Below are 47541 nucleotides of genomic sequence, written 5' to 3' on the forward strand. Positions count from 1 at the left end.
CACCACATGTCGCCCGTCATAGCCAAAGGCCCAGGCATCACGGTGGCCGTAGCTGGTGCCGGTCTTGTAGGCGAGCCCATTGCGCGGCGCATTGGCGGGCGGGATCATGTCAGACAGGATGTCACCCACATACCAGCTGGCCACGGGGGACAGGACTTGAACCGGCTCGCTAGCACGGTCGCCCTGCCGGTAGTGCAGCGGCACGTATTCTCCGCCAGAGGCCAGCGCGCCATACATGCGCATCAGGTCCTCCATCGTCACGCCGACGCCGCCAAGCGCAACGGCCAAGCCCGGCTGACCGGCGGGCAGTTCCGGCTGCATCCCGGCCCGCCGCATGCGGTTCATCAGTTCTGCGGGGCCAAGCTCCTCCAGCAGCGACACCACGGGGATGTTGAGCGAGGCTTGCAGCGCGCGGCGGACTGACAGCTCCCCCCGGAAGACGCGGTCGAAATTCTGGGGTGCGTAACTGCCGAACCGGGTTGGGCGGTCCTCGATCAGGCTCTCGGGGTGGATCAGCCCGGCCTCGAAGGCCAAACCATAGATCAGCGGTTTCAGGGTAGAGCCGGGCGAACGCAACGCCTGCGTCATGTCCACGAAACCTTGCAGCGGGTTGTCGGAATACTCCGCGGACCCGACCGAGGCCAGAACCTCGCCCGTCTGGTGGTCCATCACCATGATCGCGGCATTCAGCCGGGTGCCCTGCCCGCGCACCGCCTCTCGCGCCAGCGCTTCCATCTGCGCCTGCAAGGTCGCGTCGATGGTCAGCCGGTGTTGCCCGGTGGGGTCTTCAGCCAGCATACGGTCCGACAGGTGTGGGGCCAGAAGAGGGAAGTCGCGGCGCTCGGTCGGCAAGGGTTCGGCCATGGCCGAGGTCGCCTCTTCCTCGGACAGCACGCCGAAGGTCACGGCGCGGGCCAGTACGCGGTCGCGGGCGATATGGGCGTTTTCCGGGTTGCGGTCGGGGCGGCGGCTGTTGGGGGCCTGGGGAATGGCGACCAGCAGGGCTGCCTCGGCGGTGGTCAACTGCCTTGGTTCCTGTCCGAACCAGGTGAAGGTCGCGGCGCGGATACCCTCGATATTCCCGCCATAGGGCACGAGATGCAGGTAGAGCGTCAGAATCTCCTGCTTGGTCAACTGCCGTTCCAGCGCCAGCGCCAGCCGCATCTGCCTGAGCTTGCCGCGCCAGGAACCTGTGCCGCTGTCTTCAAGAAGCCGCGCAACCTGCATGGTGATGGTGGATGCGCCCGAGACGATGCGCCCATTGGTAAGCGCCTGCCACCCGGCCCGCGCCATGGCCCGCCAATCGACACCGGAATGATCGTAAAACCGCCGGTCCTCGAAATTCAGCAGCAGCTCGATGAACTCGGGGTCCACCTCGGCCAGTGACACGGGCAATCGCCAACGCCCGTCCTCGACCGTATAGGCGCGCAGCAACACGCCGTCGCGGTCCAGCACCTCGACCGATGTGACTGGCACCAGCGGCGGAATGACCGTCGCATCGATCCACGCATCGAACCGGTCCCGCGCCAGCCCAACCGCCAGCAGCAGCGCCGCCAGCCAGAGGAAGGCCCTTGCCCTGATCACTCGGTGATCACCACATGGCCCGATGCCGTCTGAGCGCGGAAGGCGGGTCGGTACATGTCCTCGACCGAGGCCGCCGGGTGGTGGAAGCTGCCGGGCGTCACCGCGCGCACGATATAGGCCAGCCGCATCAGGTCACCGCGCCGGTGTGTGACGGCGGCAAGGAACCTCTCCTGCCGGAACTCCGTATGATCGGTGAAGTCGGTCACATCCAGATCGCTGAGCGTGCCGATATCGCCCGCGCGCAGCAGGTTGGGATTGTCGATCTCGAAGCCCGCAGGCAACGGGTCGTTCACCATCAGCCGCGCGGTGCGGTCGGTGAACCCGAGAACATGCAGCACCACGACCAGCCGTGTGCCGACATTGACCTCGGAGGGATCGGCAGGTACGCCATCGAGCGTCATGTAGCTGCGCGTGATGCGGTAGCCGTTGCCGCCCTCTTCCGTCGCGCCCTCTGCCTGACCGTAGCGGGTCAGCGTCAGGGTCTCCTCCCGGTCGCCGGTATTGGTGAGGGTTCGCGTGGTCGGATCGCCCGCTTCCAGCACTTCGATGAGGGGGCCATCCACGGCGGCACCATTCAACGTCAGCGACGACAACCCGTCCATGTCGATCAGCGCATCTGCGGCCAGCAGGCTCCACACCGCTTCCTGGGTAGAGACATTGGCACTGGGCGCGGGCAGGGCGGCAGCGAGCGCATCAAGCGGAATGGCCTGCGACCCGGCCCCGGCGGCCAGCGTCAGCAGCGCGGTGGCGTCGCGGCGGCGTGTGCCGAAATCGGCCCGCCAGCCGGTGGTTTCAGACGCAAGGCTTTGCGTCAGCAGCAGTTGATAGCCCTGCCGGAACATGGCATCGGCGCGTGGCTGATCCCCATACATCGCCAGCGCCGCGCCCAACTGGCCAAGCGCCAGCGGGGTGGCAAAGGCATCGGCCTTCACATCGGCATAGTAGCGCAGGTCACCAATCGCTGCCGCGCCCTCGCGGGCCAGAACCATCAGCGAATAGGCGATGGATTCGCCCCCTTCCTCGAAATCGGCGGCGGTGGCGACATGATTGCGCAACGCGTCCAGCGCCGATTGGAAGGCGAGGTCGGGCACCGCATAGCCCTCCGCCCGTGCGCGCGACAGGAAGTCGGTGACATAGGCATCAAGCCACGGATCGCCGGAATAGGCCCCCCAGAGGCCAAAGCCGCCATTGGCGGCCTGATTGACCAGCACCGCGTCAATGGCCTGCTGGATGCGGATCGACAGATCATCCGCATGGGCAAGGTCCAGCGCCTCGGCCACATCGGCCATGTAGAGCAGCGGCATCGCCTGGCTGGTGACCTGTTCGGTGCAGCCATAGGGGTAGCGGTCGAGCATCTGCAAAAGCCCCGGCGCGTCAAACCGGGCAAGGGGACCGGCGGAGAGCGTTGCCCGGCCAGTGCCGGGACGCAGGCCCGCCAGCACGGTTGCGTCAAAGTCGAGGCTGTCACCGGGGGCAAGCGTAAACCGAGAGGTCACGGCGGTGACCGGATCGTTCGATTGCACCACCAGCCGCAAGGTCCGCGACAGCCGCTGGCCGTCCGGCGTGATCAGGGTGACGTCCACCTGCTGTTCACCAAGCTCTTCCAACGCAAATAGCGGCACGCGCAGGCGTTCGGTCTCGCCTTCCTCCAACGTCACGGCGGAAAGGATGGAGCCGATGTTCAGCCCCGCAGAGGTCTCGATTTCAATGGGCATCAGCCCGGTAGGCCCTTCCGCATGGGTCACTTCCAGCAGCAGCCGCGCATTGTCGCCCGGTGCCATGAAGCGCGGCATGGAGGCGGTGACAACCACCGGGTCACGCACCAGAACATCGGCCTCGGCCTGTCCGATACCCGCCTCATTCCACGCAACCGCCATCACCCGAACGGTGCCGTTGAAGCTGGGAATGTCGAAACGGACACGCGCCAGCCCGTCCTCATCCACCGTGACGGGACCGGAATGGAAGGCAACCAGCGCCTCGGTCGGGGGTGGGGCCTGCATGCGGGCACCGGCACTGGCATCGCCCCCTTGCCGGATCGCGCCGGGGTCACCCCCTCCGGAAATCAGCCGCCCATAGAGGTCTCGGATACCAACGCCAAGACGCCGCTGACCGAAGAAATGCCCCATCGGGTCGGGCGACTGGAAGCCGGTCAGGTTCAGGATACCCAGATCGACCGCGGCGATGCTGGCGTAGATTGTGTCGCCCGGTTCGGCATTACCAACGCGCAGGACAACCTCCATCGGGCCACGGGGGGCGGAGGTGATCGGGGCTTCCATCACCACATCCAGCGCGCGGGGGCCGGGATTGACGGTGGCATGCACCAGCCCGAGCGAGCGGGCGGGCATCTGCGCGGGCAACCCCTCCAACGGGCGCAGGAGCGTCGCGGTCACGTAAGCGCCATTGCCCCATTCCTCTGTCACCGCCAGCGGGAACGTGTCGGGGTCATCGCCGATGGTCACAAGTTCCTGATGGATCAGCCGGTTCGACATGACCCGGATCAGGACCAGTCCGCCGGACCGGGGCACCACGCGCAACCGCGCCTCGTCGCCCACGTCATAGCTTTCAGCATCGAGCGAGACCTCCAGCAGATCGGGCGTACCCACGTCATCGCCCCCGCCATACCACCCGGCGCGGAAGCTGACGGAGCTGGCCGTATAGCGGCCCTCGGTACTTTCCACGCGAAGTTCATAGCGCCCCCAATCGGCGGGGGTGGAGATTGCCACCGGGTCAGTGCCAAGCACGGCCTCGCCATTGGCAATACGGGTACGGGTTGTCACCGGTTCCCAGTTCCAGCGCCCGTTCTGCGTGTACCATTGATAGCGCCGTTCGACCCGGTTCAGCGTCCAGCGCACCGGCTGCGCCTCGGCCCCGACGGCGATCAGGTGAAACTGGGCATCCGTGCCTTCGGGCAGGGTGCCGTCAAAGAGCGGGCGAATACCAATGAGCGTGCCCGAGGGGTCGAGGGGCCGTGTGATCTGTCGTTCCACCGGGCGACCGGAGCCTTCGGTGACGCGGGCGGTCACGCTCATCGTCCAGGGATGCGGCAGGCCGTCGAGCTCTGGCAAGGACAACTCGATCCGGGCCGCGCCGGTGGCATCTGTTCTTTGGCCATCCGGCAGGCTGTAGCGAATTCGGTCGGGGCGGTCGTCAAATCGGCCAAAGCGGTATCCGGGGAAGGCCTCCAGCGTTGCGACCGGGCGCAGGATCCACTCTCCCTCAATCGGCAATTCACCTGCGGGGGCCCCAAAGAGGTAGTCGGCCTGAAGGTCCAGCACAGCGGGCCGGTCGAGGGGTTGCGAGCCTTCGGGCAGGGACAGCTCCACGTCGATCCGTTCCGGCAGGAAATCCTCGACCAGCAGGGTTTGGCTGGCCAGGGGCTGCGCGTCGGGGTCTGCATGGACGGCCAGCCGCCAGGTGCCGCGCGGCACATTCGCGCCCAGGGGCATCTGCCAGACGAAGCCGCCCGCGCCGGTTTCCTCAAGCACTATGCGGCTGTATTCGACACCATCGGCGCGGGTCAGAATGGCCGTCAGCGGCAAGCCGGGCAGCGCGCGGGATTGCCCGTCGCGTGCCAAGGCGGTGGCGTGGATGGTTTCCCCCGCCCGATAAGCGCCGCGTTCGGTGGTCAGGAACAGGTCAATCGGCGGCGCGGCGGGGCGGCCCTCGACCCCACGGTCAGAGAGGTCGAACTCCGCTTCACGCAGCGACAGGAAGGCGAAATCGCCCTCCTGTTCCACGGTGATCATGGCGGGCGATGCCCCGGCGCGGCCTGCGGTCAGATCGGCGGGGAAATGCACCCGGCCCTGACGGTCGCTTTCCAGTTCGGCCAGCACCCGGTTCGACTCGGATACAAGACGCACGGTGGCCCCCTCGATGCCGGACGTATCGGCCAGAGACCGCACGATCACATTGACCCCATTGGTGCCGGAGACAGCGGAAAGCCCAAGGTCAGAGACGAAAAACCACTGCGTCGCCGGGGGCAGGTCGCGCCCTTCAGGGCCGTCGATCCGGGCCTCCAGCGCATAGAGACCGGGGGCAAGCGTGGCCAGAACCTCGCCCATGGGCAGGCTGGTCGTCACGTCCTCGTTCAGCCGGTTCGAGACCTCTCCGACACCTTCCCAGACGGTTTCGGCCAGTTCGGTGGAAAAGCGATTCACCTCCCACTGGTTCAGGGGCCGCCCGAAATAGTCGTCCTGCAGGCTGCGCACGATATTGCGGTCGGTCACGGAATAGAGCCGCAATGCCACCTCGTCGGTATTCACGGTCACAATGGGCAGCGCGCCGCCCGCAAGGCGTGGCAGCACATAGGCGCGCCCCGGGAACCGCAAGGTGGGGGAGCGGTCGCGCACGTAAAGGCGCAGGGTGGCCGGGCTGTGCAGGGTTTCACCCGAGGCGGCGGGCAGGCCAGCGCGCAGGGTGAACTCATAGCGCTGCCCATGCTGGACGCCCGAGATGCAGAACTGCCGGTTCTCGGCCTCGACCGACAGGCCGCTGACCGTGGTTTGCAGGAAATCCGCATGGGTGACACCGCCTGCGATATCTTCCGAGAAGATGGCGCAGATGCGCGGTTCGGCGGCGTCGTTTTCCACTCGGGTCGTGGTCACGCGGAAGCCGTAGAGCCCGATGGCGCGTTCAAGCTCTGCTTCCAGCGCCTCTGACGGGGCCTCAGCAATCGCAAGTCGCAGCGCGAAGATCATGCTGCGGCCCCGGCTGTTTTCTTCCAATGCGCGGGCCAGCAGGGCGGCGGCGTCAGACAGTTGTTGTCCGGGTGCGGCCCGCAAGATGGCATTGGTGGCCGCTGTCAGGGCGGTGCGATTGAGGTTGCGCTGTTCGGTCCGGCTGGGCACTTCGATCTCCAGCGCCAGACGCGCATATTCCATCCAATGGGCAGGGTCGTCTGTCACGGTGATGGCAGAGCCATAGAGCCGCATGGCCTGCTGGAACTCCCCCTCTTCCAGCCGCGCTTCGGCGGCGGCGAGAATACGCTCTGCCGTCCAGGTGCCGGCATAGTGGCGGCGGGGCAGCCCTTCGGCCTCGATACGCGCCCTGGACAGATCAGTCGCATTCAGGAAATCCAGTTGCTCCAGCCGGTCCTCCAGCCGCGCCAGAACTGCCGGATCGGTGTCGCGCACCGTGGCGGACATGGCCCCGTCATAGGATTCCATCGCAAGGACATCGGTCTTGGGAAAACAGCTGCCATTGCGTTCGTTGAAGGTGAAGGCGGCACAATCCGAATCTGCCAGACACGCCCGGATGCACCCGATCAGCGATGTGTCATAGATCGGTGTCAGGTCTGCACCGGGAAAATCCGTGTCCTGGGTGATTGCATAGAACCGCTCGGCCACGGGCCCGTCCTGGGCGGTGGCCACAAGGGGCAGCAAGGACATCAAACCAGCCACGATCAACGTGCGCATGGGCACCTCCGGTATCAAAAATCGTATCAATAAATAGCTTTGCCTCATGCTGCCACGACCAGCCCCCCGGAGTCCATGCCGCGACACCGGTCTTAAGCCGATGGAAAGGAAACCGGCGTCATTCTGCCGGTCGGAGAATGGATTCGGGTGAGACAGGGCATGGATGGCACCGGCTTCGATGATCGTTTGGCGCGCGAACGCCGGGCGCGGCTGGCGGCTGAACGGCTGCTGGTTCAGAAGCAGGAGGAACTGTTCGCCGCAAACCGCAAGCTGGCCCAACAGGCGGACCGTCTGTCGGATCAGGTGATCGAGCAGCGGGAGGAAAACGCCGAACTGGTCGGCGAAACAACCCGCGCGCGGGCCGATCTGGAAGTGGCGACAGAAAAGGCCGAACGCGCCGAACGGCGGCTGTGGGATTCTCTCGATATCATCGAGGACGGCTTTGCGATCTATGACCGATCCGGCCGGCTGGTTGCGGCCAACAGTGCTTTTCTCAATATCTTTGAGGGTATGGTCGAGGTTGGGCCGGGGGCCAGCTACGATTCCATCCTGCGGATTGCCGTGGACGAAGGGCTGGTCGATCTGGAAGGCGTGCATCCCGACGATTGGGTCGATGACATGACCGCCCGGTGGGAACAGGACCCGATCCCGCAGCGCACGGTCAAGCTGTGGAACGGTGGCTTCGTCAAGCTGGTGGACAAGCGCGCGCCCGATGGCGACATGGTCAGCCTGATGCTGAACATCACCGAAACGATCCGGCGGGAACGGGACCTGCGCGATGCCCGCGATCAGGCGGAGGCCGCGAACCGGGCCAAGTCGGCCTTCCTTGCCAATATGAGCCACGAGATCAGGACGCCGATGAATGGGGTCGTGGCCATGGCAGACCTGCTGCGGGAAACCGATCTGGACGAGGATCAGCGCCAATGCGCCGACACGATCCGCAATTCCGGCGAGGCATTGCTGGAGATCATCAACGATGTGCTCGATTTTTCAAAGATCGAGGCGGACAAGCTGGTGCTGCATGCCGAGGCCTTCGATCTGGAGGATCTGATCCGCGAGATCTTCCGCCTGCTGCGCCCGTCCATTCAGGGCCGAGATCTGCAATTGCTGCTGGATTACGATATCTTCCTGCCTCAATCGCTTGTGGGCGACCGGGGCCGGGTGCGGCAAGTGCTGACCAACCTGATCGGGAATGCCGTCAAGTTCACAGACCGGGGCCATGTGCTTGTGCGCGTCATGGGCGAACCGGTGGAAAACGGTCAGGTCACGCTGGTGATCGCGGTGGAAGATACCGGCATCGGCATCGCGGCCGACAAACAGGCGCATGTGTTCGGGGAATTCAACCAGGTCGAGGATCAGGCGAACCGCAAGTATGAAGGCACCGGGCTGGGGCTGGCGATCACCCACAAGCTGGTGCGCATGATGGGCGGCGATATCTGGATCGACTCGGAGCTTGGGCAGGGAGCAACCTTCGCGTTCCGACTGACCCTGCCTGTGGCGGACGGCGAAGTTCCCTGCCCGGTGCAGCCATTGCCCGCAGAGCTGACCAAGGTTGTGCTGGTCGGCCCGGAAAGTGGCGCGCGGCGGCTGGTGGAACGCCAGTTCCTGAAGCTCAAGGCGGATGTGCGGGCGGTGGACGAGGTGGCAGGCATCGGGGGCAGGCCGGACCTCGTGGTCCTGACGGAAGAGGTCGGGGAAGAGCCGCTGGAAACCCCTGCCTTCCCCGTCCTGCGATGCCTCTCGGATCGTCGGGCCAACCCCGCGGCCCCGATTCCCGAAATCACGCTGGAAGCCCCCTTGCGCGATTTCCGGCAAGCGTTGATGGAAAAGGTGGCGCTTGTCACGCGACCAGTGCCTCCGCAGGATGCCCCGCCTGCGGACGCTCCAGGAAAGCTGCGCCTGCTGGCGGCGGAGGATAACAAGACCAACCAGATGATCTTTCGCAAGATGATCAAGGCGCTCGATCTTGAGCTGGAGCTTGCGAATAATGGTCAGGAGGCATGGGAGGCCTACCGGGCGGAACGGCCCGACCTGCTGTTCACCGATATCTCCATGCCCGAGATGGACGGGCTGGAACTGACCCGCCGGATCCGTGCGGATGAGGAGGCGAAGGGCCTGCCGAGATTGCCGATTGTCGCGATGACTGCCCATGCGATGGAGGATCACGAAGCGGAGATCGTGGCGGCGGGGGTGGATCACTACCTGACAAAACCACTGAAGAAGGCCGAGATCATCAGTAGGCTGGAGGCATTGAAACCGGGGGGTGTATTGCCGCTGATGCAGGAATAGGCACCAACCGGTTTCGCCGCCTTCCGGCGTCGACCCGTGAGCGGCCCTCCTCAACCCCCGGCTTGCGCCGGAGGCCTCGTCATGCCGCGTTGCCACGGAAGCGTGGAAAGCGCGGTTCGCTGGCTGTGATGAAGGGCCAGGCAGAGAGGGCAGGACGCCTCCGGCGGAGGTATTTTTACCAAGATGAAAGAGCCGAGGGGGGATTGGCAGAACATGACCCGGGGTCTTTGACTATGGTTTCCAGTCGGAAAGCGACCCTGACAAGCGATATTCGCCGGTTACGATATCGCGGCGGTTACGGATCGGGCCGTTTGTATAGGTGAGGGCGGCTGGATGGCGTGCGTCCAGCACACCCAGGCCGCACAGAATGCGGGTGATGACCGCCTCCGATCCTCGGGTTGCCCCGTCCTCGATCTTCAGGGCGACGCCCATGCGCCGTTCCGGCACGATCGCGATGAACACTGCCTCGGCCCCGGTCTTGACCGATGCGCGGCCTGACATTGCGCGCATCAGCGCCGTGCAGGATCTTCCTTCGCCCGCCACCAGAACCGGATGGGCCGCCATGGCGCGGGTCAGCCGGTGCATGGCGCGGTCGCGCGCATCGCCTGCACCGGTTGCGGCGGCGAAATGGCCCATGGCGCGGGCCAGCCCGGTGACGGTGCAGGCAAAGTTGGGCGCGGAACAGCCGTCGATGCCATGGCCGGGGCTGGTTTCCCCGGTCACCTCCTCGAACGCGGATTTTACCGCCACCTGTACCGGGTGGTCGGGGTCCACATAGTCCGGCCCGGCCCCCAGATGTTTGGCCAAAGTCAGAAAGCCGGAATGCTTGCCGGAACAATTGTTGTGGATCTGGCAGGGCGAGCTGTCGGTCTTGATCAGGGCGCTCCGCGCGTCAGGGTCACCCGGCATCTGCGGCCCGCAGCGCAGGGCCTCTTCTGGGTCGATCCCCAGCCCGTCCAGCCACGCACGCACCATTTCCGTGTGGACCGCCGCCCCGTTATGGGACGCGCAGGACAGGGCCAGTTGCGCCTCTGACAAACCGAAAGCCTCGGCGGCGCCGCTTTCGATCAGGGGCAGCGCCTGGATCATCTTGCAGGACGACCGGGGCAGGATCACCGCATCGGGGTCGCCCCAGCTGGCCACGATGCCGCCTTCGGCGTCCCACACAACCGCATGACCGCGATGAACGCTTTCGCAGAACGGCCCGCGCCAGACCTCGACCAGTGTTTCCGCCTCAGCCATGCTGTTTTCCTCCTTCTGATCAGGGGTTCCGGCAATTTTCCGCTACCGGGGCTTTTCCCCTAAAGGATTTTCGGGTTAATCTCCGCTCGCAGTTAGAAGTGGGCGGGGTTTGAGCGCAAGACCTGAAAACAGGCCGAACCCCAAACCAGAGGCAGAGACGGCTGGAGGCTGGATCAAGATGAAGAACTGGGTTGCTGGATTGGTGATCGCACTGGCGTTTTCGGCGCCGTCGTTTGCCCAGGACACCGAGGAATCCGAGAACCGCGTCAACGCGGAAACGGATTGGAGCGTGTTCGTCGAGGATGACCCGACGCAATGCTGGGTCGTGTCCGCGCCGCGCGAAACGGTGAACACCCGCGATGGCCGTGTGGTGGCCGTGCGCCGGTCGGAGATCCTGCTGTTCGTCAGCTATTGGCCGTCTGAAAGCCGGATGGGTGAGGTTTCCTTTACCGGTGGCTATCCCTTTGCGGATGATTCCACGGTGACGATGGAGATCGGAAACTCGACCTTCGAACTGTTCACCGATGGTGAAATGGCCTGGGCCGCGTCCGAACAGGAAGATCAGCGGATCATCACCGCGATGAAGCGCGGGGCCGACGCGGTGCTGACCGCCCGCTCGGCGCGGGGCACGCAAACGGTCGATACCTTCTCTCTGTTGGGCTTCACCGCCGCGGTCGAGGATGCGGAAACCCGCTGCGGCGGCTGATTTCCAGTCAATTCCTGCCAAGACAAGGTTTGCCTTGAGGGACGGATGCTTATATGTGTCCGCATTCCCTTCTCGGAGCTTTGACATGTCCGCCAGCGCCCCCATCACGCAGGATGTCCTGACCATTCCGCGCAAACTGCCCGAAGGCCCGACCAATATCGTCGGCCTGACGCGGGACCAGCTGCGCGCAGCGCTGATCGCGGCGGGGACGCCGGAAAAGCAGGCCAAGATGCGGGTCAACCAGATCTGGCAATGGGTTTACCATTGGGGGGTGCGCAGCTTTGACGAGATGACGAACCTTGCCAAAGCCTACCGTGCACTTTTGGCCGAGCGGTTCGTGATCGAGGTACCAGAGGTCGTGACGCGCAATGTCTCTGCCGATGGCACCCGCAAATATCTGGTTCGGATCGCCGGCGGCCATGAGGTCGAGATCGTCTATATCCCCGAAACCGATCGCGGGACTCTGTGCATCTCGTCCCAGGTCGGCTGCACGCTGACCTGTTCCTTTTGCCACACGGGCACGCAGAAACTGGTGCGCAACCTGACAGCCGGTGAGATTGTCGGGCAGATCATGGTGGCGCGCGACGATCTGGGCGAATGGCCGGAACCGGGCGAAGGCACCGGTGAGAACGGCCCGCGCCTGCTGTCGAATATCGTGCTGATGGGCATGGGCGAGCCGCTGTATAATTTCGACAATGTCCGCGACGCGATGAAGATCGCGATGGATGGCGAGGGGATTTCCCTGTCACGCCGTCGGATCACCCTTTCGACCTCTGGCGTGGTGCCCGAGATTGCCAAGACCGCCGAGGAAATCGGGTGCATGCTGGCGGTGTCTTTCCACGCCACCACCGATGAGACCCGTGACAAGCTGGTGCCGATCAACAAGCGCTGGCCGATTGCCGACCTGCTGGATGCGCTGCGCGCCTATCCGAAATTGTCGAACTCTGAACGAATCACCTTTGAATATGTGATGCTTAAGGATGTGAACGACACGGATGAAGACGCCCGCAGGCTGGTGAAGCTGATCAAGGGCATCCCGGCCAAGATCAACCTGATCCCGTTCAACGAATGGCCCGGCGCACCCTATGAACGGTCGGACTGGGAGCGGATCGAGCGCTTTGCCGACATCATCTACAAGGCAGGTTACGCCAGCCCCATCCGCACCCCTCGGGGCGAGGATATCATGGCCGCCTGCGGTCAGCTGAAATCGGCCACCGAGCGTGCCCGCAAGAGCCGCGCCCAGATCGCCGCCGAGGCTGGATTGTCTGAATAATGCTTGGCTTTTTCAGAGTCTGAACATGAAAAAGGCGGCCCGCGAAGGCCGCCTTTCTCTATTCTAGAAGTCGATGACTTATTAGTCAGCGATTGCAGCTGCGATCAGGATGATGGCCAGCAGGGGAACCAGGACGCCGCCAGCGGAGGACGAGGTGTCTTCCACGATCACGACGGGTTCCAGAACGGGCTCAACGTAGCCGCCAGCAAAAGCGGAGGTGGCGGCAACGGACAGAGCGGCTGCGAGTGCGAGTTTTTTCATAGTATCCTCCAAGATACGCCCCAAAATTTTTCGCGCGGTATTACGCATAGCGGGGCACCCAAGACTGTACCTCGTAACTAGGTTTAAGCAGCAATGCCTTGGGATTGCAATGCCGGGAAATCGTCCCGAAGCCCAAGATCGCCGATTTGTGGTCAAATAAGCAACACTTGCGTGCCAACACGGGCCAGTTCGAACAGATCTGCGATATGTTCATTGTACAGGCCGATACATCCGTTCGAACTGCGCCGCCCGATCTTGCGCGTATCATGGGTGCCGTGAATCCGGTAATAGGTCCAGCTGAGATACAGCGCATGGGTGCCAAGCGGGTTGTCCGGGCCGGGGGCCACGTATTCCGGCCATTCCGGGTTGCGTTCGCGCATGGCGGGCGTCGGGCGCCAGTCCGGGCCTTCCACCTTGCGCACCACGCGGGTACGGCCGCGCCGCGTCAGATCCTCGGTTGCGGGAACAGACGTGGGATACAGGCGATAGACCGTCTCGGCCTCGTTCCAGTAATGCAGCGCGCGCGAGGTGATATCGACCAGAATCGCGCCGTTGTTCAGGTTGTCGAAATAGTCCTGCCATTCCAGCGTGCGAAAGCTGGAGATATTGTGCCGGACCGTCTGGCTGACATCGCGCTCCAGCTCGGTGCTGCCTTCATAGGTGCTGTCCTGCGCCAGCGCCGGGGTTGCCAGCGTCGCGGCCGCCGCGCCCAAGAAAAGGCGACGGTTCAGGTTGGGGTTTTTCGGGTCGCTCATTGTCCGACCTCCGTAGGGAACTGCCTCTGGCGCGTAAAATAGCGGCTCTGGCCCGCTGCGTCCATTGATGGGCGGATCACAATGCGCAGTTTTGCGCCTGTTGTGTTTGATCGGAGGGGGCCGGGGCGCTATTGATCTGGACAACCAAAGATGAACAGGCGCGAACCCACCCATGCTGAGACGCACTTTTCTGATGACGACGGCCCTTGGCTCGCTTTCGGCCTGCATGGGCACCACCAGCCCCCGGCTTGGGGCGGACGGGCGCCCGTTGCCGACGGTCTATCGAATCAACCCGCGAGACGAGGCCGAAATCCAGTTTCGGGTACTGGACAGCGTCAACGCCCTGCGCCGCGCGGCAGGTGCCCCTGATCTGGCGCTGAACGCGGAACTGAACGCCGCCGCTGCCACCCATTCGCGGGATATGAGCCTGCAAAACCGGCCCTGGCATTTCGGATCGGACGGGTCGTCACCCATCGACCGGGCACAGCGCGCGGGCTATCAGGGCCGGCTTCTGGGCGAAAACATCTCGGAAACCTACGAATCAGAGCTGGAAACCGTCGCTGCCTGGATGCAGCAGCCCGACACCCGCGACGTGATCACCGACCCCGATGCGCGTGATCTGGGCTTTGCCTTCTATCAGGAAGAGGCGGGCAAGATCTGGTGGACCATGGTCACCGGCGATGGCGGCACGACCGGTCAGGGCCTGCCCGCGAATCGCAGCAGCTAAACGGCATTTACGGATAGATGTCGATGGGCGTGCCCAACCGCACCATCGAATAGACCTCACGCATCTCTCGATTGGAAATGGCGATACAACCGGCGGTCCAGTCATCGCCCCGGCGGAACGGGTTCGGCGTGCCGTGGATGAAGATATCGCCGCCGGGGCTTTCCCCAAGCGCCTCTGCCTCGGCGATATCCTCTTCGTTGGGGTAGGAAATACCGATGGACAGGTAGAACTCGCTGTTCGGATTGCGCCGGTCGATGATGTAGCTGCCTTCGGGTGTGCGCCCGTCGCCTTCGACCTGCTTGTCGCCTTCGGGGGCAAAGCCAAGCTCCATCTCATATTCGCGCAGCACCTCGTCATGATGCATCAGGATCAGCTGCCGGGCACTTTTGTTGACGATGATCCGCGTCACTTCCGGCCCGGTATAGGTCGGGAACCGGCTGCACCCGCTCAGGGCGAGGATCGCCAATACAAAAACTGTCAGAACTGCGCGCATTGCCTGCCTCGAACCTGATTTGCGGCACCCTAGCAGATACCGAACGCGCCCGGAATCAGCCTTTCGCCTGCTCGGCGGCAAAGAGCGCATCGAGCCCCGCCCTATAGGTCGGATAGCGCAGCTTCACCTTGAGCTCTCGCTTCATCAGGCTGTTATCGACGCGCTTCGATTCCGCATAGAAACTGCGGGCCATGGGCGTCAGCTCGGCTTCCTCAAAAGGCACGGCGGGGGGCAGATCGACCCCAAGCAATTCCGCCGCATAGGTCAGCACGTCCTGCGGTGGTGCGGGGTCGTCGTCGCAGATGTTGTAGATCGCTCCGGGACGCGGGCGTTTCATCGAGGCCATCAGCGCCTGCGCGATATCCTCCACATGGATGCGGCTGAACACCTGCCCCTCCTTGATGATCCGCCGCGCCGTGCCGTTCCTGACCTTGGCGAACGGCCCACGCCCCGGCCCGTAGATGCCCGGCAGGCGGAAGATATGCAGCGGCAGGCCCTTCAGCCGGTAAAGCTCGTTCCATTCCATCTCGGTCTGCACCCGTGCGCGCCCTCGCTTTGTGGCCGGGGTCAGCGGTGCGGTTTCATCGACCCATCCGCCCTGATGGTCACCGTAGACGCCCGTGGTGGACAGGTATCCGACCCATTGAAAGCTGCTCGCCAAGTCCTCGAATACCGGGCGCAGGTGCTTCAGAACCGGGTCCGCCCCGTCCTCCGGCCCTGCGGTGATCAGCACATGGGTCGCCTTTTCCAGATCGGGGCGCATGTCGGTGCCGGGGAAAACACGCGGATAGATCGAGGTTTTTCCCAGAATCTCCGCCTTCTGCGGGGATCGCGTGGTGCCAATGACGCTGCCCGCCTGAAACGGGCGCATTTCCCGCACCAGCGTAGCCGCCGAATAGCCCATGCCGAAAATCACCAGTTTCATCGCAACCTCTCCACCGCCCACCGGGCCGCATCGGCAACCGTTGGGTCTTCATCTTCCGTAAGGGCCTGTGCTGCCGCCCTCAGCCCCGCGTCGCCACTATTCCCAATCGCATAGAGCACATTGCGCACGAACCGCCCGCGCCCGATCCGCTTGATCGGCGACCCGCTGAACATGGCGCGAAAGGCGGAGTCATCAAGCCCCGCAAGATCGGCCAGCTTCGGGCTTTGCAGCTCGGCCCGCCCGGCATAGCGCATCTCGGTCGCGGCCACGGCGAACTTGTTCCACGGACACACGGCAAGACAATCGTCACAGCCATAAATGCGGTTGCCCATCAGCGGGCGCAACTCCGGGTCCACCGGCCCGTGATGCTCGATCGTCAGGTAGGAAATGCAGCGCCTTGCATCGAGCTGAAAGGGTGCAGGGAAGGCTCCGGTCGGACAGATATCCAGACAGGCGGTGCAATTGCCGCAATGGTCGCGCTCGGGCGCATCCGGTTCCAGTTCCACAGTCGTAAATATCGAGCCAAGGAAAAACCAGTTCCCCAGATCGCGCGCCAGCAGGTTCGTATGCTTGCCCTGCCAGCCAAGCCCCGATGCCTGACCAAGCGGCTTTTCCATGACTGGCGCGGTATCGACAAAGACCTTGATCGCCTCGCCCGGTGCCTGATCCAGCAGCCAGCGGCCCACCCGTTTCAGCCGTTTCTTGACCAGATCATGATAATCGCGGTTTTGCGCATAGACGCTGATCGTGGCGCAATCGCGCCGCTCCAACGCCTCCAGCGGATCGGCCTCGGGCGTATAGGATTCGGCCAGCATGATGACCGACCGCGCCTCGGGCCACAGTTGGGCAGGGTTCCCGCGCCAGTGCATCCGCTCGGCCATCCAGCCCATCTGGCCATGTCGCCCGGAATCCACGAACGCAGCCAAGCGCCCGGCGGCCTGCGGGATCGCGTCGGGCCGACACACACGCATTTTCGCAAAGCCCTCTTCCAGGGCCTTCGCCTCCAGCGCCGGTTTCAGCCCGGTCAAAAGTCCAGATTCGCGTAGTGGGGCGGCTGGATGAAGCCGGGGATCTGATCGGCCAGGATCGAGCGGAAGGCGGGCCGAGACTTGATCTTGGCGTACCAGTCCTTCACCACCGCTGACCGGTTCCAATCCACGTCCGAGATATAGTCAAGGCAGGACAGATGCGCCGCGGCGGTGAAATCGGCCAGCGTCAGGCTATCGCCCGCCAGCCAGCGGCGATGGTCCAGCAGCCATGTCATGTAATCGAGATGAAACTTGATCTTCTGCGCCCCGGTCTTGACCGCCTTGCCGTCGGGATAGCCCCCGCGCATTACCTTCTTGTTCACCCGTTCATAGACAAGGTTCGCCGTCACCTCGTGGTGGAACTTGTCATCGAACCAGAAGCACAGCCGCCGCACCTCGGCCCGCGCCGCCGGATCGCGGGGCATCAGGGCGGGCTCGGGGTGGGTTTCCTCGATATACTCACAGATCGCCTGGCTTTCGGTCAGCAGCATCCCGTCCATCTTCAGGATCGGCACCTTGGCCGCCGGGTTGCGGCGCAGAAACTCGCCCGAGGGTTCCCAGTAGCGCTCGTCAATCAACTCCACGTCGATCTTCTTCTCGGCCAGAACCAGCCGGACCTTGCGGCAGAAGGGGGAGAGGGCGAAGTGGTAGAGGCGGGTCATGATCTGCTCTTTTTTGGCTTATCCCCTCTCTTTGCCTTGGGGCGAGGCCAATTTCAACGCGCAAAACAGGCGTCACGGCCATCCGCGCGTATCGTTGCCGCCCCATCCGCGATCCGGGCTGCCCGTTCGCGCAGAGCCGCCGTGGGGGAGGAGGCCGACCGTTCGCGCGGGTTCGGCAGAACGGCGGCCAGCCGCGCGGCCTGCGTCGGGTTCAGATCGGCGGCGGAGATGCCGAAATAATGCTGCGCGGCGGCCTCGGCCCCAAAGATGCCCTCGTCGAACTCGACGATGTTCAGGTAAACCTCCAGCACCCGGCGCTTTGTCCAGATCAGCTCCATCACCGGGGTCATAACCCCTTCCAGCGCCTTGCGCGCCCAGGACCGGCCCTGCCACAGGAAGGCGTTCTTCACCACCTGCTGGCTGATCGTGGACCCGCCGCGCGACATGCCCTCGGCAATCGCGGCGCGGATGGCATCCATGTCAAACCCCGCATGCAGGCAGAAATTCGCGTCCTCGGCGGCCACCACGGCCCGCGCCAGATGCGGCGAGATTTCCTCCATCGGTCGCCAAACCTGCACCACCTCGCCCAGCCGCGCCCGTTCGCTCAGCATATAGGGCGTGGTGGGCGGCGCCACGACGGCATAAAGCGCGATCCACGCCGTCGCCAGAACGGCAACCAGCAGTGCCCCCCGAAACAGCCAGCGCAGCAAGAACCGCAGCAGCGGTCGCCGTTTCGCCTTGCGTGGTGTTCGGGTCAATCGCGTCTCCTGCCTTCTTCTTGGTCCAAATACTCCCGCCGGAGGCGTCCGCACCATCCGCCAGCGCTCCGACAAAAGCCCGGCGCGGTCAGACCTTGTCCAGCACCTCGTGCACCCGTTCCGGAGGACGGCAGATTGCCGCCTGATCCCCCACCACGACAATGGGCCGTTCCACAAGGACCGGATGGGTGATCATAGCGGCCATAATCGTGGCGTCATCTGCCTTTGCCAGCCCAAGCTCCGGCGCCGGGTCCTGTTTCAGGCGCAGCGCGTCGCGTGGCGCGATACCGGCCTTGGTAAACAGGTCGCTCAGAACCGCCTCGGTCCAGCCGGTTTTCAGGTATTCCACAATCTCGGGCTCCACCCCGGCGGCGCGGATCAGCTCCAGCGTCTGGCGCGACTTGCTACACCTGGGGTTGTGGTAGATCGTGACATGCATCTTCGGCCTCCGGTTCGGTCCTGCGCACCGTAGGCCGGAAGCAACCGGTTGAAAACCTGTCATGAAAATGTGGCTTGAAGCCGGAAAAAACCGGTGCCAGATTGGAGCATGGAAAAACAATCTTCATTCAAATCATGGGCCGACTCTGCGGCCCGACTCGTGGCCATCGCGGCCGGGCGTGAACCAGCCGATCTGGTTCTGCGCAATCTCAAGCTCGTCAATGTCCAAAGCCGAGAGGTTCTGGACGGCTGGCAGGTGGCGGTGGCTGACGGCCGTTTCGCCTATGTCGGACCGGATGCCAGCCATTGCATCGGCGCGGGCACCGAGGTGGTCGATGGTGGCGGGCGTTACCTGATTCCCGGCCTTTGCGACGGGCATATGCATATCGAATCGGGCATGCTGACGCCCGCGGAATTCGCCCGCGCGGTCATCCCCCACGGCACCACCACAATGTTCACCGATCCCCATGAGATCGCCAATGTGATGGGGCTGGAAGGTGTGCGGCTGATGCATGACGAGGCGCTGATGCAGCCCGTCAACATCTACACCCAGATGCCCTCCTGCGCGCCGTCCGCGCCGGGGCTGGAAACGACGGGCTATGAAATCGGGCCAGAGGATGTTGCCGAGGCGATGACATGGCCCGGCATCATCGGGCTGGGCGAGATGATGAATTTCCCCGGCGTGATCAATGGCGACCCGCAGATGCTGGCGGAAATGGCTGCCACGATGAACGCAGGAAAAACCGTGGGCGGCCACTATGCCAGCCCCGACCGTGGCCCCGCTTTCCACGCCTACGCGGCGGGCGGGCCTGCGGACGACCACGAAGGCACCCGCGAAAGCGACGCGATTGATCGGGTGCGGCAGGGAATGAGGTCGATGCTGCGGCTCGGGTCCGCCTGGTATGACGTGGAAAGCCAGATCACGGCGGTGACGGAAAAGGGCCTCGACCCGCGCAACTTCATCCTCTGTACGGATGATTGCCATTCCGGCACGCTGGTCCATGACGGGCACATGAACCGCGTCTTGCGCCACGCCATCGACTGCGGCTGCGATCCGCTGGTGGCGATCCAGATGTGCACCGTGAACACCGCCACCCATTTCGGGCTGGAACGGGAGCTTGGCTCCATCGCACCGGGCCGCCGCGCCGACATGATCCTGACAAGCGATCTGAAAACCCTGCCGATCGAAGTCGTTTACGGGCGCGGCGTGAAGCTGGCCGAAAACGGTAGCATCCTCGTCGACTGCCCGCATCTCGACTGGCCCGCCAAGGCCCGCAACACCGTGCATCTGGGCAAGGACCTGACCGCGCAGGATTTCGAGATCGAGGCCCCCAAGGGCGCCAATTCCGCCCATGTCAAAGTGATCGGCGTCGTCGAAAACCAGGCCCCGACCGAGGCGCTGACTGCCGAATTGCCGGTCGTTGACGGGTTGGTCGAGGGCGAAGGCGATGTCTGTCAGATCGCCCTTGTCGAACGGCATCAGGCCACTGGCGGCGTGGTCAATGCCTTCGTGTCCGGCTTTGGCTACAAAGGCCCCATGGCCATGGCCTCGACCGTGGCCCATGACAGCCACCACATCATCGTGGTGGGTACCGACCGCGAGAACATGGCCAAGGCCGCGATGCGGCTGGCCGAGGTTGGCGGCGGTGTCACCGTCTTCAAGGACGGGGAAGAAATCGCCCTGGTTGAACTGCCCATTGCCGGGCTGATGAGCGACGATCTCGCCTCTCGCGTGGCCGACAAGGCGCAGGGCATCGTTGCGGCCATGGCCGAGTGCGGATGTACGCTCAACAACGCCTATATGCAGCATTCTCTTCTGGCGCTTGTGGTCATTCCCAGCCTCAGAATCTCCGATCTCGGGTTGGTGGACGTGACCACGTTCGAACTGACCTCTCTTTTCGTGGAGGGCGACCAATGACCCCCGTTTCCCAACAGCTTCCCCTTGAAACCCCGCAAGAGGCCGAACCGCGCTATTTCTCCGATCCGGGCGAGGCGGTGGACTATCTGCAAAAGCTCTATGCGGATGCGACAAGCTTCCTTCAGGCCCGGTTTTCCGAAGTGGTCGAGTCCGGCATGCCCGACCGCCGCTACCGCGCCTTCTATCCCGAGATCAGGATCACAACGACCAGCTATGGCCATGTCGACAGCCGCCTGTCCTTTGGGCACGTCGCTGAACCCGGCACCTATGCCACCACGGTCACGCGGCCCGACCTGTTCCAGCACTACCTGACCCAGCAGATCAAACTGCTGATCGACAATCACGGCGTTCCGGTCTGCATCTGCGCCTCTCAAACGCCGATCCCGGTGCATTTCGCGGTGCTGAACGACGCCGATATCCAGATCCCCCATGACGGGGCCATGTCTTTCCCGCTGCGCGATGTGTTCGACGTGCCCGATCTGGGCACCACCAATGACGACATCGTCAACGGCTACGGCTTCAAGAACGAGGACGGCTCTGGCGCGCTGGCGCCCTTTACCGCGCAGCGGGTGGATTACTCTCTGGCGCGACTGTCGCATTACACCGCCACAGGGCCGGAGCATTTTCAGAACCACGTTCTGTTCACCAACTACCAGTTCTATGTCGAGGAATTCGTGGCCTATGGCCGCCAGATGCTGGCGGATGCAGACAGCGGCTACACCGCGCTTGTGGGTCCGGGAAATGACGTGATCACCTCGCCCGACCAGCAGCTGAACACACCCGCGAAGCTGCCGCAGATGCCGACCTATCACCTGAAACGCAAGGGCGGCGGTGGCATCACGCTGGTCAATATCGGGGTGGGGCCATCAAACGCCAAGACCGCGACCGACCATATCGCCGTTCTGCGCCCGCATGTCTGGCTGATGGTGGGGCACTGTGCGGGTCTGCGGAACTCCCAAAGCCTTGGGGATTTCGTGCTCGCCCATGCCTATCTGCGCGAAGATCACGTGTTGGACGATGACCTGCCGGTCTGGGTGCCGATCCCGGCACTGGCCGAGGTTCAGATCGCGCTGGAAGGCGCGGTGGCGGATGTGGCCGAAGTGTCGGGGTTCGAGCTGAAGAAGATCATGCGCACCGGCACCGTCGCCACCATCGACAACCGCAATTGGGAACTGCGCGACCAGTCCGGCCCGGTGCAGCGCCTCAGCCAGTCCCGCGCCATCGCGCTCGATATGGAAAGCGCCACAATTGCCGCCAACGGCTTCCGCTTCCGGGTGCCCTATGGAACGCTTCTGTGTGTCTCGGATAAGCCCCTGCATGGAGAGTTGAAGCTGCCCGGCATGGCCAGCGCCTTCTACAAAACGCAGGTCTCGCGGCATCTTCTGATCGGAATCCGGGCCATGGAAACCCTGCGGGAAATGCCGCTGGAACGGCTCCACAGCCGGAAATTGCGCAGTTTCGAGGAGACGGCCTTCCTGTGACGCCGGGGAATTTGCCCCAAAATGCTTGTTTTTTGAGGAAATGGCACACTAGTCATTGTGTGCCCCTACAATATTCGGGTAGCTTTCCCGCAACGAGCCCCATGGGTTCGGGCAGTTAAGGAGAACAGAACATGGCACAAAAGCCCATGACCAAGACCCAGCTTGTTGCAGCCCTTGCCGAAGAGATGGGCAGCGACAAGAAAGCTGCTTCCGCAGCACTCGACGCGGTGACCGCCGTCGTGTCCAAAGAAGTCGCCGCTGGCGGCGCCGTGACCCTTCCCGGTATCGGCAAAGTGTATTGCCGCGAACGCCCCGAGCGTATGGTGCGCAACCCTGCCACGGGTGAGCAGATCAAGAAAGAGGCCGACAAGGTGGTCAAGGTGACCATCGCGAAGGCTCTGAAGGACAGCGTCAACGGCTAATCGCCGGACCGTTCCAACAGAATTGGGCCGCCTGTTCGGGCGGCCCTTTTTCGTTTCAGGCGGTCGCCTCCATCAGTTCCGCGTCATAGGCCAATGCCGCCTGCATGGCCGGGCGATTGGCGCAGCGCGCAACCCAACCCTGAATGTCCGGATTGTCGGGCATCAGTTGCGGCAGGGTGCTGAACGTGGACGCGATGATCAGGTCGGCAATCGTGAAATCATCGCCCATCAGATAGCTGTTTCCCTTCAGCGCGTCAGCCAGCAGTTGCGTGGCCTCGGGCATATCGCGGAACGTGGTGGTCAGCACCGGGTGCTCCAGCTCGCACAGGGTCAGCACGATCACCGGTTCCAGAACGCCGCTATACCATGACAGCCAGCTCAGGAACGGGCCGCGATCCGCTGCGCCGACGGGGCGGGCCAGCCCGGCCTCTGGGGCCAGCTCTGACAGGTACAGCGCGATGGCCACCGATTCCCGGATCACCGCGCCGTCATGCACCAGCAGCGGCACCTTGCCTTCTGGGTGCGGGTTCTTCGGGTCACGCCCGCCGCTGCCATCCGCGCGGGAAACGGTCACCGGTTCAATCTGAACCCGGTCCTGAAGACCAAGGTCATGGATCAGCGCAACGATCCGCGTCGAGCGGCTGAAAGGGGCGTGGTAGAGCGTCAGCAAGGAAGAGATCCTTTGTCTTGAGTTGTTGAATGTCCCGTATATGCTCCCCCCATCCTGTCAGTTTCCGTCAGGAGCGTCATGCCCCGCACCGACCGCCTGTTTCGTCTGCTGCACCTGTTGCGCAGCCTGCCCCCGCCCGTCACTGCCGCGCGGCTGGCCGAGGAAACCGGCGTGTCCGAACGCACGCTCTACCGCGATATCGACAGCCTGCGCGCGGCAGGCGCGCTGATCGACGGCGAGGCCGGCTATGGCTATCGCCTCACCGAAGACCCCGCCGTGCCGCCGCAGATGTTCGACCGGCACGAGGTCGAGGCGCTGGTTCTGGGCCTGTCCGAGGTGCGCGCGACGGGTGACACCGCCCTGGCGGACGCCGCCGACCGGGCGCTTGCCAAGATCACCGCCCGCCTGCCGGAGCGCGTGGCGCAGCAAGCAGCCCACGCGGTCAGCATGGTCTATCGTTTTCGCCCCTCCACCCGCGCGTCGGAATTTCTGGAACCGCTGCGTCAGGCGTCGTGGGCCGAGCGTGCGGTTGACATCACCTATGTCGATCGGCTTGGGAAACGAACGCACCGCCGTATCTGGCCCCTTTCCATCATCTTCCTCGAACAGCGCCAGTTCGTCCTTGCATGGTGTTGCCTGCGTCAGGGCTTTCGCAAGTTCGACCCCGAACAGATCGAAAGCCTGACAGACACAGACGACTCTTTCCGCCCGCACCGGGTGCGCCTGCTGCGTGACTATGTCGACCAGCTGCGGAATGGGGGCTGACCTTTCCCGCGCCGCGGGATAAGGCAGTTAACAGGGCAAGAAACGGAGACACGGCATGGATCTGCGCGCAATCGGCATGGGGCTGGCTTTCGCCCTGATCTGGTCTTCGGCCTTCTCCTCGGCGCGTATCATCGTGGCCGCCGCCCCGCCACTGACGGCGCTGGCGATCCGCTTTGCCATCTCCGGTGCAATCGGCGTGCTGATCGCCCGCGCGTTGGGTCAGAACTGGCAACTCAATCGCGCCCAGTGGCGCTCGGTCATCATCTTCGGCATCTGCCAGAACGCGCTCTATCTTGGCCTCAATTTCGTGGCGATGCAGTGGATCGAGGCCTCGCTGGCCGCCATCATCGCCTCGTCCATGCCGCTGATCGTGGCCGCTGCCAACTGGGCCATCTTCCGCGAAAAACTGCCTGTCATGGGTGTGCTTGGCCTCATGGCGGGCTTCGGTGGCGTCGCGCTGATCATGGCACAGCGGCTGACCGGTGGGGTCGATCCGCTTGGAGTTGCGCTCTGCATCGTCGGTGCCATCGCACTGGCCGTCGCCACGCTGACCGTGACCGGCGCATCCTCTGGCAAGAGCAGCGGGGCCAGCGTGCTGATGATCGTGGGCCTGCAGATGCTGGTGGGCGGCGCGGCGCTGGTGCCCTTTGCACTGGCGATGGAAAGCTGGGTGGTGGACTGGTCCTGGCAGCTGATCGTTGCCTTCATCTACACCTGTTTCGCCCCCGGCCTGCTGGCCACCTGGATCTGGTTCCTGCTGGTGCAACGCATCGGGGCCACGCGCGGCGCGACCTTCCATTTCCTCAACCCGTTCTTCGGGGTGGCCATCGCGGCAGTAGTCCTGGGCGAGCGCCTGGGTTGGGCCGATATCCTCGGCGTCACGATCATCGCGGCGGGCATTCTGGCAGTGCAACTGGCCCGCGCCGCCCGCTGACGTCACTGTGATGCCCGCTCACGCAGGCGTCAGATGACATTACAGCGCGTCCGCGCCAGAACAGGCGCATGTTGGAACTTGTCTTTGCCTATGGCGCGGGTCTTCTGACCCTGATCAACCCTTGCGTTCTGCCGGTGCTGCCCATTGTGCTGGCGGGCTCGTTGCAGGCCAGCCGGTTCGGCCCGCTGGCGCTGGCGGGGGGGATGAGCCTGTCTTTCGTGGCGCTCGGCCTGACTGTCGCATTGGCCGGAAGAGCCGTTGGCATTGATGAACAAGCCATAGGGCAGGCGGGCGCGGTTCTGATGATCGCCTTTGGCCTCGTCCTGCTGATCCCGCGCTTTTCCGCCGCCTTCGCCACCGCAACGGCGGGCGTGTCATCGGGTGCGGACAGCCAGATGTCCAGTTTGAATGGCCGCGACGGCTGGCAGGGGCAAGCGATTGGCGGTGCGCTGCTTGGCGCTGTCTGGTCGCCTTGTGTCGGCCCTACCCTTGGTGGCGCCATCGCGCTGGCCAGTGCTGGTGAACAAATTGGCCGCGCTGCAGCGATCATGGTGTTCTTTGCCCTTGGCGTGTCCACCATCATCCTCGCCCTCGGCTATGGCGCGCGGTCCTTCTTCCAGCGCCGCCGGGCGCTGATGCAGGCCATCGCCGAACGATCCCACCCGCTGCTTGGCGGCATCTTCATCCTCGTCGGCACCGCGATCCTGCTGCGCTGGCACCACGCAATCGAAATCTGGCTGCTCGATGTCCTGCCCTATTGGCTGCAGGATCTCTCGGTGGCCCTGTAAGGGAGAAACCTGATGAACCGACGCGAGCTATTGATCATGTCCGGGGCTACGCTGTTATTGGCGGGCCGTGCCGGGGCCAGCAATATCGACTATACGCCCGGCCTTGTGCAGCAGCGCCTTGCCGCCGGCGAAACGCTGTTCGTCGATTTCTTCGCCCCATGGTGCGGGACCTGCCGCACCCAGGAACGCCATGTCGAGGCGATCCGCGCCGAGAACCCCGCCTATGACGCGGCAATGAGCTTCATTCGCGTGGATTGGGATACCTATGGGCGAGGCGAACTGGCCCAAAGCCTCGATATCCCGCGCCGGTCGACCCTGGTCGTGCTACGCGGCGACGCCGAACTGGGCCGCATCGTCGCCGGAACCAGCCGCTCGGCGATTCAGTCGCTGATGGATCTGGGGCTAAGCTGATCCGTCTCAGACGTCAGAGGGGTCGTTGGTCGATGTCACGGCGACATTGTCCACGGCCCAGCTTTCGTCATAGACACCCTGATTCAGGGTAGACCCGAAGCCGACACTCATCGACGGGCCGGGGTCGGTCACTTCCACCCGGACGGTAAAGCTCTGGTCGGACCAACTGGAACTATAGCCGATATGCCCACGGTCGCCGGACGGCTCTACCGTGACGTTGTAATTGCCATCCGAGGTTGTCCAGCTGCCCGTCACCCCGTCCGACTGCCAATTGAAATTGTGGGAACTGATCGGGTTGCCGTCCACGAACATGATGAATTCTTCATTGTCCCAGCTGTCGATGGCATGCAGGTCAAACTCGATCACCGCAGCATCATAGCCCGACATCAGGTCATAGGTCCGGGTCACGATCTCGGCCCCGCCGCTGCCGCCATAGGGGCCCAGAAGCCCGCCATAGGCCGCGTCCGAGCCATCGGTCACGCCGCCGAACCAGAACCCTGCACCGTTCTCGAAATCGTCGAAATAGCTCTGCCGCGCAAAGCTGGAATTCACGATCTGCCCACGCAGGGTCGCGTCGATGTCACCAGCCAGGTTCTCGATGCCCGTGGACGTGGAGTTCAGCACCGCAATGCCGACGCCCACGACGCCCGCGCTCAGCACCACGTAATCCGTGGTCACCGCACCCGATTCCGATCTGAAAAACTCCTTCAGCATACGCTGAACTCTCCGCTGGCAGTCACGTGAACCCCACGGCTACCAACGGAGAATGGAGAAATTAGGGGCAAATTTAGCCGATCTGCCCCCGGTTTGCCCCAATCTGGCCACGATGCAGCAACACGTGATCCAGCAACACGCAAGCCGCCATCGCCTCGGCCACCGGAACCGCGCGAATGCCGACACAAGGATCATGGCGACCTTTTGTAATGATTTCAGTATCTTCACCAGATTTGGTGATGGTCTTGCGCGTCGTCAGAATCGACGAGGTCGGCTTGACTGAAAACCGCACCACCACATCCTGCCCGGTGGAGATGCCCCCCAGAATCCCACCCGCGTGATTCGAGCTGTAAACCGGCCCCTCCGGCCCCATGCGAATCTCATCCGCATTCTCGCTGCCGGTCAGGCAGGCCGCGTTCATGCCCTCGCCGATCTCGACGCCCTTCACCGCGTTGATCGACATCATCGCAGCCGCCAGATCGGTGTCCAGCTTGCCATAGATCGGCGCACCAAGGCCCGCGGGCATCCCCCGCACCGTCACCTCGATCACCGCGCCGACGCTATCACCGGTCTTGCGCAGCCCGTCCAGATAGTCGGCCCACTCCGCCGCCGCCCCGGCATCGGGCGTCCAGAACGGATTGCGCTCGATCTCGTCCCAGTCGAACCGGTCCCGGTCGATTCCATGCGGCCCCATCTGCACCATGTAGCCGGTAATCGACAGCCCCGGCACCAGCTGCTTCAACGCCTCGCGCGCCACACCGCCCGCCGCCACCCGCGCCGCCGTTTCCCGCGCACTGGACCGCCCGCCGCCGCGATAATCGCGGATGCCGTATTTCTGCCAATAGGTGATATCCGCATGTCCGGGCCGGAACTTCTCGGCAATATCGCCGTAATCCTTCGACCGCTGATCGGTGTTACGGATCATCAGCTGGATGGGCGTACCGGTGCTGACACCCTCGAAGACGCCTGACAGAACCTCCACCTGGTCTGGCTCGCGTCGCTGCGTGGTGAACTTGTTCTGCCCCGGTTTGCGCTTGTCCAGCCAGTGCTGCAACGCTTCCGCTTCAACCGGCACCCCCGGAGGGCAGCCATCCACCGTCGCGCCCAGCGCTGGCCCGTGGCTCTCGCCCCAGGTGGTGACTCGAAAAAGATGGCCAAAGCTGTTCATGGACATGGGGGCGCTCCGTTTCCTCGCCCCCGGTTAGCGCGAGCGGCCCCGGAATCCAAGGCTCATATGGCCGCTACAGCCCATAAGCCCGCTCCAGAACCGCCAGCGCCATATCAACCAACGCGTCATCATCCTGCCCCGCCAGCTCCCGCGCCGCATCGGCCCCGTTGAACCCCAACAGGATCGGCTCGCCCAGAACAGGCATCAGGTTGAGCCATTGGTTGAACTGCCCGCGCGGCAGCCCGGTATCGGCGGTCACGATCCAGGTCGGATCGCCCTCCCAGAACGGCGCGTCGAATTGCAGGTAGAGCTTGTCCAGCACCCCCATGCCAAGCGATGCAATGGCCTCTTGCTTGGTGTTCGGCAAGGGCGGGTCAAAGACAATCCGCCCAGCCTGCAAGACACCCAGGGGCACGGTGACAACAACCGCATCGTGCCGCGCCTCCCTGCCATCGGCAAACCCCAGCCGGATGCCCCCGCCCAGCGTCACCCGCTGAAGGACATGGCCGGTCAGCAGCGCGTAATCCCCGGCCAGTTCCGGCACCAGCCGGTCATATCCCTCGGCTATGACCGCCTCTGCGCCGCCATAATCGGTCGGGGCGCGAAACGCGGCAAGGTTGATCTGGTCCCGCCGTGCCCCGGCATTGTGCTGGATCGAGATGACCTCCTCCAGCCAGTCCGGCACCTCCTCCGCGTCCAGCATTGCCCCGCCGCTCAGCCGAAAGACGATCTCGCCATCGGTCTCGACCAATGTCGCGCCAGCATCCTCCGCCAGACCGACAAGCGGATTGTCCTCCATCCCGTGAATCCAGCTCGCCCCAAGGTCCAGCGGCACCCCGAGGCTGCGGTCCGTCCATAGCCGCCCGCCAATCCGGTCGCGCGCCTCGTAGATCGTCACGTCATAGTCCAGCTCGGCAAGCATCTGCGCCGTGCGCAGCCCGGCAATGCCCGCCCCGATCACGGCAATATCCCCGAGATCCTCTTCCTCGATGGCCTCGACCGCATGGCCCGCCGATTCATAGGCCGCGTGAACGGTGCTGCCGTAATCCGGGTTTGCGGCCTCTCCGGCAAAAAAGATCCGTCCCGCCACCGGTGCCGCCAGCCTGCGATGCGCGGCGCGAAACAGCCCGCGCGGTGTGTAGGAATAAGACCCGAAGCAGAACGGATCGCGGCTCCAGTTCGTCCGCAGATAGCCGGTCAGCCGCGCTCCGCTGGCCATCCCCCGATCCACCGGCAGAAACGTCCCGGCGACGCCCGCCGCAACCGCTGTCAATACGTCGCGCCTCTGCATGCCACCCCCTAACTACCGGCTCGCTGAAAGTCTGCGTTACCCCCGTGGCTTGCGCAAGACGGCCCCTTCATCTTGGCCCAAATACCTCCGCCGGAGGCATCACGACATTTCGGTCGGCACCCGATCAGACTTGCGAAACACCCCATCCGATTTTCCGTGGCAACGCGGCCCGAGGAGGGCTCCGAAGGAGCCTGACGAGGGCCGCTCCCCGGTCGACGCGCCCCAGCGCGGCGAAACCGCTTTCCGTATGCACGCCCGGTGTACGGGGGGTGTACAGGGGGTGTACGGGTGGCCCCCCCCTTTTTCAGGCCCTCACGCCTGTCGACTCAATCGCGCCACGCCAAGCACATCGAGCACCTTCGCTTCGATATGTTCGGCATTCATCGCTGCCGTGGCGTACATATCCTCAGGGCTCGCCTGGTCGATGAAACTATCGGGCAGAACCATGGACCGAAACTTCAGCCCACGGTCGAAAACGCCCTCTTCGGCCAGCAACTGCGCCACATGGCTGCCAAAGCCGCCAATCGCGCCTTCCTCGATGGTGATTAACGCTTCGTGGTCGGCGGCAAGCTTCAGAATAAGCTCGGAATCCAACGGCTTGGCGAAACGCGCATCGGCAATCGTCGGCGTGATCCCGCGCGCAGCCAGTGCCTCGGCGGCTTTTTGAACCTCGCTCAGCCGGGTCCCAAAAGACAGGATCGCGACCCGCGCGCCCTCCTGGATCATCCGGCCCTTGCCAATCTCCAGCGGCTCGCCGCGCTCCGGCATATCCACGCCCACGCCTTCGCCCCGCGGATAGCGGAAGGCGATCGGCCCGCTGTCATGCGCCACGGCGGTTGCCACCATATGCACCAACTCCGCCTCATCGGCTGCAGCCATCACCACGAAACCGGGCAAATTCGACAGGTACGCCACGTCGAAAGATCCCGCATGCGTCGCTCCGTCCGCACCCACTAACCCCGCGCGATCAATAGCAAATCTGACGGGCAGGCGCTGGATGGCCACATCGTGAACGACCTGGTCATAGCCCCGTTGCAGGAAGGTCGAATAGATCGTGCAGAAGGGTTTCATCCCCCCCGCCGCCATGCCAGCACAGAAGGTCACCGCGTGCTGTTCAGCGATGCCCACGTCAAACACCCGCTTCGGAAACCGCTCTCCGAACAGGTCCAGCCCCGTCCCGTCCGGCATCGCGGCGGTGACTGCAACGATCTTGTCGTCCAGCTCCGCCTCGCGGATCAGGCTTTGGGCGAAGACCTTGGTGTAACTCGGCGCATTCGAGGGCGCCTTGCGCTGCTCTCCGGTCACCATGTCAAAGGGCGCGCGGGCATGGCCCCGGTCGGCATGCCCCTCCGCATGGCGAAAGCCTTTGCCCTTCTTCGTGATCGCATGGATCAGGATCGGCCCGTCGGCGCGCGCCTTCACGGTGCGCAGAACGGAGACCAACTGATCCATGTCATGCCCGTCAATGGGGCCGACATAGGAAAAGCCCAGTTCCTCGAACAAAGTCCCGCCCACGGTGGCCGCTTTCAGCAGCTCTTTCGCCCGCCGCGCGCCTTCCTGGAAGGGTTCGGGCAGCAGCGACACCGCGCCCTTGGCGGCCGATTTCAGCTCCTGGAACGGGGCCCCGGCATAGAGCCGCGACAGGTAGGAGGACAGCGCGCCGGTCGGGGGCGCAATGCTCATCTCATTGTCATTCAGGATCACGATCAGCCGCTTGCCCAGATGACCGGCATTGTTCAGCGCCTCGAAGGCCATGCCCCCGGTCAGCGCGCCATCCCCGATCACGGCAATCGCATCGCCAAGCCCGGTCTCGATCACGCCGCCAAGCTCACGCGCCATCGCAAAGCCCAATGCCGCCGAAATCGAGGTGGAGCTATGCGCGGCACCGAACGGGTCATAGGGCGACTCGCTGCGCTTGGTGAAGCCCGACAGGCCCCCCTTCTTGCGCAGGGTCGGCATCGCCTCGCGCCGCCCGGTCAGGATTTTGTGGGGGTAACACTGGTGGCTGACGTCCCAGATCACCTTGTCGCGCGGCGTATCGAACACCGCATGCAGCGCGACGGTCAGTTCCACCACCCCAAGCCCCGCACCCAGGTGCCCGCCGGTCTGGCTGACGGCGGCGATGGTTTCGGTGCGCAGGTCGTCGGCCACGCGGCGCAGATCAGACACCGGCAGCCCGCGCAGATCGGCCGGGGAATGGATCCGGTCCAGATGCGGCGTGTCGGGGCGGTCGCTCATGTGGCTCTCCGAATTCGGTTACTGGTCACGGGCGATAACGAAGCGGGCCAGTTCCCGCAAGGTTTCCGCGTCAGAGCCGTAGGGGGCCAACGCCGCCTCGGCCTCGTCAATCAGCGCCTGCGCGCGGGCCTTCGCTCCCTCCAGCCCAAGCAGTGAGACGAAGGTCGCCTTGCCCGCTTCGGCATCCTTGCGCAGCGCCTTGCCGGCCTTCTCGGCATCGCCCTCTACATCCAAGATGTCGTCGGCGATCTGAAAGGCAAGGCCCACGGCCCGCGCATAGCGCCGCAGGGGGGCGGGGTCGGCCCGGCCAAGGATTGCCCCCGCGACCACCGGCCATTCCAGCAGCGCGCCGGTCTTGTTGGCCTGCAATTCGGTGATCTGGTCAAGGGTCAGGGGGCTTGCTGCCGTTTCTGCCGCGATGTCCTGCGCCTGCCCCAGAACCATGCCCTGCGGGCCAGAGGCGCGGGCAAGGGTCAAGACAAGCTCTGCCCGCTGATCGGCGTCACCCGTTGCGGGATCGGCCAGCAGTTCGAACGCAAAACTTTGCAGCGCGTCGCCCACCAGAACCGCCGTCGCCTCGTCCCATTTCCTGTGAACGGTCGGCAGGCCCCGGCGCAAATCGTCATCGTCCATGCAGGGCAGGTCATCATGCACAAGGCTGTAGGCGTGGATGCATTCGACGGCGCAGGCCGCCTGCATCGCCGCCCCAGCATCGCCCCCGGTCAGCCGCGCCGTTTCCAGCACCAGGAATCCGCGCAGCCGTTTGCCGCCTGTCGTGGTGTAGCGCATCCCCTCGGCCACGCGGTCTGACCCGAGCCGCGCCATGCGGTCCGAAAGGGCGCGCGCAATCGCGTCCTGCGCGTCTTTCAACTGCTGTTCGAACAAGGGTCAGAGCCCCTCGACCGGCTTTGCCCCCGTGGGTTCCCCGTTGGCATCGAGCGTGATCTGCGCGACCTTTTCCTCGGCCTCCTTCAGCTTGGCCTCGCACCGGGCTTTCAGCTGCGCGCCGCGTTCGTAAAGCTTGATCGAATCTTCCAGCGCCACGTCACCCCGGTCGAGCTGACCGACCACGGTTTCCAGTTCCCGGATTGCTTCCTCGAAGCTCATTTCCTCGATCTTTTTCTGGTCGCTCATCCGCTTCTCTCCGTCAAAACGCGCACATGGGTGGCAGCCGAGGCCGCAAGGGCGGTGAGATCATAGCCGCCTTCGAGAGTCGAGACCATGCGGCCGCCGCAATGCCTGTCAGCGATATCGCAAAGCCGCTGCGTGAGCCACTCGTAATCCTCCTCGACCCATGCGAGATCGGACAAGGGGTCGGCGGCATGGCAGTCGAATCCCGCCGAGATCAGCAGCAGGTCGGGGCGAAACGCCTCCAGCCTCGGGAAGACGCGCGCTTCATAGGCTTCGCGCATCGCCTTGCCGCCGGTGCCGGGGGCGAGCGGCACGTTGACCACGTTGTCATGCGCGCCGGTCTCTGACACGTCGCCGGTATCGGGCCAGAGCGGCATTTGCTGCGAGGTGATCACCAAAGCGCGGGGGTCGTCCCACAGCAGGGCCTGTGTGCCATTGCCGTGATGCACGTCGAAATCGACGATGGCCACGCGGGCAAGCCCGTGATGATCCAGCGCGTATTTCGCGCCAAGCGCCACGTTGCCGAAGAAACAGAACCCCATGGGCAGTTCCTGTTCGGCATGGTGGCCCGGCGGGCGCACCGCGGCGAAGGCGTTGGTCAGTTCGCCGGATAGAACTAGGTCGATAGCCTTTTGAACCCCGCCAACGGCGCGGTAAAGCGCGGGCAGGGACGACGGGGACAGGAAGGTTTCCTCATCCGTGTCCGGGTCCATCATGGTGAAGCCTTCATCGGGAACACTGGCGCGGATGTGGTCGAGATAGGCAGGCGTGTGCAGCGTCAGGATGCTGTCATCACTAGCCAACGGGGCGGCGTAGCGGAAGAGCGGCAGCCCTTCGAGCGCCCGCAACACAAGCGCCAGCCGGGCGGGCTGTTCATGGACATGGGCGGGCGTCACATGCGCGAGGCAATCGGGATGTGTGACAAGCCCGGTGGCCACCTATGCCCCCATCAGTTCGGTCACATGGGCGGCAACGGACTCCGCCAGTGCGTCGAGGTTGTAGCCGCCTTCCATCGACGACACGAGCCGCCCGCCGCAGACGTCATCCGCGACGGCGCAAAGCTCGCGCGTGAGCCATGCGAAATCCTCGGTCGTCCAGTTGAGATTGGCCAGCGGATCGTCGGCATGGGCATCGAACCCGGCGGAGAGGATGATCAGCTCCGGCTGGTAGTCGCGCAGCCGCTGGAACAGGCGCGAGCCGTAGATGGAGCGCATGGTGTCCCCGTCGGACCCCGGCGAAAGCGGCACGTTCAAGATATTGCCATGCGCGCCGCGTTCATGGGCGGCACCCGTGCCGGGATAAAGCGGCATCTGGTGGGAGGAGATGAAAAGAACGCGGGACTCATCCCACAAAAGATCCTGTGTGCCGTTGCCATGGTGCACGTCGAAATCGACGATAGCGACGCGGGCAAGACCGTGCCGGTCCAGCGCATGTTTTGCGGCGATGGCGACATTGCCGAACATGCAAAACCCCATGGCGCGGGTCTTTTCGGCGTGATGGCCCGGGGGCCTCGTGGCGACGAAGGCGTTTTTCGCCTCACCTGCAAGCACCGCATCGACGGCGGCAAGGCAGCCGCCGACGCCGCGCAGGGCGGCCTCCCACGTGGCGGGCGACATGGAGGTATCGGGGTCGAGCGCGACCAGCCCGTCCTGCGGCGCGGCCTCTCGGATCGCGGTGACATGGCTTTCGGGATGGGCGAGCAGCAGGTCGGCCTCTTCCGCCATGGGGGCCTCTCGCCGGTCGAGCGCGGCAAATTCGGGCGCGGACAGCGCGCGGATCACGTGTTTCAGCCGCGCGATCTGTTCCGGGTGGCCAAGCGGCATCTGGTGGCGCAGGCCCGCGTCATTCGTGAAAAGCAGGGTCATGGATATCCTCAGTCGGGGGCCAGCATGTAGCCCGCGCCGCGCACCGTTTGCAGGTAGCGCGGCTGTTTCGGGTCGGCCTCTATCTTGCGGCGCAGGCGGGTGATCTGCACATCGACGGCGCGTTCCTGGCTGGTGGTGCTGCCCACGCCCTTGTCGCGGCCCAGATCCTCGACCAGCTGTGTGCGGCTGACGGGTTCGTTCGGACAGGCAGAGAAGATGCGCATCAGCGCAGACTCGGTTGCGGTCAGGCGAATGGGGGTTTGCCCCTGCCACATTTCACCCCGTTCAAGGTCGTATCGGATCGGCCCCAGATGCAGCATCTTGGGGGCCGATTGCGTTTCGGACACGCTTGGAACGCGCCGCAGGATGGCGTTGATCCGCAGCAGCAATTCGCGCGGCTCGAACGGTTTCGGCAGGTAGTCATCGGCCCCGGCTTCCAGCCCGGTGATCCGGTCGCTGGCCTCGCCCCTCGCCGTGAGCAGCATGATCGGGGTCGTCAGCTTTTCGCGCAAAGCCTTGGTCAGGCTGATCCCGTCTTCGCCGGGCATCATCACATCCAGCACGATCAGGTCGAATTCCAAGCCTTCCAGCAGCCGGCGCGCATGGGCCGCATCACGGGCGGCACTGACGATGAAGCCGTTGCGAATCAGGAACTTCTGGAGAAGACCGCGAATGCGCTCATCATCGTCGACGATCAGAAGATGGGCTGCCGGATCTGTCATGCGCCTCCCTCGGTGTTGGAAAAGTAATGATGGCGAAGTTCCGGGTCCATCATCTGTTCCAGCACCGTGCGGAAACCCGCCACTGCGTCGGGTCCGGCAGCACGATAGGCAGCCCGCATCCGGGTGCGTTGTGCCTCGGACAATTCACGTTCCAGCGAAATGCCCTGTTCGGTCAGGTACAGGTGACGTTCGCGTTTGTCGCGGGTGCCGACGCGGCTTTCGACAAGGCCGTCCTCGACCAGTGTGCGCAGCACCCGGTTCAGCGACTGCTTGGTGACGCCCAGAATGGCCAGCAGATTGTTTACCGTGGTGCCGGGGCTGCGGTTGATGAAGTGGATCGCCCGGTGATGGGCGCGCCCATATGCGTGGTTTTCAAGAATGCGGTCCGGGTCGGCGGTGAACCCGCGATAGGCGAAGAACATCGCCTCGATCCCGCGCCGAAGCTGCTCGTCGGTCAGAAAAAGCAGGCTTTCCCCGCTGCTTGCAGAAGACTGTGCCGCGCCGCGTTCGGCCATGAAATGCGTTCCCCCCGGGGTCTTGTCGCCTTTTGCCCGACTTTATGTCAGCCTTGTTGACTTTCCAAGAATCAATTGTTACCGAATGCCCGGTTTTGCGTAATTTTATGTCCGGTTCGGACGTATTTTGCGCAACAAACCTAAAATGCCAAGACCCCTGCCGAAGGTGAACACAATGGGCGCTGCTTACGACGATCGCGACGGAACCATCTGGATGGATGGCAAACTCATCCCCTGGCGGGATGCGAATGTGCATATTCTGACCCATGCGATGCACTACGCCTCGTCCGTGTTCGAGGGCGAGCGCGCCTATAACGGCAAGATCTTCAAAAGCCGCCTGCATTCGGAACGTCTGCATTTCTCTGCCGGGCAGCTCGATTTCCAGATCCCCTATACGGTGGATGAAATCGAAGCCGCCAAGCAGGAAGTTCTGACAGCGAATGGCCTGACTGACGCCTATGTGCGTGCTGTTGCGTGGCGTGGCGCGGGAGAGGATATGGGCGTGGCCTCTGCCAAGAACCCCGTTCGGCTGGCCATCGCCGCCTGGGAATGGGGCGCTTACTATGGCGACGCGAAAATGAAGGGCGCCAAGCTGGACATTTCCAAGTGGAAACGCCCCTCGCCCGAGACGATCCCCAGCCACGCCAAGGCCGCCGGTCTTTACATGATCTGCACCCTGTCCAAGCACGCGGCAGAGGCAAAGGGCTGTTCCGACGCCATGATGTTCGACTATCGCGGCTATGTGGCCGAGGCGACCGGGGCCAATATCTTTTTCGTCAAGGATGGCGAAGTGCACACGCCGCTGCCCGATTGCTTCCTGAATGGCCTGACCCGCCAGACTGTCGTGGGCATGCTGAAGGACCGCCAGATCAAGGTGCACGAACGCCACATCATGCCCGAGGAACTGGAGGGCTTCCAGCAATGCTGGCTGACCGGTACGGCGGCGGAGGTCACACCCGTAGGCCAAATCGGCGACTACAACTTCGAGGTCGGCGCCATCGCCCGCGAGATCGCGGAAGGCTATGAGAAGCTGGTGCGGGAGTAGGTGAGTCGTCTTTTGGCCTTGTAAGGCAGTATCATGGATAAACCGCGCCCCTTCTTCCGGCGCGGTTTTTTCGTATCCAATGCGTGCAGCCTCGGGTTGATTGAGGGAGCCTTGGAGGCGCAGGCCAGCTCGGACCGGTTTACACCCGATGATAAGGGCTGCCCGCCAGAATGGACGCGGCGCGGTAAAGTTGCTCGGATAACATCACGCGGGCGAGCATATGGGGCCAGACCATCTGGCCGAAGCTCAGCACCATGTCGGCCTGATCCACCAGCGCGGGGTCGAGCCCGTCGGCACCGCCGATCACGAAGGCCATGTCCTGCGCGCCCTGGTCCCGGCGTTTGGCCAGTGCCCCCGCGAAGTCGGGCGAGGACATCACCCGCCCGCGTTCATCCAGCGCGCAGATGACCGCGCCCGTGGGGATCGCCTTGCGCAGCAGCTCGGCCTCTGCCGGTTTGCCGCCGCCCTTCTTGTCCTCGACCTCCACCACGCGGGCAGGCCCAAGGCCAAGCGCGCGGCCCGTGCGGTCGAACCGTGTCAGGTAGTCGGATACAAGATCAGCCTCTGGCCCGGCCCGAAGCCGGCCCACAACGCATAAGGAAACCCGCATGAAAGATCAGACGCTGCCGGCGGGCAGCCACATCTTTTCAAGCTGGTAGAACTCCCGCACTTCGGGGCGGAAGACATGGACGATCACATCGCCCGTGTCGATCAACACCCAATCGCCGGTGTCCTTGCCTTCCATCCGGGCGGTCAGCCCGAAGGTTTCCTTCAGCCGCGCGACAAGCTTTTCGGAGATCGCCGCCACCTGGCGCGAGGAGCGACCGGAGGCGATGACCATGTGATCCGCCATCTGGGTCTTTCCGCGCAGGTCGATCTGGACGATCTCTTCCGCTTTGTCGTCGTCAAGGGATGCAAGAACCTCGGCAAGCAGGGTGTCGCTTGTCAGGTCTTTGGTCGGGCGCGTCATCTGCGCCACTGGTGCAGCCCCGGTGGTGGCTGCTTGAACAGGTCCAGTCAGGACGTGGTCCTCCTTCACAATACGCCGAAGATCCCCGGCGCCGGGATATGGCCAAGATAGCATTCGAGCGGGGCTGTCTCAACCAGCGGACTGATTCGCAAGCGGATTCAAACCGATTATTGTGGCCAATCGGTCAAGAAGCGTGCGGAAAACGAAAAACCCCGGCCGCTGGAGACCGGGGTTTTCCAGATGGGTCTGACGAAGGGATCAGGCGGGAACGGCGCCTTTCGGGGCGGGGGCGAAGTGCTTGCGGGCCAGCATCCAGACCAGGATGATCATGCCCAGTTGCAGCGCCACGGCGATGCCCGAGATGGCCCAGTAGGCAACCGAGAACTTGGTGACGATGCCAGCGGCGACCAGACCCTTGTTCAGCCAGAAGTGGGTCATCACCGAAAGGGCGACACCGGGACAGACCAGCGCATAGGACCCGGCAGAGGTTTCGGACCCGGTCACGAAGCGGGCGACGTAGCCCACGCGGGACAGCACGGCGAGACCGAAGAGGGCGAAGATCACCTCGACAGACAGCAGCCGGGTCAGCAGCATCAGCGTGTCGGCGGCGGTGCCATGGGCCTCGAAGGTGGTGTGCAGCCCGTGGTTCTGACGCAGCAGGGCGATGCCGATCACGGTCATCAGCGGGATCACAACCATCAGGGTCGGGGCTGCCTCGACATTGACGCCGTGTTCCAGCATCGACCGCACGCTCATGACCAGCACGATCAGGGCCAGGATGATGGCGGTGGTGATGAAGAAGGTGGACAGCACCAGGCTGACACCCACGGTCAGGGTGGCACCGGACATGGCGGCCGGGGCGGCAAGGCCCACGCCGATCATCGCTAGGGCAAAGGCGGGCAGCATCTGGGCAAAGCTATTGTTGGCGGAACAGTCGAAGCCACCGGAATGCAGGCGTTCCTTGATGAAGTGACCCAGTTCCCTGAAGGCGATCCAGCCGATGGCAAGGAAAGCGACCAGTGCGGCGGGGAACAGGTACTCGACGATATTCCACAGGCCGGGAACGAAGGTCAGGCCGAGAATGAACATGGCGTTCACGGACATGGCCAGCGCCAGAGGCATCGCCAGAACCTGGCTGCCCGCGTTGGACCGTGCGAAGGTTTCATAGGCGTCCGAGCGGCGGAATTCGGAGAAGCGGCGCAGGTTGAAGGCCAGAAGCTTGAGGTTGAGGAAACCAAAAATGGCGATCCCGGCCCAGGCACCGAGGATCATCGCCTGTTGCATCAGGGTGCCGCCGGTCAGCAGCGGCCATGCATCTTCAAAGATCGGAACCGGACGGCCGGTATGCGGAACCCAGAACATCAGCCACATGAAGAACGTAACGGTGAGGCCGCCCGCGCCAAGCGAGGCGAGGAAATATAGCGGCGAATAGCGGTTTGCGGCGACGGTCATCTCTGGCACTCCTTTAATTGACATTGGCAACTAAGTACGCGGCCAAGGGGCGAGTCGCAACATTAAAGTTGACTTTGTTAACTACCAAGGTGTCGCACCCCGTTTACCCGCTGTTAACCACCCCGGCCCAAGACTGAGCGTATGAAGATGACAATCTTTCCCCTGCTTATGCTGCTTGCCGCCTGTGACAGCCCCGCCCCGGCGATGATGGGGGCCGATGCAACGCGGATCACCGTGGAGGGGGTCGATTTCACCGTTCGGGTCAGGGGCGAACGGGTCGAAGCGATCCGCACCAACATGATGCCCAACCCCTCGATCGGCTCCGTCTATCCAAGGGCGGTGCAAGCCATGGAAGCGGTTAGCGGCTGCCGCGTGATCGAGTACAGCCTGCGGGGGGATGTGGCTGTGATGCGCGCAGATCTGGACTGTGGTTAGGCGGCAAAACGCATATATCTTGTGGATAATGCGCCGAAACCCGCCATATCGTGGGGCTGAACGTTGACTCATGCGCGTTGACTGCCGGACACTTGCCCAAACGGGAATCAACAAGAACAGGCAGGCACGTGCGGTTTTCGCGGCTCAGGCTCAACGGTTTCAAAAGCTTTGTCGATCCGACCGATCTGATCATCGCGGATGGGCTGACCGGCGTTGTGGGCCCCAATGGCTGCGGCAAATCCAACCTTCTGGAAGCGCTTCGTTGGGTCATGGGCGAAAACCGCCCCACGGCAATGCGCGGCTCTGGCATGGAGGATGTGATCTTCGCAGGCGCCTCCACCCGCCCCGCCCGGAACTTTGCCGAGGTCGCGCTGACCATCGACAATACTGAACGGCTGGCGCCCGCCAGTTTCAACGATACCGACAATCTTGAGATCATCCGCCGGATCACCCGCGATGCCGGGTCTGCCTTCAAGACCAATGGCAAGGATGTGCGCGCGCGTGACGTGCAGATGCTGTTCGCCGATGCCTCCACCGGGGCGCATTCGCCCGCACTGGTGCGGCAGGGGCAGATCTCGGAGCTGATCAACGCCAAGCCCAAGGCGCGGCGGCGCATTCTGGAAGAGGCGGCGGGGATCTCCGGGCTCTACCAGCGGCGGCACGAGGCCGAGTTGAAGCTGAAAGGCGCGGAAACCAACCTCGCGCGGGTCGAGGACGTGCTCGATCAGCTGAACGGCCAGTTGGGCGCACTGGCCCGGCAGGCCAAACAGGCCGCGCGCTACCGCGAGATTGGCGGGGAGTTGCGGCAGGCCGAGGGGCTGTTGCTCTATCGCCGCTGGAAAGAGGCCGATGATGCGCGGGCCGAGGCCGAAGCCGCCCTGCGCGACGCGATCACCGCAGCCGCCCGCGCCGAAACCGCCGCGCGCGAGGCCGCAAAGGCACGCGAAACGGCGGAGGAGGCCGTGCCGCCCCTGCGCGAGGAAGAGGCGATTGCCGCCGCGCTGTTGCAGCGCGTGACCGTTGAGCGCAACGCGCTGAACGAGGAAGAAGCTCGCGCGCGGCGTGCCATCGAGACCCTGACCAACCGCATCGCGCAGCTGGCAAAGGATCTTGCGCGAGAGGGCAGCCTGAACGCCGATGCGGGCAGCACCATCGAGACGCTGGAACGCGAGGCCGAGGACTTGCGGGTCGCCGGGGAAGGCCATGAGGACGCCCTGAGCGCGGCTCTGGAAGCGGTCGACGCCGCGACCACGGCGCTGGCCGAACAGGAAACCGTCCATGCCAGCCTGACCGAAGAGGCCGCCCGCCTTGCCGCCCGTCACCAGTCGGCGCAACGGCTGGTCGATGATAGCGCCCGCGCCGCCGACCGCCACGGGACCGAGGCCGAGAAAGCCCGCGCCGAAGCCGATCAGGCAGAGGCACGGCTGGCCACACTGGCGCAGGAACACGAGGAGGCCGAAGCCGCCCTTGCCCGCGCCACCGATCTGTCCGCCCGCGCCGAAGAAACCCTGACCGAGGCCGAAGCCGCAAGGTCCGACGCGCAAACGCACGAGGCCGAGGCACGGTCGGTTCTGGCCGAGTCCGAGGGCGAGTGGAACACGCTCGACGCCGAGGTTCGGGCGATGTCGAAACTGCTGGAACGCGAACGCGGCGGGCGCAATCAGCTGCTCGACCGTGTGCGGGTTGCCCCGGGATACGAGGCCGCCGTTGGCGCAGCGCTGGCCGATGACCTGAAGGCCCCCGAGGCCGAGGAGGGCACCGGCTGGACCACCCTGCCGCAATACGACACGCCACAGCCCTTGCCTGCCGGTGTCGTGTCGCTGGCCGAATATGTGGATGCGCCGCCGGTTCTGGCGCGTCGTCTGCGCCAGGTGGGTGTGTTGCAGAACGGCGAAGGCCCGCGCCTGCAACCGCAGTTGCTGCCCGGTCAACGGCTGGTCACCCGTGCTGGCGATCTGTTCCGGTGGGATGGCTTCGCGCTCGCCGCGGCTGACAGCTCCTCCTCCGCCGCGCGCAGGCTGGAGCAGGTCAACAAACTGAACGACATGTCAGCGGAACTGGAACGCGCCGCCATCGCCGTGGATCGCGCCCGCACCAGCCACCGGGCCAATGCCGACCGGCTGGCCGCGCTGACCGAAGCCGACAAACAGGCCCGCGCCGCCCGCCGCGCCGCCGATCAGCAGATGGCCGATGCCAGCCGCGCCTTTTCGCGGACCGAAGCCGACCGCAATATCCTCGAAGGCCGTCTCGAAACCCTGCGCCAGGCCGCCGAACGCCACGGGGAAGAGGCAGAAGCCGCCCGCCAGACCCTTGCCGATGCCACCCGCGCCCGGTCTGAACTGGATGACCTGGATACCGCCCGCGCCCGCGTGGAAGACGCCCGCGCCGAGGTGGAAACCGCCCGCTCTTCCCTGCTGGCAGCCCGCACCGCCCATGGCGAACTGAAACGCGCGGGCGAGGCGCGCGACAGCCGCCTGACCCGGATCTCGGAAGAGGTCTCGACCTGGCAAAAGCGGCTCGACAACGCCGCGACCCGCATCAAGGAGCTGGAGAACCGCAAAGGCTTCGCCGAGGTGGAGCTTGAAGCGGCGCAGAAAGCCCCTGACCAGATCGTTGCCCGCAAGGATCAGCTGGCCGACACGATCGACACCGCAGAGACCCGCCGCAAGGCCGCCACCGACGCGCTGGCGCTTGGCGAAACCCGTCTGCGAGAGGCGGTGCAGGCGGAACGCGAGTCCGAACGCGCAGCCTCTGACGCCCGCGAATCCCGCGCCCGTGCCGAAGCCCGCCGCGACAGTGCCGCCGAGGTGCTGGAGGCCGCCGCCGACCGGATCGAGGAAGATATGGAGGTGGGGCCCGCAAAACTGCTGGAGCAACTTGGTGCAGATCCCGAGCGGATGCCCTCGGTTGACAGCATAGAGGCCGATGTGATGCGCCTGCGCCGTCAGCGCGACGCGCTCGGGGCCGTGAACCTGCGGGCCGAGGAAGACGCCCGCGAAGTGACTGAGGAACGCGACACGCTGGCCGCCGAGAAGGTCGACCTTGAGGAAGCCATCCGCAAGCTGCGCGGCGGTATTTCCAGCCTCAACCGCGAAGGCCGCGAACGCCTGCTGGCCGCATTCGAAGAGGTGAACAGCAATTTCGCCATGCTCTTCACCCATCTCTTCGGCGGCGGCGAGGCCAAGCTGGTGCTGGTTGAAAGCGACGACCCGCTGGAGGCCGGGCTGGAGATCCTCTGCCAACCGCCGGGCAAGAAGCTGTCGACGCTCTCCCTTCTGTCAGGCGGCGAACAGACTCTGACGGCGCTGGCGCTGATCTTTGCCGTCTTCCTGGCCAATCCAGCCCCCATCTGCGTGCTGGATGAGGTCGACGCACCGCTTGATGACGCCAATGTCACCCGCTTCTGCGATCTGCTGGACGAGATGACCCGCCAGACCGATACCCGATTCCTGATCATCACCCACCACGCGGTGACGATGAGCCGGATGGACCGCCTCTTCGGGGTGACCATGGCCGAACAAGGTGTCAGCCAGCTGGTATCGGTGGATCTCAAGAAGGCCGAACAGATGGTCGCCTGATGGCAGGCTAAAAGCGCCTGAGCAGGCTATCCCCCTTATACTGACCGCCCTTTCATCTTGGGCCAAATACCTCCGCCGGAGGCATCCCGCACCAACCGCCTTCACCGCAGTTAGATCTGATGACCGGACCCGGCATTCTTCCGTGGCAACGCGGACCGACGAGGCCTCCGGCGTCAGCCGGGGGTTGAGGAGGGCCGCTCGCGGGTCGACGACGCAGTCGGCGAAACCGGATTACAGCCTGCGCAGCAATTCCGTCGTGGGCCAGGCATCGGCGGGCATCCCAAGACGTTCCTGTTCCGCCTGCACAGCTGCGCGGGTGCGTGCACCCAAGATGCCGTCGATTCCGCCCACGTCATGACCCAAGGCGGTCAGCCGCTGCTGCAATTGCCGCATCTGGGTCTGGTCGAGGCCCGGGTCGGGATTGCCCGCGTCATAGACCGGCGCGCCTTCCAGCCGCGTGGCGAAATAGGCGGCCGTGGTCACGTAGACAAAGCTCTGGTTCCACTCGAACAACACGGAATAATTCGGATAGGCCATGAAGAGCGGACCGTTCCGCCCCTGCGGTGCCACGATGGAAGCCTGAAGCCCCGTATTCGTCAGCGATCCATTGCGCCCGCGAATGCCCATCTGCTGCCATTGCGACACGCGCCGCGTGGTCTCCAGCCCGGAGAGCGACCAGTCGAAATCCGAGGGCACTTCGATCTCCACCAGCCAGGGCTGGTTCGCCTGCCAGCCAAGGCTGCGCAGCATGTTGGCGCCGGACATCAGCGCGTCAGCGGCAGAGTTCTGCAAATCCACATGCCCGTCACCATCGCCGTCGATACCCCGGTCACGGATATCCTCGGGCAGCATCTGCACCATGCCGATCTCACCGGCCCAGGCCCCGGTGGTGCGGCGCGGGTCCAGATCGCCGGATTCGAACAGGTCGAGCGCCGCGAAGACCTGCGGGCGGAACAGCTCGGGCCTGCGGCAGTCATGGGCCAGCGTGACCAGCGAATTCACCGTGTTGTAGTCGCCCTGGAAGGCACCGAAATCGGTCTCGAAGGCCCAGAAGGCCAGCAACACGCCACGGCTTACACCCAGCTCCCGCTCCATCCGGTCGAAGACGCTGCGATAGCGTTCGGCATTGGCGCGGCCGTTGTTGATCCGGTTCTGGCTGATCAGGCGGCGCGAAAATTCGACGAACGGGGTGGCAAAGATCCCTTGCCGCCGGTCGGCATTCAGCGTGGCCTGATCCTGGCTTACGCCGTTGAAGAACGCGTTGACGCTTTGCGCGGAGTGGCCGTTGCGCAGGGCCTCCTGCCGCAGCCCGTCGACGAAGGCTGAAAAACTGCCGCCACATTGTTGCGCATGGGCGGCGGTGGAAAGGACAAGGGTCAGAAGGGTCGCTGAAATCAGTCGCATGGGAAAATCCTGTGGCTGTTGTTGGGCGAGAGATTAACAGGCGCTCAGAACAGGGCAAGCACCAGTGTGACCGCGCCAAACGCCGCCCAGACCCGCCAGAGCACGGATATGGAGGCATCGACCTCCGCCACCCCGATCTCCCGCGCACCGCTGCCATTGACCCAAGGAAAGTCCCGCGTCTCCCCGTGATAGCTGCGCGGGCCGGACAGGGCCACATCCAGCACCCCCGCCATCGCGGCCTCTGGCCATCCCGCATTGGGCGACCGGTGCAGCCGCGCGTCCTGGCGGATCACGTCCACCGCGCGTTCCGACCAGAAGGCCAGCGCAATCAGCCCCGCGGTGATGCGTGCTGGAATCCAGTTCAGCACATCATCGAGACGCGCCGCGGCCCATCCGAAATCTTCATGCCGCGGCGTGCGATAGCCGATCATGGAATCGGCGGTGTTCACCACTTTGTAGATCAGGATGCCCGGCAACCCGCCAATGAGGTACCAGAAGGCGGGCGCGATGACCCCGTCCGAGAAGTTCTCGGCGGCACTTTCAATCGCGGCCCGCGCCACGGCGGGCTCATCCATGCCACTGGTATCACGCCCCACGATCATCGCAACAGCACGCCGCCCCTCGCCCACGCCATAGCGCAGCCCGTCGGCCACCGCCTGCACATGCTGCACAAGGCTCTTCTGCGCCAGCAGGATCGCCGCCCAGATCAGGGACCAGAGCCAGCCCAAGGGCAGCGCCTCGATCACCGCGCCCAAAAGGCCCGCCCCGGCGACCAGCCCCATGACGACCAGAATGCCGTTGTCCCACCGGGGGAACCGGTTGAATTCCGCGTCACACCAGCCGATCACCCGCCCCATCAGCACGGCGGGATGCGGCATCCGCGACCAGAGCCAGCGCGGCTCTCCCATCACGGCATCCAGCGCCATGGCCCCAAGCAGCAGCCAGGCGGTCATGACAGGGCCTCTTCAAGTCGTGCCCAATGGGCGTCCGGTCCCGGCAGGCCAAGTCTGAGCCAGCGGTCGGAATAGGGGAAAATCCGGCTCCAGATATGGTGCTGTGCCAGTCGGTCCTGCCAGACCGCCGCCTCGCCCACATCGTATAGGCGGAAGAGCGTTGTGCCACCTGCCACTGTAGCCCCCGCGCTTGTCATCAAAGAATCCAGCCGCTCCGCATCGCGGGCCAGCCGTGTGCGGGTCGCCCCAGCCCAATCCCGATCGCGCAGCGCAGCAGCGCCGGTCGCCAGCCCCGGACCGGACACCGCCCATGGCCCGATCATTTCGGCCAGCCGGTCAATCGTTTCGGGCCGCGCAATGGCAAAGCCCAACCGCAACCCCGCCAGCCCCCAGAACTTGCCAAAGCTCTTCAGCACGATCACGCCCGGACGCTCCGCCATATGGACGAGGCTCTGCCCCGGCATCACGTCGCCAAAGCTTTCGTCGATCACCGTCAGGGGGCGGTCGCCCTCCAGCTCTGCCGCGCTCCAGACCCGGCCATCGGGATTGTTGGGGTGGACCACGACCAGCGCCCCGCCCTCATCCGCCTGCCAGCCATGGGCGCGGAAGGCCGCCCAGTGCTCGTTATAGGTGGGGGCGGGGATGTGGACCCGGCCAGCGGGCACAAGCGCCGGAATGCGCGCGATCAGGGCAGACGCGCCGGGCGCGGCGAGAATGCCTGCCCCATCCGGCACGTTCCAAAACGCCCGCGCCGCCGTGTAAAGCGCGTCGAATGCCGCCCTATCTGGCAGCGCCGTCCAGGCATCGGCGGGAAAGTCCGGCACCGGGTAGGGCAGGGGGTTGATCCCGGTCGACAGGTCGATCCAATCCGCCCGCGTGCCGCCATAGCGGGCAACCGCGCCGTCCACCCCGCCGCCATGATCGCGTTTGCCTTCGATCCCGGTCATCGCCGTCCCCTGTTCGCCGGGAACGGTTCAACCCGATTTTCAGGCCGCCCGCAATGCCTCTCGCCCATGCGGGGTGTCCCAGTCGATCTGGGGCCCGATTGGAATGATCCGATGCGGATTGATGCTGTCGTGGCTGTAGTGGTAGTGGCGGATGAAATGGTCGAAATGCACCACGTCCCGGATACCGGGCCATTGGTAAAGCTCCCGCGCCCATCCCCACAGGTTCGGATAGTCGATGATCCGCACCCGGTTGCACTTGAAATGCTGGTGATAGACCGCGTCGAACCGGGCAATGGTGGGGAACAGCCGCCAATCGGCCTCGGTGATGCTGTCGCCTGTCAGATAGCGGTTCCGTGACAGGATATCCTCGATCCAGTCCAGCGCCTCGAAGAGCGTATGAACGGCGCTGTCATAGGCTTGCTGCGACGTGGCGAAGCCCGCTTTGTAGACCCCGTTATTCACCGCGTCATAGATCCGCGTATTCAGCCCGTCGATCTGATCCTGCAGAGCGTCCGGGTGGAAATCCTGCCTATCCCCGGTGATTCCGTTAAAGGCCGTATTGAACATGCGGATGATCTCGGCGCTTTCGTTCGAAACGATGGTATCGCGGTCCTTGTCCCACAGGATCGGCACGGTCACGCGACCCGTCATGTCGGGTTTGGCGCGCAGGTAGATGTCGCGGGCGAAGTCCGAGCCGAACAGCCGGTCACCTGTCGCACCGGGAAAGTCATCCGAGAAGGTCCAGCCGTCCGACAGCATGTCGGGATGCACGACAGACACGTCGATATGGTCTTCAAGTCCTTTCAGACTGCGGAAAATCATCGTGCGGTTGGCCCAGGGGCAGGCATGGCTGACATAGAGATGATAGCGGCCGCTTTCAGCCTTGAAGCCGCCTTCGCCGGTGGGGCCGGGCGCGCCATCAGCGGTCACCCAGTTGCGAAACTGCGCCTCGCTGCGTTTGAACGCGCCGTCCGTGGATTTGGTGTCGTACCATTTATCCACCCAATGTCCGTCGACCAACATTCCCATTCCTGCGCTCCTTCCGATTGCTTGTCTGCAACCTAGTCGCCACGGCAGCGCAGGCCACCTTCAACAGCGCAGAGCCCACCTGCCCCAGTGCACAGACCCCGCCTTCTCCTTGTGCAAATACTCCGGGGAGCGCGAGGGGC

43 protein-coding genes are annotated in these 47541 nt (G+C 64.3%); 14 read left to right on the plus strand and 29 right to left on the minus strand.

Features of this window, described 5'->3' with window-relative positions; genetic code table 11:
• Together pbpC and RBB16_RS14995 are read right to left on the minus strand one after the other, a co-directional pair.
• A partial coding sequence (gene pbpC, locus RBB16_RS14990; protein WP_306046932.1) for a penicillin-binding protein 1C occupies positions 1–1584 on the minus strand: 1584 nt, incomplete at its 3' end.
• Entirely contained in the window at positions 1581–6998 is a 5418-nt protein-coding gene (locus RBB16_RS14995; RefSeq protein WP_306046933.1) for an alpha-2-macroglobulin family protein, read from the minus strand. The genes RBB16_RS14995 and pbpC, both read right to left, overlap by 4 nt.
• A 159-nt stretch (positions 6999–7157) precedes the next feature.
• Here RBB16_RS14995 and RBB16_RS15000 point away from each other — a divergent pair, with 159 nt between their 5' ends.
• The gene (locus tag RBB16_RS15000; RefSeq protein WP_306046934.1) at positions 7158–9287 is read left to right on the plus strand and encodes an ATP-binding protein; all 2130 of its coding nucleotides are present in this window, start codon (positions 7158–7160) and stop codon (positions 9285–9287) included.
• 231 nt (positions 9288–9518) lie between these two features.
• Here RBB16_RS15000 and RBB16_RS15005 read toward each other — a convergent pair whose 3' ends face one another.
• Entirely contained in the window at positions 9519–10529 is a 1011-nt protein-coding gene (locus RBB16_RS15005; protein ID WP_306046935.1) for an asparaginase, read from the minus strand.
• A 178-nt stretch (positions 10530–10707) separates the two neighbouring features.
• Between RBB16_RS15005 and RBB16_RS15010 the strand changes: the two genes are divergently transcribed.
• Both RBB16_RS15010 and rlmN read left to right on the plus strand, forming a co-directional pair.
• Positions 10708–11235, plus strand: a complete 528-nt coding sequence (locus tag RBB16_RS15010; RefSeq protein WP_306046936.1) for an invasion associated locus B family protein — start codon at positions 10708–10710, stop codon at positions 11233–11235.
• Between the two features lie 85 nt (positions 11236–11320).
• Positions 11321–12508, plus strand: coding sequence for a 23S rRNA (adenine(2503)-C(2))-methyltransferase RlmN (gene rlmN / locus RBB16_RS15015; RefSeq protein ID WP_306046937.1), 1188 nt, complete (start codon positions 11321–11323; stop codon positions 12506–12508).
• A gap of 81 nt (positions 12509–12589) precedes the next feature.
• Here rlmN and RBB16_RS15020 read toward each other — a convergent pair whose 3' ends face one another.
• Both RBB16_RS15020 and RBB16_RS15025 read right to left on the minus strand, forming a co-directional pair.
• Positions 12590–12769: a hypothetical protein gene (locus RBB16_RS15020; RefSeq protein ID WP_071691191.1), complete on the minus strand. Its 180-nt coding sequence runs from the start codon at positions 12767–12769 to the stop codon at positions 12590–12592.
• 152 nt (positions 12770–12921) lie between these two features.
• Positions 12922–13524 (minus strand): L,D-transpeptidase, encoded by a 603-nt coding sequence (locus RBB16_RS15025; RefSeq protein ID WP_306046938.1) that lies wholly within the window; start codon positions 13522–13524, stop codon positions 12922–12924.
• Positions 13525–13696: 172 nt separating this feature from the next.
• Here RBB16_RS15025 and RBB16_RS15030 point away from each other — a divergent pair, with 172 nt between their 5' ends.
• Complete coding sequence (locus RBB16_RS15030) at positions 13697–14251, plus strand: CAP domain-containing protein (RefSeq protein WP_306046939.1); 555 nt, start codon at positions 13697–13699, stop codon at positions 14249–14251.
• Positions 14252–14258: 7 nt separating this feature from the next.
• Here the strand turns inward: RBB16_RS15030 and RBB16_RS15035 are convergent, their stop codons facing one another.
• The 6 genes from RBB16_RS15035 to arsC all read right to left on the minus strand — a co-directional run bounded on the left by RBB16_RS15035 (position 14259) and on the right by arsC (position 18556).
• Positions 14259–14744 (minus strand): murein L,D-transpeptidase family protein, encoded by a 486-nt coding sequence (locus RBB16_RS15035; protein ID WP_306046940.1) that lies wholly within the window; start codon positions 14742–14744, stop codon positions 14259–14261.
• Positions 14745–14799: 55 nt separating this feature from the next.
• Positions 14800–15669 (minus strand): SDR family oxidoreductase, encoded by an 870-nt coding sequence (locus RBB16_RS15040; protein ID WP_306046941.1) that lies wholly within the window; start codon positions 15667–15669, stop codon positions 14800–14802.
• Positions 15666–16697, minus strand: a complete 1032-nt coding sequence (gene queG / locus RBB16_RS15045) for a tRNA epoxyqueuosine(34) reductase QueG (protein ID WP_306046942.1) — start codon at positions 16695–16697, stop codon at positions 15666–15668. The genes RBB16_RS15040 and queG overlap by 4 nt, the downstream gene beginning before the upstream one ends.
• Positions 16694–17359, minus strand: a complete 666-nt coding sequence (locus RBB16_RS15050; protein WP_306046943.1) for a glutathione S-transferase family protein — start codon at positions 17357–17359, stop codon at positions 16694–16696. Before RBB16_RS15050 ends, queG begins: the two co-directional genes overlap by 4 nt.
• A gap of 53 nt (positions 17360–17412) precedes the next feature.
• Entirely contained in the window at positions 17413–18117 is a 705-nt protein-coding gene (gene mtgA, locus RBB16_RS15055; RefSeq protein ID WP_306046944.1) for a monofunctional biosynthetic peptidoglycan transglycosylase, read from the minus strand.
• Between the two features lie 88 nt (positions 18118–18205).
• Complete coding sequence (arsC, locus tag RBB16_RS15060) at positions 18206–18556, minus strand: arsenate reductase (glutaredoxin) (RefSeq protein ID WP_306046945.1); 351 nt, start codon at positions 18554–18556, stop codon at positions 18206–18208.
• 108 nt (positions 18557–18664) lie between these two features.
• Here arsC and ade point away from each other — a divergent pair, with 108 nt between their 5' ends.
• From ade to RBB16_RS15075, 3 genes are all read left to right on the plus strand, one after another.
• Positions 18665–20473: an adenine deaminase gene (gene ade, locus RBB16_RS15065; RefSeq protein WP_306046946.1), complete on the plus strand. Its 1809-nt coding sequence runs from the start codon at positions 18665–18667 to the stop codon at positions 20471–20473.
• Positions 20470–21954 carry an AMP nucleosidase gene (locus RBB16_RS15070; protein ID WP_306046947.1) on the plus strand — a complete coding sequence of 495 codons (1485 nt, stop codon included), beginning with the start codon at positions 20470–20472 and terminating at the stop codon, positions 21952–21954. The genes ade and RBB16_RS15070 overlap by 4 nt, the downstream gene beginning before the upstream one ends.
• Positions 21955–22085: 131 nt before the next feature.
• Positions 22086–22376 carry an HU family DNA-binding protein gene (locus RBB16_RS15075; protein ID WP_071691181.1) on the plus strand — a complete coding sequence of 97 codons (291 nt, stop codon included), beginning with the start codon at positions 22086–22088 and terminating at the stop codon, positions 22374–22376.
• Positions 22377–22431: 55 nt separating this feature from the next.
• Here RBB16_RS15075 and RBB16_RS15080 read toward each other — a convergent pair whose 3' ends face one another.
• On the minus strand, positions 22432–23046 hold the full coding sequence (locus RBB16_RS15080) for a glutathione S-transferase family protein (RefSeq protein ID WP_306046948.1): 615 nt from the start codon (positions 23044–23046) through the stop codon (positions 22432–22434).
• A gap of 78 nt (positions 23047–23124) precedes the next feature.
• Between RBB16_RS15080 and RBB16_RS15085 the strand changes: the two genes are divergently transcribed.
• The 4 genes from RBB16_RS15085 (at position 23125) to RBB16_RS15100 (ending at position 25944) form a co-directional block, all read left to right on the plus strand.
• The gene (locus RBB16_RS15085; protein WP_306046949.1) at positions 23125–23811 is read left to right on the plus strand and encodes a YafY family protein; all 687 of its coding nucleotides are present in this window, start codon (positions 23125–23127) and stop codon (positions 23809–23811) included.
• A 55-nt stretch (positions 23812–23866) separates the two neighbouring features.
• Positions 23867–24745 carry a DMT family transporter gene (locus RBB16_RS15090; RefSeq protein WP_306046950.1) on the plus strand — a complete coding sequence of 293 codons (879 nt, stop codon included), beginning with the start codon at positions 23867–23869 and terminating at the stop codon, positions 24743–24745.
• A 68-nt stretch (positions 24746–24813) separates the two neighbouring features.
• On the plus strand, positions 24814–25533 hold the full coding sequence (locus tag RBB16_RS15095) for a cytochrome c biogenesis CcdA family protein (protein ID WP_371931253.1): 720 nt from the start codon (positions 24814–24816) through the stop codon (positions 25531–25533).
• A gap of 12 nt (positions 25534–25545) precedes the next feature.
• Complete coding sequence (locus RBB16_RS15100) at positions 25546–25944, plus strand: thioredoxin family protein (protein WP_306046951.1); 399 nt, start codon at positions 25546–25548, stop codon at positions 25942–25944.
• Between the two features lie 6 nt (positions 25945–25950).
• On the opposite strand, the gene RBB16_RS15105 is transcribed toward RBB16_RS15100, so the two are convergent.
• From RBB16_RS15105 to RBB16_RS15150, 10 genes are all read right to left on the minus strand, one after another.
• Positions 25951–26658, minus strand: coding sequence for a hypothetical protein (locus tag RBB16_RS15105; RefSeq protein ID WP_306046952.1), 708 nt, complete (start codon positions 26656–26658; stop codon positions 25951–25953).
• Positions 26659–26731: 73 nt separating this feature from the next.
• Positions 26732–27832, minus strand: coding sequence for a chorismate synthase (gene aroC / locus RBB16_RS15110; RefSeq protein WP_306046953.1), 1101 nt, complete (start codon positions 27830–27832; stop codon positions 26732–26734).
• A 67-nt stretch (positions 27833–27899) separates the two neighbouring features.
• Positions 27900–29117 carry an FAD-dependent oxidoreductase gene (locus RBB16_RS15115; RefSeq protein ID WP_306046954.1) on the minus strand — a complete coding sequence of 406 codons (1218 nt, stop codon included), beginning with the start codon at positions 29115–29117 and terminating at the stop codon, positions 27900–27902.
• A 312-nt stretch (positions 29118–29429) separates the two neighbouring features.
• The gene (dxs, locus tag RBB16_RS15120; protein WP_306046955.1) at positions 29430–31355 is read right to left on the minus strand and encodes a 1-deoxy-D-xylulose-5-phosphate synthase; all 1926 of its coding nucleotides are present in this window, start codon (positions 31353–31355) and stop codon (positions 29430–29432) included.
• An 18-nt stretch (positions 31356–31373) separates the two neighbouring features.
• Positions 31374–32240: a polyprenyl synthetase family protein gene (locus RBB16_RS15125; protein WP_371931254.1), complete on the minus strand. Its 867-nt coding sequence runs from the start codon at positions 32238–32240 to the stop codon at positions 31374–31376.
• Positions 32241–32243: 3 nt separating this feature from the next.
• Complete coding sequence (locus RBB16_RS15130) at positions 32244–32489, minus strand: exodeoxyribonuclease VII small subunit (RefSeq protein WP_306046956.1); 246 nt, start codon at positions 32487–32489, stop codon at positions 32244–32246.
• A complete protein-coding gene (locus tag RBB16_RS15135; RefSeq protein ID WP_306046957.1) occupies positions 32486–33424 on the minus strand; it encodes a histone deacetylase family protein in 939 nt (312 codons plus the stop codon). The genes RBB16_RS15130 and RBB16_RS15135 overlap by 4 nt, the downstream gene beginning before the upstream one ends.
• The gene (locus RBB16_RS15140; protein ID WP_306046958.1) at positions 33425–34351 is read right to left on the minus strand and encodes a histone deacetylase family protein; all 927 of its coding nucleotides are present in this window, start codon (positions 34349–34351) and stop codon (positions 33425–33427) included.
• Positions 34352–34359: 8 nt separating this feature from the next.
• On the minus strand, positions 34360–35073 hold the full coding sequence (locus RBB16_RS15145) for a response regulator (protein ID WP_306046959.1): 714 nt from the start codon (positions 35071–35073) through the stop codon (positions 34360–34362).
• Positions 35070–35588, minus strand: coding sequence for a MarR family winged helix-turn-helix transcriptional regulator (locus RBB16_RS15150; RefSeq protein WP_306046960.1), 519 nt, complete (start codon positions 35586–35588; stop codon positions 35070–35072). Before RBB16_RS15150 ends, RBB16_RS15145 begins: the two co-directional genes overlap by 4 nt.
• Before the next feature lie 175 nt (positions 35589–35763).
• On the opposite strand from RBB16_RS15150, the gene RBB16_RS15155 reads away from it, so the two are divergent.
• Positions 35764–36633 carry a branched-chain amino acid aminotransferase gene (locus tag RBB16_RS15155; RefSeq protein WP_306046961.1) on the plus strand — a complete coding sequence of 290 codons (870 nt, stop codon included), beginning with the start codon at positions 35764–35766 and terminating at the stop codon, positions 36631–36633.
• Between the two features lie 139 nt (positions 36634–36772).
• Here RBB16_RS15155 and rlmH read toward each other — a convergent pair whose 3' ends face one another.
• The 3 genes from rlmH to RBB16_RS15170 form a co-directional block, all read right to left on the minus strand.
• On the minus strand, positions 36773–37243 hold the full coding sequence (rlmH, locus tag RBB16_RS15160; protein ID WP_306046962.1) for a 23S rRNA (pseudouridine(1915)-N(3))-methyltransferase RlmH: 471 nt from the start codon (positions 37241–37243) through the stop codon (positions 36773–36775).
• A 6-nt stretch (positions 37244–37249) separates the two neighbouring features.
• Positions 37250–37717, minus strand: a complete 468-nt coding sequence (gene rsfS, locus RBB16_RS15165; protein WP_131541887.1) for a ribosome silencing factor — start codon at positions 37715–37717, stop codon at positions 37250–37252.
• Positions 37718–37861: 144 nt separating this feature from the next.
• A complete protein-coding gene (locus RBB16_RS15170; RefSeq protein ID WP_306046963.1) occupies positions 37862–39055 on the minus strand; it encodes a hypothetical protein in 1194 nt (397 codons plus the stop codon).
• Between the two features lie 147 nt (positions 39056–39202).
• On the opposite strand from RBB16_RS15170, the gene RBB16_RS15175 reads away from it, so the two are divergent.
• Positions 39203–39490 carry a hypothetical protein gene (locus tag RBB16_RS15175; RefSeq protein ID WP_306046964.1) on the plus strand — a complete coding sequence of 96 codons (288 nt, stop codon included), beginning with the start codon at positions 39203–39205 and terminating at the stop codon, positions 39488–39490.
• Between the two features lie 128 nt (positions 39491–39618).
• Entirely contained in the window at positions 39619–43068 is a 3450-nt protein-coding gene (gene smc / locus RBB16_RS15180; RefSeq protein WP_306046965.1) for a chromosome segregation protein SMC, read from the plus strand.
• Positions 43069–43299: 231 nt separating this feature from the next.
• Here the strand turns inward: smc and RBB16_RS15185 are convergent, their stop codons facing one another.
• From RBB16_RS15185 to RBB16_RS15200, 4 genes are read right to left on the minus strand one after another with little or no spacing between them, the layout of a single operon-like run.
• Positions 43300–44472, minus strand: a complete 1173-nt coding sequence (locus RBB16_RS15185) for a lytic murein transglycosylase (RefSeq protein ID WP_306046966.1) — start codon at positions 44470–44472, stop codon at positions 43300–43302.
• A gap of 44 nt (positions 44473–44516) precedes the next feature.
• Entirely contained in the window at positions 44517–45425 is a 909-nt protein-coding gene (gene cbiB, locus RBB16_RS15190; protein WP_306046967.1) for an adenosylcobinamide-phosphate synthase CbiB, read from the minus strand.
• On the minus strand, positions 45422–46372 hold the full coding sequence (cobD, locus tag RBB16_RS15195) for a threonine-phosphate decarboxylase CobD (RefSeq protein ID WP_306046968.1): 951 nt from the start codon (positions 46370–46372) through the stop codon (positions 45422–45424). Before cobD ends, cbiB begins: the two co-directional genes overlap by 4 nt.
• A gap of 39 nt (positions 46373–46411) precedes the next feature.
• Positions 46412–47401: a glutathione S-transferase family protein gene (locus RBB16_RS15200; protein WP_306046969.1), complete on the minus strand. Its 990-nt coding sequence runs from the start codon at positions 47399–47401 to the stop codon at positions 46412–46414.
• Between the last annotated feature and the right edge of the window lie 140 nt (positions 47402–47541).

Origin of the sequence: Nioella sp. MMSF_3534, from assembly GCF_030732985.1 — a bacterium.
Taxonomy (GTDB): Bacteria; Pseudomonadota; Alphaproteobacteria; order Rhodobacterales; family Rhodobacteraceae; genus Nioella.

Bases quoted from the DNA above. Each gene is read 5' to 3' on its own strand.
- RBB16_RS14995 (WP_306046933.1), bottom strand. From the start codon at position 6,998: ATGCGCACGTTGATCGTGGCTGGTTTGATGTCCTTGCTGCCCCTTGTG.
- RBB16_RS15000 (WP_306046934.1), top strand. From the start codon at position 7,158: ATGGATGGCACCGGCTTCGATGATCGTTTGGCGCGCGAACGCCGGGCG.
- RBB16_RS15005 (WP_306046935.1), bottom strand. From the start codon at position 10,529: ATGGCTGAGGCGGAAACACTGGTCGAGGTCTGGCGCGGGCCGTTCTGC.
- RBB16_RS15010 (WP_306046936.1), top strand. From the start codon at position 10,708: ATGAAGAACTGGGTTGCTGGATTGGTGATCGCACTGGCGTTTTCGGCG.
- rlmN (WP_306046937.1), top strand. From the start codon at position 11,321: ATGTCCGCCAGCGCCCCCATCACGCAGGATGTCCTGACCATTCCGCGC.
- RBB16_RS15020 (WP_071691191.1), bottom strand. From the start codon at position 12,769: ATGAAAAAACTCGCACTCGCAGCCGCTCTGTCCGTTGCCGCCACCTCC.
- RBB16_RS15025 (WP_306046938.1), bottom strand. From the start codon at position 13,524: ATGAGCGACCCGAAAAACCCCAACCTGAACCGTCGCCTTTTCTTGGGC.
- RBB16_RS15030 (WP_306046939.1), top strand. From the start codon at position 13,697: ATGCTGAGACGCACTTTTCTGATGACGACGGCCCTTGGCTCGCTTTCG.
- RBB16_RS15035 (WP_306046940.1), bottom strand. From the start codon at position 14,744: ATGCGCGCAGTTCTGACAGTTTTTGTATTGGCGATCCTCGCCCTGAGC.
- RBB16_RS15040 (WP_306046941.1), bottom strand. From the start codon at position 15,669: ATGAAACTGGTGATTTTCGGCATGGGCTATTCGGCGGCTACGCTGGTG.
- RBB16_RS15050 (WP_306046943.1), bottom strand. From the start codon at position 17,359: ATGACCCGCCTCTACCACTTCGCCCTCTCCCCCTTCTGCCGCAAGGTC.
- arsC (WP_306046945.1), bottom strand. From the start codon at position 18,556: ATGCATGTCACGATCTACCACAACCCCAGGTGTAGCAAGTCGCGCCAG.
- ade (WP_306046946.1), top strand. From the start codon at position 18,665: ATGGAAAAACAATCTTCATTCAAATCATGGGCCGACTCTGCGGCCCGA.
- RBB16_RS15070 (WP_306046947.1), top strand. From the start codon at position 20,470: ATGACCCCCGTTTCCCAACAGCTTCCCCTTGAAACCCCGCAAGAGGCC.
- RBB16_RS15075 (WP_071691181.1), top strand. From the start codon at position 22,086: ATGGCACAAAAGCCCATGACCAAGACCCAGCTTGTTGCAGCCCTTGCC.
- RBB16_RS15085 (WP_306046949.1), top strand. From the start codon at position 23,125: ATGCCCCGCACCGACCGCCTGTTTCGTCTGCTGCACCTGTTGCGCAGC.
- RBB16_RS15090 (WP_306046950.1), top strand. From the start codon at position 23,867: ATGGATCTGCGCGCAATCGGCATGGGGCTGGCTTTCGCCCTGATCTGG.
- RBB16_RS15095 (WP_371931253.1), top strand. From the start codon at position 24,814: ATGTTGGAACTTGTCTTTGCCTATGGCGCGGGTCTTCTGACCCTGATC.
- RBB16_RS15100 (WP_306046951.1), top strand. From the start codon at position 25,546: ATGAACCGACGCGAGCTATTGATCATGTCCGGGGCTACGCTGTTATTG.
- RBB16_RS15105 (WP_306046952.1), bottom strand. From the start codon at position 26,658: ATGCTGAAGGAGTTTTTCAGATCGGAATCGGGTGCGGTGACCACGGAT.
- aroC (WP_306046953.1), bottom strand. From the start codon at position 27,832: ATGTCCATGAACAGCTTTGGCCATCTTTTTCGAGTCACCACCTGGGGC.
- RBB16_RS15115 (WP_306046954.1), bottom strand. From the start codon at position 29,117: ATGCAGAGGCGCGACGTATTGACAGCGGTTGCGGCGGGCGTCGCCGGG.
- dxs (WP_306046955.1), bottom strand. From the start codon at position 31,355: ATGAGCGACCGCCCCGACACGCCGCATCTGGACCGGATCCATTCCCCG.
- RBB16_RS15130 (WP_306046956.1), bottom strand. From the start codon at position 32,489: ATGAGCGACCAGAAAAAGATCGAGGAAATGAGCTTCGAGGAAGCAATC.
- RBB16_RS15140 (WP_306046958.1), bottom strand. From the start codon at position 34,351: ATGACCCTGCTTTTCACGAATGACGCGGGCCTGCGCCACCAGATGCCG.
- RBB16_RS15145 (WP_306046959.1), bottom strand. From the start codon at position 35,073: ATGACAGATCCGGCAGCCCATCTTCTGATCGTCGACGATGATGAGCGC.
- RBB16_RS15150 (WP_306046960.1), bottom strand. From the start codon at position 35,588: ATGGCCGAACGCGGCGCGGCACAGTCTTCTGCAAGCAGCGGGGAAAGC.
- RBB16_RS15155 (WP_306046961.1), top strand. From the start codon at position 35,764: ATGGGCGCTGCTTACGACGATCGCGACGGAACCATCTGGATGGATGGC.
- rlmH (WP_306046962.1), bottom strand. From the start codon at position 37,243: ATGCGGGTTTCCTTATGCGTTGTGGGCCGGCTTCGGGCCGGGCCAGAG.
- rsfS (WP_131541887.1), bottom strand. From the start codon at position 37,717: ATGCTATCTTGGCCATATCCCGGCGCCGGGGATCTTCGGCGTATTGTG.
- RBB16_RS15170 (WP_306046963.1), bottom strand. From the start codon at position 39,055: ATGACCGTCGCCGCAAACCGCTATTCGCCGCTATATTTCCTCGCCTCG.
- RBB16_RS15175 (WP_306046964.1), top strand. From the start codon at position 39,203: ATGACAATCTTTCCCCTGCTTATGCTGCTTGCCGCCTGTGACAGCCCC.
- RBB16_RS15185 (WP_306046966.1), bottom strand. From the start codon at position 44,472: ATGCGACTGATTTCAGCGACCCTTCTGACCCTTGTCCTTTCCACCGCC.
- cbiB (WP_306046967.1), bottom strand. From the start codon at position 45,425: ATGACCGCCTGGCTGCTGCTTGGGGCCATGGCGCTGGATGCCGTGATG.
- cobD (WP_306046968.1), bottom strand. From the start codon at position 46,372: ATGACCGGGATCGAAGGCAAACGCGATCATGGCGGCGGGGTGGACGGC.
- RBB16_RS15200 (WP_306046969.1), bottom strand. From the start codon at position 47,401: ATGGGAATGTTGGTCGACGGACATTGGGTGGATAAATGGTACGACACC.